The following is a 54,174-nucleotide window of genomic DNA, read 5'->3' on the forward strand; positions in this document are numbered from 1 at the left end:
TCCCCCGACCCAGTCATCACAACCAGGCCCGAAGGGCAACTTCTCAATCTTACCCGCCTCGCGGAGCCTGTCAAATCGACGCTTTCGGATCTCAGATCCGATGCGCAGCCGATGACCGCGATCCAGGAGGTGGGACTCTCTATCCTAGACGCAAGCGCCCACACTCTCAAGTGAGAGAAGGAGTTCGGGAGTTGTTCTTCCGCTTGAGGGGGGTGAGGCGCTTGGCCTTTCCGCTTCCCTGTGGGGCGAACAAGTAATAACTTACGCGGGATCCGGGGTCCGGGCAAATCCTGCCCGCCCCCCGGGCGTGTCTCGGTCGCGGCCGTCGCCGGCCCGCCCGCATCCGTCGCCCCTGGGACGCGAAAAGGGCCCCCGTCTCGATGACAGGGGCCCTTCTTCGGTCATGCTCAGATGGCGTTGACGTCCAGCGGGATGCCGGGGCCGAACGTGGTCGACACCGCACCCTTCTGGATGTAGCGGCCCTTTGCACTCGACGGCTTGAGGCGGACGATCTCCTCGAGGGCAGCGCCGATGTTCTCATCGAGCTGCTCAGCGGTGAACGAGGCCTTGCCGACGACGAAGTGCACGTTGGCGTGCTTGTCGACGCGGAACTCGATCTTTCCGCCCTTGATCTCCTCGACGGCCTTGGCCGTGTTCGGGGTCACGGTGCCGGTCTTCGGGTTCGGCATCAGGCCACGGGGGCCGAGCACCTTGCCGAGTCGACCGACCTGACCCATGAGCTCAGGGGTCGAGACGGCCGAGTCGAAGTCGGTCCAGCCTGCGGCGACCTTCTCGATGAGCTCGGCGCCGCCGACCTCATCCGCACCTGCGGCGATCGCTGCCTCGGCCGCGGGGCCGGTGGCGAACACGATGACGCGAGCGGTCTTGCCGGTACCGTGCGGGAGGATGACGGTGCCGCGCACCATCTGGTCCGCCTTACGCGGGTCGACCGCGAGCTTGAGCGCGACCTCGACGGTCGAGTCGAACTTCGCCGAGCCGGTCTCCTTCGCGAGAGCGACAGCCTCGGTCGGGGTGTAGAAACGGTCTGCCTCGATCTTCGCGACGGCAGCGTTGTAAGCCTTGGACTTAGTCATGATTGTTCTCCTCAGCCCTCGACCGTGATGCCCATGGAACGGGCGGTGCCGGCGATGATCTTCGAGGCGGCCTCGATGTCGTTCGCGTTCAGGTCGGCCTGCTTGGTCTCGGCGATCTGACGGACCTGGTCCTTGGTGATCTTTCCGACCTTGACGGTGTGCGGCGTGGCCGAGGCCTTCTGCACACCGGCAGCCTTCTTGATCAGCTCTGCGGCCGGCGGGGTCTTCAGGACGAAGGTGAAGCTGCGGTCCTCGTAGACGGTGATCTCCACCGGGATGACGTTGCCGCGCTGCGACTCGGTCGCGGCGTTGTACGCCTTGCAGAACTCCATGATGTTCACACCGTGCTGACCGAGCGCGGGGCCGATCGGCGGTGCCGGGTTTGCGGCGCCGGCGTTGATCTGGAGCTTGATCAGGCCGGTCACCTTCTTCTTCGGTGCCATTCTCTGTTCCTCTCATCGAACGGATGCCTCAGCATCCGATCTCCCACGAACCCGGCATCTCCGGGCTGTGGTGCGTTCGCACGCGCGCCGAAGCGCACACGCAAACCACGCAAGTCTACCGCATGCAGAACGCCCCGCCGGCCGGAGCCGAGCGGGGCGTTCTGAAGCAGTCTGGAATCAGCTCATCTTCGTGACCTGGTCGAACGACAGCTCGACCGGGGTCTCGCGCTCGAACAGCGACACGAGCACCGTGAGCTTGCCGCTCTCGGGCTTGATCTCGCTGATCGAACCCGGAAGGCCGGCGAACGAGCCCTCCTTGATCGTGATGGTCTCACCGACCTCGAAGTCGACCTCGGCCGGGACCGAGCGGGCGACGGCCACGCCGCCCTTGGACTGGACGTTCTTCGCAGTCGGGACGTCCTTGACCTCGACGAGCGCCTTCAGCATGTTGAAGGCTTCCTCGAAACGCAGCGGCGTGGGGTTGTGGGCGTTGCCCACGAAGCCGGTGACACCGGGGGTGTGACGGACGACGGACCAGGTGTCCTCGTTGAGCTCCATGCGCACGAGCACGTAGCCGGGGATCCGGACGCGCGTGACCATCTTGCGCTGACCGTTCTTGATCTCGACGACGTCCTCCATGGGGACCTCGACCTGGTAGATGTCGTCCTCGACCTCGAGCGTCGATTTGCGCTGCTCGATGTTGGCCTTCACCTTGCGCTCGAATCCGGCGTAGGAGTGGATGACGTACCACTTGCCCGGCATCATGCGCAGGTCCATGCGGAAGGCCTCGTACGGGTCCTCCTCCGCATCGTCGCCTGCCGCGTCTTCGGTGACGGCATCCTCGTCGCCGTTCACGTCGGGGCCGTCGTAGGGGGTGACCTCCTCGGCGGAAGCCGCCTCGAGATCTGCGGCCTCTTCGGCCGCTCCGTCGTTGAGGACCTCGGCGGCAGCCTCTGACTCTGCCGCTTCGTCCAGGTTGAGAGCGTCGTTCACGATCGCGTCCGCCTCCGGGTCGTCGATGTCGATGTCTTCCGTGCCTTCGTCGTTCAGGTCTTCCTCGTCGCCTTCGATGTGCACGGCGACGTGCTCCGCCGCGGAAGACGCGCGCTCTTCAGCGGAGAGCACGTTGCCCTCCTGCGCTTCGTCGTCCTCACTGGACTGCTCTGCAGCAGTCGCCCAGTCGGCGTCGTCGGAATATCGTTCAGACACGTTGTTTCTTTCCAATCATTGCGGCCGCAGCCGCGGGGATGACGCTTACTGCGGCACCCCGAAGACCTGAGCCGTCAGCCACGAGAAGGCGGTGTCCAGACCGTAGACCAGTGCCATCATGATCGCCACGAAGACCAGCACGACGCCGGTGAACTTGAACAGTTCCTTGCGCGTGGGCGTGACGACCTTGCGCAGCTCGCCGATGACCTGACGGAAGAACAGCGCGATGCGGCCGAAGAAGCCGAGCTTCTTCACGCTGGCGGTGCCGCCTGCCGCGACGATCTCGCCGCGCGGTTCGTCCTGATCCATCCTGAATGTACCTTTCGTGTGCCAGCGTGGCGCTGACGCGCAGGGCGGACAGGAATCGAACCTGCAACCTGCGGTTTTGGAGACCGCTGCTCTGCCAATTGAGCTACCGCCCTAGAGACCGTGAGGCCCCTGGATCTGCTTCCTCCCCACACCCGCGGGCATGGAAAAAGAATGCAGACAACTGCCTGTCCAGTGTACGGCATGCGGTGTGCCCCGGCGAACCGCACCCTCCGACGGGCTCGAGCACGCGCTGCTCAGAACAGCTGGCGCCAGTTCGCCCTGGCGAGATCCAACAGCTCATCCCCGCGGCCCGACATGACCGTGCGGATGGCGTACAGTGCGAATCCCTTGACCTGCTCGGCGGTGATCGCCGGCGGCATGGACAGCTCCTGACGCTCGGTGACGACGTCGAGCAGGGCGGGGCCGTCGTGAGCGAGCACCTCGCGCACCGCATCCGGAAGGTCTTCGCTGCGCTCCACTCGGCGCGCGAAGATGCCGAGTGCCTCGGCGACCGCCGCGAAGTTCGGATTCTCGAGATCTGTCGCGTACGTCACGAACCCTGCGGCCTTCATCTCGAGTTCGACGAAGTTGAGTGAGGAGTTGTTGACGACGATCGTCTTGACCGGCAACCTGTTCTGGGTGAGCGTGATGAGCTCGCCCAGCATCATGGCGAGTCCTCCGTCTCCGGCCAGCGCGACCACCTGACGATCCGGCCGCGCGGTCTGCGCTCCGATGCCGTGCATGAGGGCGTTGGCCATGGATCCGTGGGTGAACGAGCCGATCAGGCGTCGCCGTCCGTTCATGGTGAGATAGCGTGCCGCCCACACCGTGGGCGAGCCGACGTCGGCGGTGAAGACCGCATCATCGCTCGCCGCCTCATCGACCAGCCGCGCCAGGTACTGCGGATGGATCGGGTTCCCGCGCTTGGTCGGGACGGCCAGTTCGTCGAGCTTGGCGCGCGTCCTGCGATAGTGCGCGACGGCGTCATCGAGGTGCGAACGATCGGACTTCTCCGCGAGGCGCGGGACAAGTGCTTCCGCTGTCGCTTTGACGTCGCCGACGAGGCCCAGATCGAGCGGATGCCTCCTGCCGAGCTGCGATCCGCGGATGTCGACCTGGATCGTGGTGGCGTCCTCCGGATAGAACTGCGGGTACGGGAAATCGGAGCCCAGCACCAGCAGGGTGTCGGCGGATTCCATCGCCCGATACCCGGAGGCGAAGCCGAGCAGGCCCGTCATCCCCACGTCGAACGGGTTGTCGTACTCGATGAACTCCTTGCCCCGCAGGGCGTGCACGATGGGTGCGCCGAGACGATCGGCGAGCGCGACGACCTCGTCGTGCGCGCCCTCGACACCTGCGCCGGCGAGGATCGTCACCTTCGTGGCGGCGTTGAGCAGCTCTGCGGCCCGCTCGAGTTCGCTCGGGCTCGGGACGATCACCGGATGCGTGCGCTCGATGACGACGGCGCGATCGACGGGAACGTCGGCGAGCGCGACCTCACCCGGGATCACGATCACCGCGACCCCGCGCTTCTCGATGGCTTCGCGCATCGCGATCTCGAGGATGCGCGGCATCTGCACGGGATCGGCGACGTACTCGACGTAGACGCTGCACTCGCGGAACAGTTCCTGCGGGTGCGTCTCCTGGAAGTACCCCGTGCCGATCTCGCTGGTCGGGATGTGCGCCGCGATCGCGAGCACGGGGACGCGCGAGCGGTTGGCATCGAAGAGCCCGTTGATCAGGTGCAGGTTGCCCGGACCGCAGGAGCCGGCCACGACGGCGAGATCTCCGGTGAGGGCCGCATCCGCCGCCGCGGCGAACGCGGCGGATTCCTCGTGGCGCACATGCAGCCACCGGATCGTGCCGTCCTTGCGCAGCGCATCGGTGAATCCGTTGAGCGAGTCTCCCGGGATGCCGTAGACCCGGTCGATGTGGTTGGCGCGGAGGGTATGGACGATGTTCTCAGCGACGGTGGCCATGACATCCACGCTACGCCAGACGGCCGGGCGCAGGGCGAGACCTTCGGCATCCGTCTGCGGATCCCGAAGGTCTGCGACGCAGAAGGGCCCCTCCTCCGCGCTCGCGGATGAAGGGGCCCGTCTGCGATCGTCAGCTGATCGGGATCGCCGCGTACAGGATCCAGGTGAGGAGGAACCCTGCGACACCGAGCACGGTGGTCAGAGGCGTCCAGGTGCGCAGGCCGTCCTTGACCGACAGACCGAGGTAGCGGGTGACGACCCAGAAGCCGGAGTCGTTGACGTGGCTGAGGCCCAGAGCGCCGTAGCCGATCGCGACTGCGACGAGGGCGACATGGATGGTGTCGAGGCCGAGCACGGCGACCGACGGCAGCAGCAGACCCGCTGTCGTCGTGATCGCGACTGTCGCCGATCCCTGCGCCGCGCGCATGATGAGCGAGATGAGGAACGCGGCGAGCAGCAGCGGCATGCCGGATCCCGCGAGCACCTCGGCGACCGCACCGCCGATACCGGTCTCGGTGAGGATCTTGCCGAACGCCCCACCGGCACCCGTCACGAGGATGATGACGGCTGCGGCGGGCAGTGCCGACTCCATGACCTCGCCGAGCTTCGCGGCCGACCACCCGCGGCGCACGCCGAGGAAGAACATGGCCGCGGCGATCGCGACCATGAGCGCGAAGATCGGCTGGCCGATCATCGACAGGAAGCTGTTCCAGAAGCTGCCGGCCTCGAACGCGGGCGCCACGGCGGTGCCGAGCATGATGAGCACGAGCGGCAGCAGGATCAGTCCGAGCACGGTGAAGGCGCTGGGCGCCTTCTCACCGTCGCGGAGGCCCGCGTTCGCGGAGGGCTGGTCGTTGCCGAAGCTCTCGAACATCTCCTTGGTCGCCTCGATCATCGCGAACTCGCGGCGGTTGATCAGCTTGCCCACCCAGAAGGACAGCGCCGCGAGCGGGATCGACACGAGGAGCGCGAAGATCGTGACCCAGCCGATGTCGGCGCCGAGGATCGTCGCACCGCCGACGATACCGGGGTGCGGCGGGACGGCGACGTGCACCGCGAGCATGATGCCTGCGACGGGGAGCCCGAACTTGATCGGGTTGAGACCGGCGACCTTCGAGAACGCGAAGACGATCGGCACGAGGATGATGAAGCCGGCATCGAAGAACACCGGGATCGCGAGGATGGCCGCTGCGATCACGAGGGCGATGCCGACCCGCTTCGGTCCGAGCCACTTGGTGAACTTCCCGGCGAGCGACTCCGCACCGCCGGAGAGCTCGATGATCTTGCCGAGCATCGATCCGAGGGCGACGAGCACGGCGACGGAGCCGAGCGTTCCGCCGACACCGGCGATGATCGCCTGGATGATGCCGAGGCGTTCGACGGTGCCGTCATCCGCCGTGATGTTCGTCATCGGAAGGCCGGCGGCGAGGCCGACGACGATCGAGACGAGGATCAGGGCGTAGAAGGCCTGCATCTTGAAGCGGATGATCAGCAGGAGCAGCAGGGCGAGGCCTGCGATTCCGATCGCGATCAACGCGGGAAGAGGGAGCGTCACTGGATCTCTTCTTTCAGTTCTCCGGCGCGAGTGCGCCGGAGTGGGGTGTGGGTCAGGAGCGTCGTTCGGGGGCGATCACACGGATCACGGCGGAGTCGTCGTTTGCACCGAGGCCCTGGGCCTCGCCGAGCAGGAACAGCTGCTCGGCGGCGTTCGCGACGGGAGTCGAGAGGTGAGCGGCACGAGCCGCGTCGCCCACGATGCCCATGTCCTTGACGAAGATGTCCAGGCGGCTCAGCACCTCGGCACCGTCCTCGTCATAGGCCTGCAGCGCTCGAGGTCCGCGGTTGCCGAGCATGAACGAGTTCGCCGCCCCTGCGGTGAGCGCCTCGAGCGTCTTCTCACGGTCGAGTCCGAGGGCGTCGGCGAGTGCGAGCGCCTCGGCTGCGGCGGCGATGTGCACGCCGCACAGCAGCTGGTTGACCGTCTTCAGCGCCTGTCCGTCACCGGGCTTGTCGCCCACGATCGACAGCGTGGACGCGAGCTGTTCGAGCACAGGTCGTGCGACCTCGAGCGCGGCAGGGGTCGCGCCGACGACGATGAGGAGATCTCCTTCTCCGGCGCGCACGGGCCCTCCCGACAGCGGTGCGTCCACCAGCTGCGCACCGTTCTCGGCCAGACGTGCGGCGATGTCGGCGATGCCGTCGGTCCCGACGGTGCTGGTGAGGATGACGACCGCGCCGTCGGCCAGGTGCGATGCGAGGCCGGTCGCGCCGAACAGCAGTCCGTTCAGCTGTTCGCCGGTGCGCACTGCCACGAGAACCGCCTGGGCATCGGCGACGGCATCCGCCGCGGAGTCCGCCGGAGTGACGCCCTTCTCCACGGCCAGAGCGATGCGTTCTGCGGCGATGTCGAAGCCGCGCACCTCGAAGCGCTCGGCGAGACGGGTGGCCATCGGGAGCCCCATGGCTCCCAGACCGATGACGGCGACGGTGGAGGTCATCGCTGTTCCTTTCCATTGGCGTCGGCGAGCGTCGAGACGACGCGGGCCAGAGAATCCGTGTCGCCGACGTTGCCGGCGAAGACGATGTAGGGGATACCGACCGCGGGGCCGGTCTCCGGCTGCCACAGCGAGACGATTCCGGGGAGCATCGGTCCCAGTACCGTGGCCCGGCGGATCTCGAGCGCCTCGCTCGCGACGTCGCTCGAGGTGATGCCGCCCTTAGCGATCACAAACCGGGGCGGCGCGAGTGCGAGCACGCGGCGCACCAGGTCGACGACGCCGCTTGACACCTTGCGCGCGATGTCGAGGCTCTCGTCGCCGTCGGCTCCGGTGACGAGTTCGCGCGTGGTGTGCACGATGACCGTGCCGTTCGCGAGCGCCTGCGCCGCGGCATCCGCCTGGGCATCGAGGTGGGCACCGCGGCGCTGATCGATCAGCTGACGCACGTCGAGTTCGATCGTGACGGTGTCCGGTCGCTGACGACGCAGCTCCTCGAGCTGCTCGGTGGTGAGCGGCACATGACTGCCGACCACGACGAGTCCGCCGCGGTCGTAGGCGAACGGGATGTCCTCGGCGACGACGGGTTCGGCGATCTCCTGCCCGATGTGCGCGCGCACATACGGCGGGCCGACACGCAGCAGCACGTCGCGATCACGCATGCGGTGAAGTGCGAGCGCGACGACGCGCATGTCGGTCTCCTCCACGACGTCGACCACGACGGCCGACCCCGTCGGCACGTCGCGGAGGAAGGACACCACCGCGTCGACACCCGAACGGATCACGCCGATCGTCAGGGCCGCCACGTCGTCCGGGGCGATGCGTCCTGCGGTCTTCTCGGCGACCCATTCCCGCAGATCGGACGCGGAGAACCCGAACGTCGCGTCCTGCGCGAACGGCGTCTCCCCCACCGGCGTCGCCTCGCCGTCGGTGACCCAGTAGTGCACCGACTCGACCGTGATGCGTCCGGCATCGGGGAAGGCGGGGACGATCAGGACGAGCTCGGGAGCCGTACCGCCGTGCGCGACGATCTCCCGGGCGAGCACATCGGTCTCGAGCGGGAAGTGACCGCGGAGCGTCGAATCGCTCCGCGAGACGAAGGTCACACGACGGCCGGCCTCGGATGCCGCGGCGAGGGTGACGGCGACGACCTCGCTGTTGCGCGCGGCGGCGGCGTCCTCATCGAGCGATCGGGTGTTGGTCAGCACGTAGACGGCCGCGGCTCCGGTCGCGAACGCGCCGGCGAGGTCTTCGTGCTCCCAGCGGGTCAGCACCGGGAGGCCGGAGACCGACTGGGTTCCGGTGGGATCGTCGTCCAGCACGACGAGCACGCCGTGCGGGTCGAGGGCGGCGCGGACCTCGTCGGCGCCGATCCGGACGGGCGCGGGCAGGGAGGCGAGAAGCGCGTCGAGGTGCATGGGAACTCCTTCGTCCAGGATCTGCTGCGGTATGCGAGGTTCTCGGAGGTCGTTATCCGATATCAGATAACGAGAGTACGCCCCGTTCGCGCTTCCGCAAAATCGTGGCGTCTACTCGCCCAGCACGTAGTGCAGCAGGTCGTCTCGGGTCTGGCGCATGTGACTCGCCATGGCCTCGCGCGCGGCATCCGCAGAACGCGTGCGCATCGCCTCGAGCACCGCCGCATGCTCGACGATCGCGTGTTCGCGGATGTCGCGCACTGAGCTCGTCTCGGTGCGCGAGTCCTGCAGCATCGTGGTGAGCGGACGCACGGATGCGACGAGGATGCGGTTGTCCGCGGCCGCGAAGATCACGTCGTGGAACGCGAGGTCGGCATCCACGAAACCCGGGACATCGCCGTTGTCGTGCGCCGCCCGCATCAGGGCGAGCATCGACTCGAGCTTCGCGATGTGCTCGTCCGTGCACCGCGGGGCGGCGAGCTCGGCCGCGCCGGTCTCGAACATCACACGCATGTCGATCAGGTCGAGCGATGAGCGACGACGGGCTCCCCCGCTGCGGGCCACGCGCACGACGGCTTCCAGCCCGGTCCATTCGTCGGCCGGTGCGATCCGGTGCCTGCTGCCGGGTACGGGGACGATGACGCCCTGCGCCTGCAGCAGTCGCACGCCCTCACGCAGCGTCAACCGCGAGACGCCGAGCAGCGCCGCGAGATCGGCCTCCGCGGGAAGGGTCTCGCCGGCGACGAGCCGCCCGGCGATGATCTCGTCGAGCAGCCCGTCGACGACGGATTGCGTGCGGGAGACTCGTTCGACCTTCATGCGTCCAACGGTAGCGCTACCGCACGCGTCAGCAGATTCAGCCCTCAGGCCGTGCGGATGAGCTTCTTGTTCACGAACTCGTCGGCGGCGAGGTGACCGAGCTCACGCGAGGTGCCACTGCGCTTGACTCCGCCGAACGGCAGTTCAGGGCTGTCGGCGAGCACGAGGTTCACGTAGACCATGCCCGCCTCGATCCGATCCGCGACCCGCTCGGCCTGCTCCGCATCCGTCGTGAAGAGGTACGAGCCCAGGCCGAAGGCCGTGTCGTTGGCCAACTCCACCGCGGCATCCTCGTCCGCGACCCGGTACACGACGGCGGCGGGACCGAACAGCTCCTCACGGTACGCATCCATCTTCGCCGTCACATCGGCCAGGACCGTCGGTGCGAAGAAGGCGCCGTCGCGGGTGCCTCCGGTGAGCAGGGTCGCGCCCTGTTCGACCGCACCGTCGACCTGGCTCTGCAGGTGCTCCGCCGCTGCGAGCGATGCGAGCGGTCCGAGCACGGTGTCGTCCTGCATCGGGTCGGTCGCAGGCACGATCGACATGCGCGCGACGAACTTCTCCACGAACTCGTCGTACAGCCCGTCCACGATGATGAAGCGCTTCGCGCCGTTGCAGGCCTGGCCGTTGTTGTCCAGGCGCGCGTCGACGGCGGCCTGCACCGTGGCATCCATGTCGTGCGTGGACAGCACGATGAAGGGGTCGGAGCCACCGAGCTCGAGCGCGACCTTCTTGAGATTGCGTCCCGCCACCTCGGCGACCGCAGCGCCCGCGCGCTCGGAACCGGTCAGGGAGACGCCCTGCACGCGCGGATCGGCGATGATGCCGGCGATCTGCTCGTTCGTGGCGAGCACATTCTGATACGCACCGTCCGGGAACCCTGCGGTGCGATAGATGTCGGCGATCGCGTTCGACGACTCGGGGCATTGAGGTGCGGGCTTGAGCAGGATCGTGTTGCCGACGACCAGGTTGGGCGCGGCGAAGCGGACGATCTGGTACGCCGGGAAGTTCCACGGCATGATGCCCAGCAGCGGCCCCAGCGAGTCGCGCCGGATGATCGCCGACCCCTCGCCGAGGATCGCGATCGGCTGGTCGGCCATGATCGCCTCGGCCTGGTCGGCGTAGTACTCGGCGATGTCGGCCGCGAAGTCGACCTCGCCGAGCGCTGCTTCGCGGGGCTTGCCCATCTCACGCACGAAGATGTCGGCGAGCTCCTCGCGGCGCTCTCGATGAAGCTCCGCCGCACGGCGCAGGAGCGATGCCCGTTCGGCGACCGTCGAGGAGCGCGACCATTCCCGGTGCGCATCGGTGGCGGCGGCGATCGCGTGCTCGATCTGCGCGTCGGTGAAGGTGTCGTAGGTGGCGAGTGTCTCGCCCGTGGCCGGGTTGACGACGGCGTAGTCGGTCATGATCGGTCCTCTCAGTTCGGGATCAGCGTGTACTTGGTCGACAGGTACTCGTGGATGCCCTCGAATCCGCCCTCGCGGCCGATGCCGGACTGCTTGACACCGCCGAAGGGTGCGGCGGCGTTCGAGACGACGCCCACGTTGAGCCCCATCATGCCGGTCTCGAGCGCGTCGATCATCCGGTGGCCCCTCGCGAGGTCCTCCGTGAAGACGTAGGACACGAGCCCGTACTCGGTGTCGTTCGCGAGGCGCACGCCCTCCGCCTCGTCGGTGAAGGTCGCGATCGCCAGGACGGGACCGAAGATCTCCTCGCGGAGGATGTCGCTGCCCGCGGCCACCTCCGTGATCACGGTCGGCTCGAAGAACGTGCCGTCGCCGTCGAGCGCGTGCCCTCCGGCCAGCAGCTTCGCACCGCGGCCCACCGCGTCGTCGACGAGTTCGCCGGCCTTCGACACGGCATCCGCATCGATGAGGGGGCCGATCGTGACGCCGTCCTCGGTTCCGCGCCCGATCTTCATCGCCTGCACGCGCTCGGTGACGCGGCGCGCGAACTCCTCTGCCACGTCGGCGTGCACGATGAAGCGGTTCGCCGCCGTGCACGCCTGGCCGATGTTGCGGAACTTGGCGAGCATCGCGCCGTCCACCGCCTTGTCGAGGTCGGCGTCGTCGAAGACGACGAACGGCGCGTTGCCGCCGAGCTCCATCGACACGCGCAGCACGCCCTCCGCCGCCTGGGCGATGAGCGTGCGCCCCACCTCGGTCGACCCGGTGAACGAGAGCTTGCGCAACCGCGGGTCGGCGATGATCGGAGCCGAGAGCTTGGACGACGACGACGTCTGCACGACGTTGACCACGCCGGCGGGAAGCCCTGCCTCCTCCAGCAGTGTGACGAAGAACATCGTGGTCAGCGGGGTCAGTGCCGGAGGCTTGATCACCACGGTGCACCCTGCGGCGAGCGCCGGCGCGATCTTGCGCGTCGCCATGGCGAACGGGAAGTTCCACGGGGTGATGAAGAACGAAGGGCCGACCGGACGCTGCGAGACCACCATGCGCCCCGTGCCCTCGGGGTTGGAGCCGTACCGACCGGTGATGCGCACGGCCTCCTCGCTGAACCACCGCAGGAACTCCCCGCCGTACACGACCTCGCCGCGCGACTCCGCGAGCGGCTTGCCCATCTCGAGGGTCATCAGAAGAGCGAGGTCCTCCTTGTGCTCCTGCACGAGATCGAACGTGCGGCGCAGGATGTCGCTGCGGGTGCGCGCGGGGGTCGCGGCCCATGAGGCCTGCGCCTCGACCGCGGCATCGAGAGCGCGGATGCCGTCCTCCGGCGTCGCATCCGCGATCGAGTGGATCACGGCATTGGTCGCGGGGTCGCGCACATCGAACGTGCGACCACCGGCGGCATCCACCCACTGGCCGCCGATGAAGAGTCCCGACGGGACACGATCCAGGAGGGCCTTCTCATTGGGTGCGGTTGTCATCGTGCTCTCTTTCTGTGCGGGGATGGATGTCTGTGCGAGGTGGCGCGGGCGTCAGCGTCGTCGCAGGCTGGGCGGGGCGTCCATGGTCAGCGTCTCACCGCGGAAGAACGCGGGTCGCTTGATGGCCTGCCAGATCATGATGACTATGCCGAGGACGATCACGGTCACGCCGAGGATGAACACCAATCCGATGCCCGCGATGTTCGAGCCACTGCCGTAGTCGGGGTTCATGCTGTCGACCAGCGTCATCACGAACAGCGCGGCGAGGATGATGCCGCCGACCAGGGGGAACAGCAGCGTGAAGAAGAACGTCCTGGTGGAGTCGAACCACTGCTTGCGGAAGTACCAGACGCAGGCGAATGCGGTGATGCCGTAGTAGAAGCAGATCATCATGCCGAGCGCGGTGATGGTGTCCCACAGCACGTCCTCGCTGATGAAGCGCATGACGGCGTAGAAGGCGGATGCCACGACCGCGGCGATGATCGTCGCATACCCCGGCGTGAAGAACCGAGGGCTGACCTTCGCGAACTGCGACGGCAGGGCGCCGTAGTGCCCCATCGCGAGCAGAGTGCGCGCCGGGGAGACGAACGTCGACTGCAGGGAAGATGCAGAGCTCGTGAGCACGGCGAGCGAGACGAGGAAGGCCAGTGGTCCGAGGATGGGCCCCGACAGGTAGAAGAAGACGTTGCTCTGGATGTCTTCGTTGCCGAGCCCCAGTGCTCCGGTACCGATGCCGGCGAACGACAGCAGGGCGATCGAGAGCAGCAGGTAGAGCACGACGATCGTGATGACGGTGAGGGTCGCCGCGCGCCCAGGTGTCTTCTCGGGGTTCTTCGTCTCCTCGTTCATCGTGAGGGTGACATCCCACCCCCAGAAGATGAAGATGGACAGCGAGAGCCCGGCGACGATCGCGCCGACCGATCCGACCGCGAACGGGTTGAACCAGCTCAGCTCGACCGGACTCGCGTCGAAGGCATTGCCCTGCGCGACCTGCACGAACGCCGTGATCGAGAAGACCAGCAGCACGAGCAGCTGGAAGCCGACCAGGTAGTACTGCAACTTCTGCGTGGTCTGCATGTCGCGGTAGGACACCAGCGTCGCACCGAGCATGAACAGCAGGCAGACTGCGACATTGATGAACGGGTTGAACGCGAGTTCGGCGATCGTGCCAGGACTTCCCGCGATCTGGTCGATCAGCAGGAACAGGAACTCCACGGCGATGCCGGCGAGATTCGAGAGCACCAGGATGGTCGCGGCGATCAATCCCCAGCCGGCCATCCAGCCCACCCACGGGCCGAACGCACGCGCGGCCCAGGTGAACGAGGTGCCGGAATCGGGCATGGAGCGGTTGAGCTCGCGGTAGCCGAACGCGACCAGGAGCATGGGGATGAAGCCGATCAGGATGATGGCCGGTACCTGGAATCCGACCTCAGACACGGTCGGGCCCAGCGCCGCGGTGAGCGTGTAGGCGGGCGCGATGCAGGAGATGCCGATGACGACGGCACCGATGAGGCCGACGGTCCCTGCGCTCAGGCCCTTCTGCGAGAGGCCTCCCGTGACAGGGGCGGGTTCGGGTGCGGAATCCGTGGCGCGAGGGGTGGTGCTCATGTGAGGTCTCCTTCGACCTGGGCACCTGTGCGGGTGCGTGGCACGACGATCATGGGAACCGGGAGCACGCGCAGCATCTTCGCTGCGGTGGACCCGAGGAACAGGCGGCGCGGCTGGGCGAGGCGGCTCGATCCGACGAGGATGACCTCGCCGGGAAGCCACGACAGGTGCGTGACGGCATCCTCGACGCTGTCCCCTGGCGCCTGCTCGGCCGATACCTCGACATCGTCCGGCAGCGCGTTCTTCGCGGTGGCCAGCACCTCGTCGGCGTGGCCGCCGGCCACGACGCGGATCGCTCCGGTGTCGAGACCGGGCGGCACGTCGAACGGCACCAGCGACACGAGACGCAGCGAGGTGCCGCTGTCGGTGGTCATCGCCACGGCCTCGTCGAGCAGCACGTCGGCACCGGCACGCGTGCCGAGCGCCGCAGTGATGCGCGGGACGACGTCGACGGTCTCCTGCGCGGTCCCCGCGGGTGCCAGCGCCACCGGGATCGGCGAGGAGTGCACGAGGGCGGATGCCACGCCGCCCAGCCGGTGCCGGCCGAAACCAGCGCCCTCAGCGGCGCCGACGACGATCAGGCGTGCGCCGAACTCCTCGCCGGCGGCGATCAGCCCCTCGGCGAACGACTCTCCGAGGCGGACGTGCCCGCTGCGCGTGAGTTCCTGCGGTAGGTGCGTCATCGCCTCGGCGAGCCACTTCTTGCCCTGCGCGCGGATGACGTCCTCGTACGCGCGCTCCGGCGGGACGGCCGCGCTGCGCGTGCCCTCGGACGGCAACACGATGACCAGGTGCAGCCGCGCGCCGAGGCTGCGCGCCAGGCGCGCCCCGAGCGCAGCGGCATCGGCTCCGGCATCCGTCGCGGTGTACCCGACGACGATCGCGCCGCTCATTCCGCGCTCCCGGCCGCGCTGGTGGCTGCGCCGCCGGTCGCCCGGCTCGCCTCCACGATGTCGGAGGCGACGAGGTGGCCCATGCGGATGGCGCCGTCGACGTGCTGGTATCCGGCGCCGGCGAGATCGCTGCAGGCGAAGTGGATCGGTCCGACCGGGGTGCGCAGGTCCTTGCCGTAGCGGTGCAGGCCGCCGAGGTCGAAGCTCGCGGCGTACGCACCGCGCGTCCATTCCTCGCTCCCCCAGTCGCTTTCGTAGTACACGACCGGGTTCTTCGCCTCGGGGCCGTAGTAGTGCGAGAGCGACTCGAGGATGCGCTCCTTGCGCTCCTCGGCGCTGAGCTCGAAGACGCCGTCGGCATGCGTGTCCGAGACGAAGCCGACGAGCGTGCCCCGCTCATCACCGTGGTTGGTGTTGTCGTACGCCTCATGACACAGCTCGTACGGGCTGAACGCAGTCGCGCTGAGACCCTGTTCGCGCCAGAACGGCCGGTCGTAGACGGCGTGCACCTTGATGACGAATCCCATCGAGAGGTGCTGGTGCAGTTGGTGCTGCCGGCGCGGCATGGGCGGGACGAACGAGATGCGGTTGTAGAGCACCGGCGCGTGGGCGAGGATCGCGAAGCGCGCCCTGACGGTGAGATCGTCCGTCTCGGCGGTCACGCCGGCGTCTCCCCACTCCAGAGAGCGCACCGGCTGATTGAGCAGCACGTCGTCGCCGAGGTGCTCGGCGAGCAGCAGCGGCACCTGCTGCAGACCCCCCACGACGCGTTCGTCGAGGATGAAGTCGGCGTCGACGAGATTCGAGAAGCTTCCGGCGGATGCTGCCATCAGCAGCGCCTGCAGCGTGGAGAAGGCGTGAGCGGGCTTGGTGAGCATGGCGCCGGCGATGAAGAGGGCGATGTTGTCGCGCGCTTCCTGATCGTCGGTCTGCACGGCGAGCCACTGCTCGAACGACACCTCGTCGAGCGCTTCCGCGTCGGGATGCGCCCATGGCCGGTCGGGGTCGATCTCGGCGACCATGGCGTCGAGCTTCTCGATCAACTCGACCATGACCTTCTCGGTCTCGGGAGCGACGGGGAAGATGTCGCCCGTGAACCGGGTGAGCTCGCCCGAAGGACCGATGTAGACGCTCTCGCCCTCGCGGTAGCGGCTGTAGGTCGACAGGCCCAGTTCTTCGAGCGTCTCCTTCAGTGCATCCTGATCCGGCGACACCCACTGGCCGCCGATCTCGAGCATCGCGCCGTCGATGACGTCGGTCCACAGCCGTCCGCCGACGCGGTCGCGCGCCTCGAGCACTGCGACGGAGAGACCGGCCTTTCGCAGGTCGTTGGCGGCGGTGAGCCCCGCCGCTCCGGCGCCCACGATGAGCACGTCCCGTGTGATCTCAGCCATCAGCAACTCCTTCGTCGTTCAGCGGTCGGTGTGACGAGCGCCGGTCGCGATCCGAAATCCCCCGATACGAATCGCGACCGGACGTTCTATGCGGCGGCGAGCGCCTCCGCGACGACGTCGAGCCCCTCGCGCAGCAGGTCGTCGCCGATGGACAGGGGTGGGAGGAAGCGGATCACGTTTCCGTACGTCCCGCACGTGAGCACGATGACGCCCTTCGCGATGGCCGCCTTCGCCACGGCCGCGGTGAGCGCGGCATCCGGAGCGTTCGTCTCCGGGTCCACGAACTCGGCCGCGATCATCGCGCCGTGCCCTCGGATGTCGCCGATGCGCGGATCCTGCGACTGCAGGCCGGCGAGCCGCTCGGTGAGGATCTCGCCGATCTGCTGCGCGCGCTCGATGACCCCGTCGTTCTCGAACACGTCGATCGCGGCGAGAGCCGCGGCGCACGCGATCGGGTTGCCGCCGTAGGTGCCGCCGAGGCCACCGGCGTGCGAGGCGTCCATGATCTCTGCGCGGCCTGTGACAGCGGCCAGGGGCAGACCGCCGGCGATGCCCTTCGCGGTCGTGATGAGGTCGGGGACGACCCCGAAGATCTCACTGGCGAACATGTGCCCCGTGCGGGCGAAGCCGGTCTGCACCTCGTCTGCGATGAAGACCACGTCGTGCGTGCGGCACCAGTCGGCGAGCGCGGGGAGGAAGCCGTCTGCGGGGACGATGAAGCCGCCCTCGCCCTGGATGGGCTCGATGATGATCGCTGCGAGGTTGTCGATCCCGATCTGCTTCTCCATCTGCGAGATCGCGCGGGCGGCGGCGTCGGGGCCGGTGAGTCCGTCGCGGAACGGGTACGACATCGGCGCGCGGTACACCTCAGGCGCGAACGGGCCGAAGCCGCTCTTGTACGGCATCGATTTGGCGGTGAGTGCCATCGTGAGGTTGGTGCGGCCGTGATAGCCGTGGTCGAAGGCGACGACGGCCTGGCGACCGGTGTGCTTGCGGGCGATCTTGATCGCGTTCTCGACGGCCTCCGCGCCGGAGTTGAACAGTGCGCTCTTCTTCGCGAAGTCGCCGGGGGTGAGCCGGTTGAGCGCTTCTGCGACCTCGATGTACGACTCGTACGGCGAGATCATGAAGCAGGTATGCGTGAACTGCACCGCCTGCGCCGCGACGGCCGCGGCGATCTTCGGGTGCGCGTTGCCCACCGTCGTCACGGCGATACCGCTGCCGAGGTCGATGAGCGAGTTGCCGTCGGCATCCACAACGACTCCGCCGCCGGCCGCCACCGCCGCGACGGGGACCGTGTGCCCGACACCCGCCGGCACGGCGTCCGCCTTGCGGGCGAGGATCGCGGCCGAGCGCGGTCCGGGGAGTTCGCTGACGAGTCGCCGGTGCTGCGGGAGGTCTGGTCCGCCGAGCGGAAGTGCGGGTGCTGCGGTGTCGAGAAGTGCCATGTTCGTGAGCGTATGCCGCCCCGCCGCCGCGCCGCACTCGCCCGACTGTACAATCTTGTGAGATCAACCACCCGCTCGTATAACGGAGTCGCTCATGGACCAGCCGACGCTGCGCTCCCTGCTGCGGCGTCGCGATCTCGGGATGCGCCTCGTGTCAGCGGAGGACACGCTGCGCGACGGCGCACTCGATCGGCCGATGCGCTGGGTGCACTCCTCGGATCTCACCGACCCCACACCGTTCCTTGCGGACGACCTGGCGCTCCTCACCACCGGATCGCAACTCGAGGCGCAGGACGACGCGGGCATCAGCGCATACGTCGAGCGCCTCGCGGTGCGCGGCATCGTCGGTCTGGGATACGGCACCGGCATCGGGATCGGCGCGGACGGACACCGCTCCGGCATCCCCGACCCGCTGGTGGGCGCATGCGCGGACGCAGGCATCCCCCTGTTCGAGGTGCCGTACGACACGCCCTTCATCGCCGTCGCCAGGGCGCACTCCGAGGCGATCGCCGCGCAGGCGTACGCCAGACGCACCTGGGCGCTGGAGACGCAGCGAGCGCTCGCGCGCGCGGCGCTCAGACCCCGCGGCCTGGAGTCCACGCTCTCCGAACTGGCGCGCAGGCTCGAGCGGTGGGTGGGCATGTTCGACGCGACGGGGGTGCTGGTGCACGAGCATCCGCACGGCCGGTTGCCCGCCGCAGACGCGGAGGACCTCTCGTTCCGCGCCACCGAGCTGATCACGAGGGGCGGGCAGGCAGGGCAGTCGCTGACGCTCGGGTCGGCATCGTTCACGCTGTTCACCCTCGGCCGCAGCGGTCATCTGCGAGGCGTGATCGCGGTCGGAACCGCGTCGCTCGACGCGGAGTCGCGCGCGGTCGTCACCTCGGTGATCGCGATGGCGGGACTCGCCCTCGAGCAGAACGACCAGCTCGAACGCGGCCGCAGGCGTCTGCGCTCCCAGGTGCTCGCCTCACTGCTGCTCGACGATCCGACACTCGCCCGACACGTGCTCGGCTCGTTGCCGACCGCGCCGGTTGTCGTCGCGGTGGCGGATGCCGATGCTCCGACCGATGCCATCACCGAGTGGTGGGATCGCCGGCAGGGCGAGCACGGCACGCCCGTGTTCGCCGCCGCGACCGACGAGGGGCTGACGATCTGCGTCTCCGCCGAGGACGAGGCGCTGCTCGATGAGGTCGCGGCTCGTTTCGGCATCCGCCTCGGCGTCTCGGAGCCGGAAGGGTACGGATCGTTCTCGAGGGCTCATGCCCAGGCCGTCGTCGCCCTCCGGCACAGCGACCCCGGAGCGGTGCGGTACGTCGACACCGTCGCATCCAGCATCCTCACCGCGTTCGCCACGGACGAGGCCAGACTGGTCGCGGAATCGAGGCTCGCGCCGATCCGCGCGCACGCCGAGCTGGAGCATTCGCTGCGCATCTGGCTCGAGCACGACGCGCGTTACGAATCCGCGGCCGCCGCTCTCGGCATCCATCGCCACACGCTCAGGTCACGGATCATCCAGGCGGCAGGACTGCTGCACCTCGATCTGAGCTCTTTCCCCGCACGTGCCGAGCTGTGGGCGGCGCTGCAGACGGCCCGCGACTGATCGGGTGGATCACCCGTGCGGTGCGCGAATCACGCGCCCTCGCCGAGGTTGTCCGAGACGATCTCCATCGCATGCGCACGAGCCTCGCGCGCACCTGCGCCGCGCTCTGCCGCGATCGCGGCGGCGAACACCTCGGCGAACACGAGGTACGCGACCCTGGAGGTGTGCTCGAGCTCATCGCGGAAACTGACACCGCTGGGCGTGATCACGAGCGACAGGTCGGCGAGTCCGGTGAGGGCGGATGCCGCGAATGACGTCAGCGCGATCACCTTGCCCCCTCCCCTCGTGGCGGCGGCCGCCACACGCAGGGTGGCCTCGTTCGCACCCGAGCCGCTCACGATCAGGCACACGTCGTCGGCGGTGAGATGTCGTGCCGCGATCTGCTGGGCGATCGCATCGGCGATGAACTCGGCAGGCCGCCCCGACGCGGTCAGCCGCATGGCCAGATCGTTCGCGATGGGTGAGGAGAGTCCGTTGGCGAGCACCAGCAGCCTTCCGGCGGTCGATGCGAGGCGCACGGCCTCGGCGACGACGTCGGCGTCGAGCAGGCTCGCCAGGGCGGGCAGCGATGCCGCGACCCTGTCGATCTCGCCGCGCATGCGGCCCAGGACACCCGGGCCGTGGTCGGCGACGGCATCCGCCGACTGACCGAGCTCGGCAGCCAGCGCGACGCGCAACTGGGGGTAGCCGCGATAGCCGAAGCTCTGGCATGCGCGCACGACGGTCGCGCGCCCCACGCCTGCCCGATCGGCGAGCTCCTGCGCCGTCCATTCGACGACGGCCTCCGGCTGAGTCGAGATCAGCTCGGCCACCCGCCGCTCGCTCGGGCCAAGCGCGTTGCCGACGCTCGCGATGCGCACGGTGGGCGGCGTGCTAGACGAGAACACGGGCACGGGCTCCCTCCATGATCCGACGACGGACAGCTCCTGACGCCCAGTCGATGAGCATCGTGACGATGACGACGACGATGAGCAGCACACCCACCGTCGACCACTCACGGTACTGCGTGTACGAGGTGAGCATGTCGCCGATGCCGCCGACGCCGATCAGCCCCAGCACTGCGGAGGAGCGGACGTTGATCTCGAAGCGGTACAGCCAGAACGACCAGAACGTCGGGGCGGCCTGCGGCCAGACGCCCCACCGCAGCACCTGCGATGTACCGCCGCCCGCGGCACGGGCCGCTTCGATCGGCCCCGGCGCGACGCCCTCGACCGCCTCGTACCCCCACTTTCCGAGCGTGCCGATGCCGTTGATCGCGAGGGCGAGAGCCCCGGTGAAGGGTGTGAGCCCGGTGACGGAGAGGATCACGATCGCGATGATGATCTCGGGCACGGCGCGGATCAGCGAGAACAGGCCGCGGAGGAGAGCGCGCAGCCACGCGGGGCCGAACCCGCGAGCGGCGAACAGGCTCAGCGGTGTGGCGAGGAGAACACCGAGCACCGTTCCGACCCACGCCATCTCCACGCTGCGCCAGGTCTGCCACAGTGCCTCCGGCAGCTTCTCCCAGTTCGGCGAGCCGAACATCAGGAAGAGGTAGCGCACGATCTCGGCGGGCAGGTCGACGAGCCGGGACCAGTTGATGTCGATCGACCAGAACGCCAGCACGACGATCGCGGTGACCGCGACCCCGCCGGCGATGAGCCACGGCCTGCGCGGCCGATCAGGAACGACGAGCGCGCTCACACCAGCCTCCGTCGGATCGCGGAGCTGGCGACGTCGATGACGACCACCACGATGAGGATCTCCAGGATGATCAGCGACAGCTGGTCGTAGCGGTAGAACGTGCGCACGGAATCGATCAGCAGTCCCATGCCGCCGGCGCCGACGAGGCCGAGCACGCTCGACGCGCGCACATTGAGCTCGAACACGTACAGCGTCTGGTTCGCGAAGGCCGGCCATGCGTCAGGCAGCGCGAGCGTGCGGTTGATCTTCGCCTGGGTGGCTCCCACGGCGCGACCGGCTTCGAGCGGACCCGCCTCGTTCGTGTCGATCGCCTCGGAGACGAGTTTGACGATGATGCCGACGTTGAACAGCAGCAGGGCGAGGATGCCGGGAAGCGCTCCGACGCCGACCATCGCGACGAGCACGGCCGCGTAGAGCAGATCGGGAACGCTGCGGATCACGTTCAGGATGCCGCGGACGAGGACGCGCCAGAACGCGCTCGGGTTGGTGCTGCGCGCGGCCCAGAAGCTCAGCGGCAGCGAGATCAGGGCGCCCACGGCGGTGGCGATCACCGCCATCTGCAGCGTCTCGACGAGAGGCGCGATGGTGCGGGGGAAGAAGGTCCAGTCCGGCACGAGCAGCTGCAGCACCTTGCCTGCGCCGTTGCGCCAATTCCGCGCGATCGCGGAGAAGTCGACATCGATGCCGATGCCGGGCATGCACATCACGACGGTGATCGCCACGATCGCCAGCGCGATGGCCGGGGCCCTCCACCTCCCGCGCGGTCTGTCCGGCAGTTCGAGCGGCGCCGCGGCCTTCGAGTGCGCCGTCGTGGCGACGCTCATGAGAGCCGGTCCTCCGGACTGATCGAACGGCCGTAGATCGCCTCGAAGTCGGCATCCGTCGCACCGGCCGCGTCGCCGTCGTACACGACCTCGCCGGCGCGCATGCCGATCATGCGCACGCCGTACTCGCGGGCGAGATCCAGCAGATGCAGGTTGACGATCACGGTGATGCCGAGATCGCGATTGATCCGTCGGAGATCGGCCATCACGCCGTGCGCGGTCGGCGGGTCGAGGCTGGCGACCGGCTCATCGGCGAGCACGATGCGCGGCTCCTGCGCGAGCGCACGGGCGATCGCCACGCGCTGCTGCTGCCCGCCGGAGAGGTTCGAGGCGCGCTGGTAGAGCTTCGACAGGATGCCCACGCTGTCGAGCGCGCGATACGCGAGCTGCTTGTCACTCTCGGGGTACAGGCCGAGCAGCGTGCGCCACAGCGGCGTGTGCGCGAGCCGGCCGACCAGGACGTTGTGCAGCACGTCGGCACGGCCGGCGAGGTTGAACCCCTGGAAGACCATGCCGATGTCGCCGCGCAGACGCCGCAGAGCGCGCGGTCTCGCACCGCTGACGCGGTGCTCCCCCACATCCAACGCGCCGCTCGTGACGGGGACGAGGCCGTTGATCGTGCGGATCAGCGTGGACTTTCCCGAACCGGAGAGTCCGACGACAGCGATCATGGACCCTGCGGGGATGTCGAGCGAGACGCGGTTGAGGCCGACCGTGCCGTTCGGATAGCGCACCGTGACGTCGTCGAGGCGGATGGACCACGGCGTGGACGCCGCAGCCGGAGCCGCGACGTCCACGCTCTCATGCTGGTCGGGCACTTACTGCAGCCCCAGGGCTTCAGCGGCACGGGCGACCACGTCGAGCGATTCCGGATTCGCCGGCGCGAGCTTCGTGATGGAGTACACGCTCTCGAGGATCTTCGAGCCCTCCTCGGTGTCCGAGAAGTCGGCGAGCGCGGTGGTGATGCGCTCCTGCAGCTCGGGCGACAGGTCGGACGAGAGCGCGACGCCGTCGTTGGGGATCTCTTCCGTCAGCGCGAACACCACGACCTTCTGGCCGACGTCCGGGGTGTCCTTGACGACGATCGAGCGGGCGTCCCAGAAGCTGAAGCCGACCTCGGCGTCGCCGTTGTAGACCGCGAGCACCGACGCGTCGTTCGCCGTGACAGGGATCTGGTTGATGTCGGTATCGGTGTCCAGGCCCGCCTCCTGCAGTGCGAGGACCGGGTAGATGTAACCCGCCGGTGATCCGGGGCCGAGCAGTGCGACGTTCGCGCCCTTGACCTTCTCGATGCTGTCGAGTCCCGCTGGCCCGGCCATGGCGTCGGCGCCGTTGCAGAAGAGCATCCCGTCACGCTCGACCGGCTCGTCGTCGCAGTACTTGTCGGGGTTGTTCGTCATGAACTGGGCGGGGTAGGTGATGTTGCCGTTGCGCTCGGTCTGCAGCACCACGGATGCGTCATACATGTCATTGGCCTGCCACAGCTGCAGCGACGGCAGGAAGCCGATCTGCGCCTGTCCGGCGCCCATCGCCTCGACGGCGGCCTGATAGTCCTTCGAGACGACACCGGTGACCTCGATGCCGAGCTCCTCGGTGAGGTGGTCGGTCAGCGGGGCGGCGGTGTCGACGAGCCCGTCCTGGTCCTGAGACGGGACCAGCGCCAGCACGAGCGAGTCGGGGTCTGCAGCCGGGGCGGCCGCGTCTCCCTCGGCGTTCGCGCTGGAGCAACCGGCAAGAGCGAGCAGAGCGCCGGCGGCGACGAGGGCGGTCGCCGTGTGACGCAGGGTGGAGGTGCGCATGATCATCCTTCGGTGAGAGTGGTGGTGGGGAGAGGGAGGGCTGAGTCGGTGAGCCATTCGCGCAGCTGCGGGAGCAGCGCTGTGAGCGTGGCTGCGCGGAACGTGGGTTCGGCGTCGGGGTCGGAGAAGTCGCCGACCAGTGCCGTGGCGTGGCCGCGGCGGTGCGCAGGTGCGAGGTCGTTGTGCCAGATGTCGCCGATGCTCAGCACGCGGACGCCGACGGGGAACTCGTCGAGGATGTGCTCGATGCCTGCGGGCTTTCCCGCACTCGTCACGATCCGGTCGAAGAGCCCGTCCAATCCCAGCGCGACGAGCGCCTCCGCCAGTCGCACGTCCGGCGCGTTCGTGACGAGGATTCGATGGGCATCGGCTTCGGCCAGGAACTGCGCGAGACCCGCGGGAGCGGCGATCGGAGCGTCGGCGCTCCCGAGCTGACCGCGGCTCGCCAGATACGCGCGGCTGAGGAGCCCGGCATCCGCTCCTGCGCTCTCGGCGGCTCGTCGCACGGCGTCGTAGCCGTCGAGTGCACCTTCACCACCTGCGGTGAGGAGCGCACGGATGCCGTCGACGAATCCTTCCGGTGATCCCAGCTCGGCAGCCACCTGCTGCGCGTAGGCGAGCACGGGGCCGTCGCCGAGTGCGATCGTGCCGTCGAAGTCGAAGATGATGATGGGAGTGTCGGTCACAGGGTGCTTTCGGATGGTTTGGACGCTTCGTCCAGTGTCACCATCCCGGGTGGACGATGCGACCACAGCGCGTGAACAGGATGTGAACAGTCCGAACCGGATCAGGCCCCGATGGCGCCTAGTGTTGTGGCCGTGACAGAACTCGCCGTGCACTTCCTGGAAGCCGCCTCCGCACGCGGGGCACGCGAATCCCCTGCGGATGCCGCCGCCGCGGTCGGCGTGCTCGAATGGCTGACGGCGAGCATCGCGGACGATCGTGCAGCAGCGCGCTTCGATGCGTGGGGACGCTCCAGCGCGATCGACGAGAACGTCGGCAAGCCCGTGATCGGCCGCGCCCTGTTCGCGCACCTGCACGATCTCGCCGGAGTCGAGGCCGCGTGGCCCGTCGGCAATGCCGGCGTGCTGCACTGCTACGGCTACCTGCTCTCGCGAGTGAGGACTCCGTACGGCCTGAAGCGGGAGCGTTGGCTGGGCGCGGACCTCGCCAGCGCGTACGGGTTGGCCGATGATGCGTTCGTGCCGTGGGCGGGTGGGCGGACTCTGCTGACGCGCGCTTCGGACGCGGCGTCCGCTCTGCTGTCCGCACCCGCCCTCTCACGCTCTGTCGTCGTCGACGGCCGCGAGACCCGCGTGGCGTTCACTGCGGCTGACGGCGCCGGCGCACTCGCCTACGCCGTCGCCTCCGAAACCGGAACGCAACCGCTGCTGGTCACGACGTTCCCCGTGTCCGACATCGCCTCGGTCGTCGAGGACTTCGATGCCGAATCACGTCTGCGCTGGAACGCCGCGTGAACCCGCGCGGCGTGCGTAATCTTGACGGGTGCCTTTCTCCCTGCGCCCGAGCCGCCTCGACGACGCGCAGTGGATCGCCGAATTGCGAGCCGTCGTCCTGCGGAACGATCTCGAACGGCTCGGCCGCTTCGACCCGGTGCGGGTCCGCGAACGCTTCGTGACGGCGTTCGACGCGCCACTCACGCGGGTCATCGTGGTCGAGGGCGCGGATGCCGGATCGATCGCTGTCCGTCCCGCCGAAGACGGCGATTGGATCGAGCACTTCTATCTGGACCCGTCCCTTCAGGGCCGAGGAATCGGCGGCAGCGTGCTCCGATCCGTGCTGACCGGGCCAGGGCCTTTCCGTCTGAACGTGCTCCAGGGCAGCCGCGCCAGGCACCTGTACGAGCGGCACGGGTTCGCATCCGTCGCCGAGGACGATGTCGACGTCTTCATGCACCGCCCGCGGTGAGTGCGCGAGGCCGTCTCTCTCAGCCGCGTGCGGCGCGGCCGCGCGCGAACAGCACGCGGGCGCAGCCCCACCCCATCAGCGCCACACCGAGCACGACGAAGACGACGCCGAACAGCCACACGGCGTCATCCCAGTGGAAGTAGCCGTAGGACGTCGCCTGCAGGAGCCGGCCGAGATCCTCGGGGAACTCCGCGAGGCTGCCGCCGTCTCCGAACACCCACAGGGTGATGCCGAGCACTGTGGCGCCGAGTCCGCAGAACACGAAGGCCGTCGTGGAATTCCGCTGCACCGCGCCGACCTGCTCGAGGTGCGATCCGGCGCCGGCGATGTGGGGCGCTCTGATCGAGATCACGGGCAGGGTGATGATGAGCGCCACGCCGAGCGGGATGCACATGCCGATGACGTACCCGCCCAACGGCACGAGGAACAACTGGCTCGCCAGTCCTTCGCTCCACCAGTAGTGGAAGCCGCCGTTCGCCGCTTCTGCGTCGGCGATGCCCTGCCGTACGCCCGGGAACGCGACCGCTGCGGCCTGGACGAGCGCGACCGGCACCGCGACGAACGCGGGGGCGATGATGCACGAGGAGACGAGGCGCAGCAGCACGGTGCCGATGTGCGCCAACCGCGCCCATGCGATCTCGAGCATGCACCAGCCGGCGTAGATGCCGGGAGCCGCGACGGTGAGGTTCCCCCAGAATCGGTCCCCGTCGGCATCCGTCATGGAGTCGAACGACCCCCACACGCCTGCGGCGATCGCCACGATGAGCACGATGAGATTCACTCCGCTGACGAGCGAGCGGAACTCGTGCTTCCACAGACGCCCGTCCTCCGACTGCGTGGCCGCTTCAGACATGGCATCCCCTCCCGAAGTCACGTCTTCGCAAGGTTAGCGCGGCGCGTGCGCCTCCAGGAACTCGTAGACATCGGTCGTGTCGACACCGGGGAAGGCGCCTGTGGGCAGAGTCGCCAGCAGCGTCCGAGGCGTCTTCACGTTCGGCCACGCCTGTTCCCGCCAGCGCTCCTCGAGCTCGGCCGGGGCCCGTCGGCAGCACGCTTCGACCGAGTGCTTCGAGACGCCGCGATTCGGGGTGTCGCGCCCGACGAACCACTTCGTGTCGTCGAAGCGCACGCCGACGCTCACCGAGTGCAGGCCCTCGCTGGACGCCTCCACGCGCGCCGTGCACCAGTAGGTGCCGTTGCCGGTGTCGGTGTACTGGTAATACGGGTTGAACCGGTCGTCCTCGTCGAACACGACCCGGCTGGTCCAGCGGCGGCAGCACATCTGGCCTTCGATCGCGCCGAGCCGATCCGTGGGGAAGTTGACGTCGTCGTTCTCGTACGCCTTCGTGATCGTGCCGGACTCGTGCACCTTGAGGAAGTGCACCGGGATGTCGAGGTGTCTCGTCGCGAGATTCGTGAAGCGGTGCGCTGCGGTCTCGTACGACACCGAGTAGGCGTCTCGCAGGTCTTCGATCGAGATCGCCCTGCGTGACTTCGCCGCCTTGAGCGCCGGCACGACATGCGATTCCGGGATGAGGAGCGCTCCGGTGAGGTAGTTCGTCTCTACCCGCTGCCGCAGGAACTCCGCATAGCTGCGCGGCTCCGAATGCCCGAGCATCCGGCTCGACAGCGCCTGCAGCACTGCCGTGCGCGCGTCGCCCTTGGCCGGCACGCTGCTCGAGAGGTACAGCCGTCCGTTAGCGAGGTCGGCGACGCTGCGCGTGGTCTGCGGCAGGTCGGGCGCGTAGTGCAGCGTGAACCCGAGGTAAGCGGCGATCTCGGATGCCGTGCGCTGGGTGAGCGGGCCGCCGGGATGCCCGACCGCCTCCAGGATCTCGGACGCCTTCGTCTCGAGTTCCGCGAAGTGATTGTCCTGTCGGCGCATGAGGTGCCGCAGCTCGACGTTGGCCCTGCGCGCCTCCTCCGGAGTCGCGGCGCGCTCGTCCTTGAGCCGATCGATCTCGCCGTGCAGGGCGAGCATCGCCTTGAGCGCATCCGTCGGCACGCTCTTCGCGATGCGGAAGGGATCGATGCCGAGCGCCTGGAACGTCTGCCCCTTCATCGCACGCTCGAGCGCGATCTCCACCGCGCTGCGCTCGTCGAGAGGCTCCCCCTCGAGCAGCGCGTCGATGCCGGTGCCGAGCGCGCGTGCGATCGCCTGCAGCAGCGTGAGCTTCGGCTCGCGCTTGCCGGTCTCGATCATCGAGAGCTGGCTCGGTGCGCGCTCGACCGCTGCGGCGAGATCCTCCAGGGTCATCGCGCGGGCGGTGCGGAGCTGCCTGATACGACGGCCGATCGTGAGGGCGTCGGTGTCTTCTGCAGCGTCAACGGTGCTCATGGGGGTGATTCTGTCACGAATGCAGAAATTCGACCAATCTTCACGTGGGATTTGTTCGCTGGAGTTGTCGAACTTCACTCAGAGTGGTGTCAAGCCACTCGGATTCAGCTACCGGGAACACCGTAAGGAGATCGCCATGACCACTCCCACCGCTCCGCCGACCACTGCTCCGACGCAGACGATCCAGCAGGGCCCCGCCTTGCACATCACCGGTCCGATGCGTGACAGGTTCGACGAGATCCTCACCCCCGAGGCCGTCGCGTTTCTCAGCGAGCTGCACCACCGCTTCGCGAACCGTCGCCATGACCGGCTCGCCGATCGCATGCGCCGTCGCTTCGAGATCGGCAACGGACACGACCCCCGCTTCCGCGACGACACCCGCCACATCCGCGACGACGCCGACTGGCGCGTCGCCGGTGCCGGCCCCGGCCTCGAGGATCGCCGCGTCGAGATCACCGGCCCGACCGATGCCAAGATGACCATCAACGCGCTCAACTCCGGTGCGCGGGTCTGGCTCGCCGACCAGGAGGATGCCACGAGCCCCACCTGGACGAACGTGATCGGCGGCCAGCTGTCGCTGCGCGACGCCATCCGGGGCGAGCTGAGCTTCACGAACGATGCGGGAAAGACCTACGAGGTCACCGCCGAGCAGACGCCGACGATCGTGATGCGTCCGCGCGGCTGGCACCTCACCGAGAAGCATCTGACGTTCATCGACCGCACGGGTCGCAGCATGGCGGCATCCGCGTCGCTCGTCGACTTCGGCCTCTACTTCCTGCACAACGCGAAGGCCCTGATCGACGGCGGCCGGGGGCCGTACTTCTACATCGCGAAGCTGGAGTCCAGCGAAGAGGCCAAGCTCTGGGACGACGTGTTCACGTTCAGCGAGGACTACGTCGGTATCGAGCACGGCACGATTCGCGCGACTGTGCTCATCGAGACGCTGCCCGCTGCGTTCGAGATGGAGGAGATCCTGTTCGAGCTGCGCGACCACTGTGCAGGCCTGAACGCCGGGCGCTGGGACTACATCTTCTCGATCATCAAGAACTACCGCGGTCGCGGCGCGCGCTTCGTGCTCCCTGATCGCAGCGAGGTCACGATGACGGTGCCGTTCATGCGGGCGTACACCGAGCTGCTCGTGAAGACGTGCCACAAGCGCGGCGCCTTCGCGATCGGCGGCATGAGCGCATCGATCCCCAACCGACGCGATCCCGAGGCGACCTCCAGGGCCCTGGAGAAGGTCGCGGCGGACAAGAAGCGCGAGGCCGCTGACGGCTTCGACGGCACGTGGGTCGCGCATCCCGACCTGATCCCGACGGCTCAGGCGGAGTTCGACGCGGTGCTCGACGGCCGTCCGAACCAGCTCGAGCGTCAGCGCGACGACGTGAGCGTGCGCGCGGAGGATCTGCTGGATCTGCGCATCGGCCGTCCGATCACGGGCAAGGGCGTGCGGGAGAACGTCTCGGTGGCGATCCGCTACATCGAGGCGTGGCTGCGCGGGCTCGGGGCCGTCGCGATCGACAACCTGATGGAGGATGCGGCGACGGCGGAGATCTCGCGTTCGCAGGTGTGGCAGTGGATCCACCAGGATCGCTCCACCGAGGACGGCACCCGCATCACCCCGGAGTACATCGAGGGACTGATCACCGAGGTGCTGGCCCAGGCCACTCGTTCCGCCGACGATCGCTTCGACGACGCCGCCGCGCTGTTCCGCGAGGTGTCGCTGGGCGCGGAGTTCCCCGCGTTCCTGACGACCTCGGCGTACTCGAAGTTCCTGGTCGAGACGGACTGAGCGCGAACGCACGAAGGGTCGGATGCTGCGGCATCCGACCCTTCGTCGTCGGCGTGCCCGCCGGGCGCAGCGATCAGGCGATCTCGCCCGCGATCACCGTCTCTGCGAGCGCGTGCACGCGCGGCAGGTGGTGAGCGACGTAGAAGTCGGCATCCGTCAGACGCGCAACATCCGTCTCCGCCGGCGTCTCATGCCCGGCGACCGCGACCGCGGCGAGCGCGTGCATCCACCCGCCGGCGAGCGTGCCGAGCAGCATGAGATACGGAACTCCCACGGCATAGGCATCGCGCGGGGAATCCGCGAATCCGAGCACGGCATCGGTCGCGCGGCGAGCGGAGTCCAGCGCACGGCTGAGGCGCTCGGCGAGCGGCGACCCCTGCATCGCAGCGACGGTCTGCTCGATCTCGGCGAAGAGCTCGGCGACGGTCGCGCCCTGATCGCGCAGCACCTTGCGCCCGATGAGATCGTTCGCCTGGATCGCGGTCGTACCCTCGTAGATCGGCACGATACGCGCGTCACGGTAGTGCTGCGCAGCGCCGGTCTCCTCGATGAACCCCATGCCGCCGTAGACCTGGATGCCGTCCGAGGTCACCCGCAGCGCCTCCTCGCTCGCCCACCCCTTGAGGATGGGGACGAACAGCTCTGCCGTGCGGAGGACGTCGTCGTCGGCTTCGGAGCGATCGAACAGGTCGCCGACGAACACCGACAGCGCGCGCATGGCGAACACCTGGCTGGACATCGAACGGAGGATGCGACGCACGTCGGGGTGCTCGGCGATCGTCGCCCCGGCTGAGCGGTCGAGCACGCGTCCCTGCAGCCGTCCTGCGGCGTACGATGCGGCCCCTTGGAACGAGCGGTCGGAGATCCCGGTGGCCTGGTGCCCCATCCCGATGCGTGCCGAGTTCATCATCACGAACATCCCCGCGAGGCCGCCGTGCAGGTCGCCGACGAGATACCCGGTGGCGTCCTCGTACGAGAGCACGCACGTCGGGCTCGCGTGGATGCCGAGCTTGTGCTCGATCGCGACGGTCTCGATGCGGTTGCGTTCGCCGAGCGATCCGTCGGCGTTCACGAGAGTGCGCGGGGCCACGAACAGCGAGAGCCCCTTCGCGCCCTCCGGGGCGCCGGGAGTGCGTGCGAGCACGAGATGCACGATGTTGTCGGCGACGTCGTGGTCGCCCCAGGTGATGAAGATCTTCTGTCCGCTGATCGACCACGAGCCGTCCTCGCGCGCGGTGGCGGTCGTGCGGATCGCGCCGAGGTCGGTGCCGGCATCCGGTTCGGTGAGGTTCATGGTGCCGGTCCACTCGCCGCTGACGAGTCTGGTCAGGTACGTCTCGCGAAGCTCGTCGGATGCCGCGGCATCGAGGGCGTGGATGGCGCCGGAGCCCAGCATCCAGCACAGCGCGAAGGCCGCGTTCGAGGCGTTCCAGATCTCGCCGAGCCCTGCACCCACGGAGGCGGGGAGCCCGTCGCCGCCGGCCGACTCCGGTGCTGTCGCCGTGACCCAGCCGGCCTCGACGAGCGCCTGATACGCCTCCGCGAAGCCGTCGGGCAGGTGCACGTCGCCGTCACGGAGCTGGGCCCCGATCCTGTCGCCCGGCGCATCGAGCGGAGCGAGGACCTCCGCGGCGAACTCGCCGGCTCCGGCGATGACCTCGACGGCATCCGCGGCGGTGAGCGCGCCGCCGGACGCGGCGGCGACGATGTCGCGGCCGAACGCCTCACCGTAGAGGAAGGCGTAGTCCGCGACGGGCGGGATGTACGGGGTGTTGGCGGTCATCGACGACTCCTGACAGTGAGAGACTCCGATTCATCTTAGCTGAGACTGAGTCCCACCTCTAGAGCAAGCCCCTCGCCGCCTGTGGACAACGGCGACGACACCGCGGCGATGCTCGCTACGCTCGCGGTCATGTCGACCCTCACCCCGCGGCGCCGCCTCGAAGCGCGGATCCGGCGCGTCGCCTCCCTCGTGATCACCGTCGGCTGCGCAGTGGTCATCATCGCGAACGTCGTGCTCTTCCTGGAGCGACCCTCGACGTTCTTCACCGACGGGGCGTTCGGACTCGAACCGTTTTCCGCCCTGCTCGTGCACGCGCTCTGGTGGACGCCCGTCGCCGCTGCCGTCGCCGTGCTCGTCGTCGGCACGATGCCCGAGGCGGCGAAGGGGTCGCCATCCGTCGACCGGCTCCCGGAGCGACTGCCCATGATGGCCGCCGTGGTCGCGCTGTGCGTGGCCGCCGCGTGCATCGCCGTCCCCGTTGTCGTGTTCGTCGCCTCAGTCGTGACCGTACTCTTCGCCGCTCTGCTGTGATCGCTGCCCTGCACCGTCTGATGCATCCGAGTAGCATCTGAGGTGTGACCGAACGCGCACCTCTCTCCCGCAAACTGTCCGCCATCGCCGAGTCCGCGACACTCAAGGTCGATGCCAAGGCCAAGGCGCTGAAGGCGGAGGGCAAGCCCGTCATCTCGTACGCCGCTGGTGAGCCCGATTTCGCCACCCCCCAGTTCGTCGTCGATGCCGCGGCGGAAGCTCTCGCCGACCCGGCGAACTACCGTTACACGCCTGCCCCTGGGCTGCCGGCACTGCGCGAGGCCATCGCCGCCAAGACGCTGCGCGACTCCGGCCTCGAGGTGTCGCCGAGCCAGGTGATCGTCACGAACGGCGGCAAGCAATCCGTCTACCAGGCATTCCAGACCGTGCTCAACCCTGGCGACGAGGTGCTGCTGCCCGCGCCGTACTGGACGACGTACCCCGAGGCGATCGCTCTGGCCGACGGCACCCCGGTCGAGGTCTTCGCGGGTGCGGACCAGGACTACAAGGTCACCGTCGAGCAGCTCGAGGCCGCCCGCACCGGGCGCACCACAGCACTCGTGTTCGTATCGCCCTCGAACCCGACCGGTGCCGTCTACACCGCCGAGGAGACGAAGGCGATCGGCGAGTGGGCCGTCGAGCACGGTATCTGGATCATCTCCGATGAGATCTACCAGAACCTCACCTACGAGGGCGTCAAGGCCACCTCGATCGTGGAGGCGGTTCCGGATGCCGCGGCGCAGACGATCCTCGTGAACGGCGTCGCCAAGACCTATGCGATGACCGGTTGGCGAGTGGGCTGGATGGTGGGACCGTCCGATGCCATCAAGGTCGCCGGCAACCTGCAGTCGCACCTGACGAGCAACGTGAACAACGTCGCACAGCGTGGGGCCATCGCCGCGCTCAGCGGCCCGCAGGACGAGTCGGAGCGCTTCCGCGAGGCGTTCGACCGCCGCCGCCGCCTGATCGTCGCAGAGCTCTCGAAGATCGACGGCGTGCGTGTGCCGAACCCGCTCGGCGCGTTCTACGTGTACCCCGACGTGCAGGGGCTGTTGAACCGGACGTGGGGCGGCGTGACCCCGACGACGTCGCTCGAGCTCGCCGACATGATCCTGGATCAGGCCGAGGTCGCCGTCGTCCCCGGTGAGGCGTTCGGCCCGTCCGGATACCTGCGTCTGTCGTACGCGCTGGGCGATGACCAGTTGCTGGAGGGCATCCAGCGCCTGCAGCGCCTGTTCGCGTGACGCGACGCGCTCACTCCTCCTGGTAGCCGATGAGCCAGCGGATGCCGTAGCGATCGGTCACCTGACCGTCGAAGTCGCCCCACGGCCGCTTCTGCAGCGGGTCGATGTTCGCGCCGCCCTCTGACAGCTGCGCGAACCATTGCTGCAGCACGGCCGGCTCTGCGGTGCCGAGGAGCGAGAATGTCGCGCCGACGATGTGCACGGAATCCTGATCGGGGCCGGCGTCCGAGCCGAACAGCTCCACCACGCCGGAGAGCATCCCGTGCGCGATCGCATCCCCTGGTCCGTCGGTGCGGCTGAACTGCTCGTAGGTGAACAGCGACAGGTCACCGCCGAACACGTCGTGATAGAAACTCAGCGCCTCACGCGCGTTGCCGGGGAAGAACAGGTACGGGACGAGTCCACTCATGCGGGCGAGTGTAGCGCGACGGTCCGACGGCGCGGCGCTCGGCGCTCTTAGAGCTCGACGTCGATCAGCACCGGCTCCGGCTGCAGCAGCAGACCGAACTCGGACTGCACCCGCGACTGGATGAACCGGGCGAGCTCGGCGACCTCTTCCGCCGTCGCCCCTCCCCTGTTCGTCAGTGCGAGGGCGTGCTTGGTCGACACTCCCGCGCGCGAACGCGGCAGCGAGAACCCCTTGGAGATGCCGGCGTTCTCGATCAGCCAGGCCGCGCTCACCTTGACGTCGCTGCGGACGGTCGGGGTCGGAGCGATGAAGCCGTCGTATGCGCCCAGTGGGATCACGGTGACGACGTCCATGTCCGGCGCGACGGGCCATCTGGGGCACTCCGCCGGCAGTTGCAGTGCGACGGATTCCGGCACGATGGCGTTCTGGAAGAACGAACCGGCGCTCGCCGTGTCCGGATCATCGGGATTCAGCAGCATCCCCTTCTCGGCGCGGATCCGCAGGATCTGCTCGCGCACCCATGACAGCGGCACTTCTTCTTCCGCGGCTGCCCCGATCAGTCCGAGCGCGCGCCGCAACTGCTCGCCGCGCACGACCCGCCCGGCGGAGCCGACCTCTGCGAGGTCGAGCGTGACGGAGAGGATCACCGCACGGCGAAGCGGGACGCTGCCGTGGTGGTGCTTGAGCACCGAGGTGCGGAAGCCGAGACCCAGCTCGGATGCCGGCACCGTCGACACGTCTCCGGTGGACTCGTCGATCAGCTCGACCTCGACGAGCGTCGACTGGATCTCCTGCCCGTACGCCCCGACGTTCTGCACCGGCGCGGCGCCGACCGTACCCGGTATGCCGCTCATCGCCTCGATGCCGGCGAGCCCGTGCTCGACCGTGTACGCGACGAGGGCGTCCCAGTCGTGCCCAGCCTGCACGCGCACACGCACTCTGCCCTGATGGGGAGACGGGAGCAGTTCGATGCCGGAGGTCAGCACCCGGATGACCACGCCGTAGAACGGATCGTCCCCCGCGAACAGGTTGGAGCCTCCGCCCAGCACGAACCATTCCTCGCCGCGAGCCCATGTGTCCCGCAACGTCTCGATGAGTTCGGGCGTGGTCGCGGCATCCAGCATCCGCTCCGGCGCGGCGCCGGTGCGCAGGGTCGTCAGCTGCGCGAGCGGTATCGGTGTGATCTCGGGCATCGTCGACGACTCAGAGCGCGACGCGCAGCTGCGCCTTGACGAGCACGGTCGTGTCGACGTGCTTCACGGTGAGGTCGATGCGCACCGACTGCTCGTCGACCGCCCCGACCTTGGCGAGCACCGACACGTCGGCGCCGACCTGCGGGTCGACCACGACCGGGCGGGTGAACCGGACGCCGTAGTCGGTGATCTTCGACGAGTCGCCCAGTGCCGCCACGACCACGGATGACGCGAGGCCCATCGTCAGCATGCCGTGCGCGAGCACGCCGGGCAGGCCGACGGACGCCGCGACGTCATCTCGGTAGTGGATCGGGTTGAAGTCTCCTGAGGCCCCCGCGTAACGGACCAGCGACTCGCGGGTCAAGTGGACGGTGCGCTCGGCGATGACGTCTCCGACGGTGTAGCTCACGCTGCGTCCTCGCTCTCGTCCGAACCGACCAGCAGCACACTCGTCGCCGTGACGACGTGAGCGCCCGCGGCATCCGTGATCTCCGCTTCGCTGGTGATCATGGCGTTGCCGGCCATCATGCGGATGCCGGTGACCTTGAGGCGCCCGGAAAGCTCATCGCCCGCGACGATCGGCCGCGTGTACGCGAAGCGCTGCTCGGCGTGGATGGTGCGCGCCAGCTCGATTCCGGAGTCCGGCTCTGCGAGCAGCTGCTGCAGGGTCTGATCCTGGATGACCATCGCGAAGGTCGGCGGAGCCACCACGTCGGCGTAGCCGAGTGCGCGCGCGGCGTCGACGTCGGTGTGCAGCGGAGCATCGGCGAAGACGGCACGCGCGAACTCGCGCACCTTCTCGCGGCCGACCAGATAGGGCGGGGTCGCGGGGAACTCGCGCCCCAGCAGTTCATTGTTCACAGCCACCCCTCGATCCTACCGGCCGCAGCTCAGGCGCCCCTGGCCGCGAGCGCCGAGCCGAGCAGCACGAGGCGCATGCTGCGCTCTGCGGCATCGCGCAGCAGCTCCTCCCCCTGCTCGACCGCCTGCTCCAGCTGCATCGGCACGGTGAGGATCGAGGCGATCGCACCGATCCCGATGTCGTGCACGGCCGGGGCTCCCTCGCCCAGGGAGCCGGCGATGCCGAGCACCGGCACTCCTGCGATCCGCGCACGCATCGCGACCTCTGCCGGCACCTTGCCGCGGGGGGTCTGGAAGTCGATCGCGCCCTCAGCGGTGATGACCATGTCGGCTTTGGCCATCAGATCGTCCAGCGAGCACGGCAGCAGGTCGCCGTCGAGGAGCACTTCGAATCGAGGGGCGAGTCGCGCCCCGAGAACGGCGGCCAGACCGGCTCCCAGACCGCCTGACGCACCGGAGCCTGGCCCGGTGCGCACATCCATCGCACCTCCGTGGGGGCTGCACCGCTCGAGCACATCAGCCCAGGCGTCGAGCGCCGCGGAGAGCTGCTCGACCTCGTCGGGCGACGCGCCCTTCTGCGGCCCGAACACCCTGGCGACGCCGCGCGGCCCGCACAGCACGTTGTGGATGTTGCAGGCGAGGACGATCTCGACCTCACCTGCTCGAGGATGCAACCCCGTGATGTCCAGGGATGCCGCGTCGATGAGGTGCCTCCCGCCGCGCGGCAGGACAGCACCCGCGGCGTCGAGGACCCGCACACCGAGTGCCTCGAGCGCTCCCGCGCCGCCGTCGCTCGTGCCCGAGTCGCCGCATCCGACGATGATGCGTTCGGCGCCGCCGTCCAACGCCGCGGCGATCAGCTCGCCGACGCCGAAGGTGCTGGTCGCGCCCGGGTCTCTGCGATCGCGCGGCACGAGGCGCAGCCCACCGGCCGCGGCCATCTCGACGACGGCCGTACCGCGCGAGGCCCCGCCGAGGAGCGCGTAATGCGCGGTGACGGGGTCGCCGACCGGACCGGTCACGACCACAGGTACGAGCTCTCCACCGGTGGCTGCCGCGAGAGCCGCCGCTGTGCCCTCCCCGCCGTCCGGGATCGGGAACTCGTCGACCTGCACTCCGGGAATGACCCTGCGCACGCCGGCGGCGATCGCACGGGCGACGGCCTCGGCGTCGAGGCTCTCCTTGAACCCGCTGGGAGCGGCGAGAATGCGCTGTGGGATGTGGATGGACATGGTTCCTCCTCGAGATGCGCACCCGCGTTTCGGGTACGACGAACGTCGGTGGTGGCGAAAAGAGATGAAGGGGACGGATGCGGACGTGCGGGAGACTCAGAGCAGCAGAGGCATCCCCATCGCGGGCCAGACCCAGAAGGCGAACACGGCGACGAGCGCGAACATCGCCGGCGCCAGGATCGCCGAGAGCGACCTGAGGTCTCTCGCGCGGAATCCCCCTGGTACGAGATCAGGGTCGGAGAACATCGCGACGGGCTTGGCGGAGCTCGGCAGCGTGTGGCAGAAGCCCGCCGCCGCAGTGGACGCGAACGCCGCGGCGGCGGGGTCGACGCCCAGGCCAGGTGCGAGCACGACCACCAGCGGGATGATCGCGGCGGAGCGCGCCGAGCGCGAGGGGATCATCAGGTGCGCGAGCAGCGACAGGGCGATCACGACGAGCACGAAGGCGACGGCTGCCGCCGGACCCAGCGCTGCCATCGGAGTGAGCGCCAGCTGTCCGAGCCAGGCGGCGGCACCGGTGCCGGTGAGGGCGGATGCCAGCGCGAGGGTCGCGGCGAGGAACAGCAGCAGGCTCCACGGCACCTTCTTGACGGCGACCGGCAGCGTGGTGCATCCGATCGCCGGGGACACCGCGACCACGGCGCCGAGAAGCGCGACCAGCGCGGGCGGCACGTGATGCAGCGATTCGGTGCACCACATCATCACCACTCCGCCCAGCAGCACCGCCGCTCGGCGCTCGATCGCGCTGAGCGGGCCGGAGACGGGCGTCGGCGCCGTCCGGGCCAGGTCCGCGACGGTGATGCTGATTCCGACGCTCCGGTCGGCACGGGTCGTGAAGCGCAGCAGCACGATCTCGCACGCCACGTGGGAGCTGACGACGGCCAGCGGCAGCCCGAACCACAGCCATGCGAGGAAGCCGATGCCCTCGCCGGTGGCCGACTCGAGCAGCTGTGAGGTGATCACGTGCGCACCCGCACCCAGCAGTGAGCCGACGGCCGAGAGCAGGATGACGGTCGGGAACAGCAGCGACAGCGCGCGGGTGAGCGTGCTCCTGCCGACCAGTGCTGTTGCGAGCGCGGTGAACACCGGGATGGCCAGTGCCGCGCGCCCGGACGTCGCGGGCACCGCGAACGTCGTGATCGTGAGGGCCAGGGTGGTGAGGTGGAACAGAGCACGTGGCGAGCGCGCGTGACGCAGCAGCTGTGCGGCGCCGCGCAGTGCGAGTCCTGACGAGCTGACGCCGGTCGCGATGATGAACGCGCAGATCAGCAGCCAGATCGTCTCGTCGCCGAGCGAGGCGAAGAAGGCCGCGCTGGGAAGCACGCCGGTGACGATGAGGGCGACCGCGGCGAGGAATGCCACGAGGGTGTCATCGAGCGTCGTACTCGTCCACGCCCACACCGCGAGGAGGAACACCGAGATCGTCACCGCGGCGGGAAGCGTCGGCGCTCCCTCTCCGGCCGCTGGGCGCAGGATCGCCGCGAGCATGAGGGCGGCTGCGACGGCGATCACGGCGGCGAGACCCGCGAACCGCAGGAACCGCTGGCGGGTCCACGCCGTCCGCGGTGGACGTGGACGGCGAGGCGATCGCACCGGGGCGGTGGCCTCCGGCGGGCTGGTCGCGTAGACGACGCGTATCGGCGCGGTGTTCACTGGAATCGGTATCCCGCGCCGCGGACCGTCTCGATGTGGGCAGCGCCGATCTTGTTGCGCAGCGCCCGCACATAGACATCGACGACATTGGATGCCGGATCGAAGTCCATCCCCCACACATGGCCGATGAGCTGATCGCGCGACAGCACCTGGCCGGCGTTCTGCACGAAGACCTCCAGCAGCGCGAACTCACGAGAGGTCAGGTCGGCGATGCTGTCGCCGACCGTGACGCGGCGCGATCGGATGTCGACTGTGACCTCGCCGTGCGAGAGCACGGGACCGGTGCTCTTCTGATCGCCGTCACCGATGCGCAGCTTCACCCGTGCGAGCAGTTCGGCGAATTGGAAGGGCTTGGTGACGTAGTCGTTCGCGCCGCTCTCGAGGCCGCGCACGGTGTCGATCACGGAGTCGCGGGCGGTGAGGATGATGACCGGTGTGTTCATCCCCTCGCCGCGCAGGTGCGAGAGGACGGAGAAGCCGTCCATGCCCTGCAGACCGATGTCGAGCAGCACGAGGTCGAACAATCCGCCGCGGGCGAGGATCAGCGCGGTCTCGCCGTCCGCGGCCTCCGAGGTCTCGTAACCGGCGGCGTGCAGCCCACGGCGCACGAAGGATGTGATGTGGGGATCGTCTTCGGCGATCAGGATGTGTCGCATCTCAGGCGCCCTTTCCGGAGAGGAGGTCGGTGTCTGCTGCGGCATCCGCGGATTCCGGCGCCGGGATGTCGACCCCGAAGGTGGCGCCCTCGCCGAGCACGCTGTCGACCCAGGCCGAGCCGCCGTGCGCATCGGTGATCGCGCGGACGATGGCGAGACCGAGCCCGGAACCGCGTCGTGGTCCTGTCGTGTCACCGGGGGCACCACCGCGGACGAAGCGCTCGAAGATGCGCGCGGCATCCGCTGCGGCGACGCCGGGGCCCTCGTCCTGCACCCACAACCGCAGTACGCGTCGGGCGTCCTCGCCCTCGAAACGGGACCCGATGCGGATGCGATCACCGGGCTCGGTGACCTGCACGGCATTGGCGGAGAGCTGCAGGACCGCCTGGGTGATGCGCTGCGGGTCGCATTCGGCCTGCCCCTCGGCGACCTCCATCAGCTGCCAGCGCCGGTCGCCCAGTGCCTGCGCCTTCGCCTCGATGTCGAGAGTCAAGGTGGCCGCGTCGCATCCGGCGATGCGGACGAAGTCCGGCTGCTGGGCGCGAGCCAGCACGAGCAGGTCGGTGACGATGCGGGTCATGCGGTCGAGTTCGCCGCTGACCAGGCGAAGCGTCTCGCGGCGCTCCTCCGGGTCGTCACTGAGCAGCTCGAGATGGCCTCTGACGATCGTGATGGGTGTGCGCAGCTCGTGGCCGGCGTCGTCGACGAAGCGCTGCTGAGTGGCGTAGACCTCTTCCAGCCGGTCGAGCATCTGGTTGAACGTGATGGCGACCGCCGCGATGTCGTCGGTGCCGTTCACCGGTACCCTGGCGGTGAGGTCGTCCTCGTTGATCTCCCGCGCGACGCGGTGCACCGCACGGATGGGCGCGAGGATCTGGCCGGCGACCAGCCACGCGACGCCGGAGCTGAGCAGGATGCCGGCGAGAGCGACCCATGCGAGCGTGACGACCGACTGATCCACCGCGGCGCGCGGCGCCTCGGTGAACTGCAGCACCAGCAGTGCGCCCTGCGTGTCACCGGCGGTGAAGTCGACGCGTCCCCATCGCAGCGGGCCTGCCTCGGTCGAAGTGATCGCTCCTGCGTTCTCCTCCAGGTCCAGCATCCGGAGCACGAGGGTCTGGCCGCCGGCGAATCCGAGAGTCGCATCGCTTCCCTCGACCAGCCCGTTGGCGGTCGCGACCGGTACGCCGTCGACCGCCCCGAGGATGATCTCGTTCGTGTGAACCGATTGACGATCGAGGTACTCCTGGAGCAGTGCATCCGCGGAAGCGAAGTCCGTCGAGGAGTCCTCCAGGAACCGCAGGAACTCCTGGGCCTCCTGCTCGATGTCGACGTTCGCGTCCTGGTCGACGCTGGAGAGGAAGATGCTGCGTCCCATCAGGCCGACGGCCAGCAGCGTGAACACCGTGCTCGCGATGATCCACGCGGTGATGCGCCAGCGCGCCGGCATCGCACGAAGGCGGCGTGGCCGGCGCTCGGTCGGGGCTTCCTCGTCCCGCGTCGCCTCGTCGTCGATGACCGGGATCGGAGTGGTGATGGCATCAGTCATCGTCGTCGCCATCGTCATCTCCATCGTCGTCGTCATGGTCATCGTCGGCCGGCGGGGCGGGTGCCGGTGCCGGTGGAGCCGGGGCGGGCGGGGCGGGTGCCGGAGGGGCCGGCGCGGGAGGTATCACGGGATCCGCGGTCTGCACGGGCGCCGGGGTCGGACTCGGCGTCCCCATCTCCACGACGACCGGCCCCTGGGGCAGCTGAGGGGTCCCCGGTGACTGCGCGAAGGCGACTGTGCCTACGGCGAAGATCACCGGAAGCGCGATCAGTGCACCGGGGAGGAGGATGCGGCGTGAGAACGTCATGGTTCCATCGTGCCGTCAGTTTGTGATGCAGACATGAGACGGGGATGAAGATTCCCTCATCTGCACCGCGTGCGGTTCGACGATCGGCCGTGTCTACCCGCGGCGGCCTCGCGAGCGGAGCGCCTTGACGGCCATCTGCACGGCGATCACCAGGAGGTATGCCGCGAACAGCATGTTGCCGAGGAAGGGGTCGATCAGAGTCGCGAGCCAGGCGCCGAGCGCGGTCGTCGTGCACGCCGCGACGCCGATGAGTCCAGCCGCGAGGAGGTCGACGTTGCGGTGGCGCAGGTTGCCGATCGTGCCCGAGATCGCGGTGGGGATCATCATCAGCAGCGAGGTCCCCTTCGCCTCGAGGTCGCTCGTGCCGAACACCAGCATGAGCACGGGTACGACGATCACGCCGCCGCCCACGCCGATCAGACCGGCGATGACCCCGGTGAGTACGCCGACGACGGCGAGACCTGCGCCGTTGAGCCAGCCGAGTTCGAACACGGCTGCGCGGGAGGGGATGACGAGGAACAGGCTGACGATCACCAGCAGGAGGAAGCCGACGAAGCCCCAGCGCAGTGCGTTCTGCGAGATCCGTGGCAGCAGACGGGTTCCGATCTGCGCACCGATCACGGCGCCGGCGGCGAGGATGAGGGCGGGGACCCACGCCACCGATCCTGATGTCGCGTACGAGATCACGCCGACGCTCGCGGTGGGCACGATCGCGGCGAGCGAGGTGCCGGCTGCCAGTCGCTGGTCGAAGCTGAGCAGCAGCACGAGCAGCGGGACGATCACGGTTCCGCCGCCGACGCCGAACAGGCCGGAGAGCAGACCGGCGATCAGTCCGATCAGGATGAACGTCGCGTAGGCGCGGGGGCCGCGGATCCTCGGGGCGATTTCGTCAGAGGTTCCGGGCACCACGTCAGACTATCGCGTGCACCGGCAGCATCCGGAATCCGACCCAACGACGACCGCAACGCGAGAAGGCCCGCCGTCCCTGTTCGGGATGGCGGGCCTTCTGTGCGGAAGAACTCCGAGGCGGCGTATTACTTGCCGGCCTCGACGAACCCAGCGGCCTCAGCGGCCTCGGCGGTGCGGAACCAGACCTCGGCGACGGTCGCGTCGTACCACTGTCCGTCGGGACGGTGGAACTTCATCGAGTCCTTGTTGCCCTTGATGTCGAAGCCCTCAGGTGCGGAGCCGTCCTCGTTCGGAGCGGCGGAGTCGGCACCGAAGCCGCCGTCGACGAGCGCAGCAGCGGCAGCCGACTCAGCGGCTTCGCCCTCTTCCTGCGACTCTGCACCGGCGTCGGCAGCTGCATCGGCCTTGGGGGCCTCCTCAGCCTCGGGCGCCTTCTCGGCCTTCGGCGCGGCCTTGGCCGTCGCCTTCTTCTTCGGGGTGACGGGCTCGAGGACGAGCTCGATCACGGCCATGGGGGCGTTGTCGCCCTTGCGGTTTCCGACCTTCGTGATGCGGGTGTAGCCACCCTCGCGGTCGGCCACCTGCGGCGCGATCTCGGAGAACAGGATGTGAACGACTTCCTTGTCACCGATGATCGACAGCACCCGGCGACGGGCGTGCAGGTCGCCGCGCTTGGCGAACGTGATCAGGCGCTCAGCGAGCGGACGAAGACGCTTGGCCTTGGTCTCGGTCGTCTTGATCGACTTGTGGGTGTAGAGCGCAGCGGCGAGGTTGGCAAGCAGCAGACGCTCGTGGGCGGGGCCGCCTCCGAGGCGGGGACCCTTGGTGGGCTTAGGCATATTGATCTAACTCCTGGTCAGAATTTCGGGAAGGTCAGAAGGACTCGTCTTCGCCTGCGCCGTAGAAGTGGGCGCCGTCGAAACCGGGCACCGAATCCTTGAGCGACAGACCGAGCGAGATGAGCTTGTCGCGCACCTCGTCGACCGACTTCTGGCCGAAGTTGCGGATGTTCATGAGCTGCGTCTCGGACAGTGCCACGAGCTCGGACACCGTGTTGATGCCCTCGCGCTTGAGGCAGTTGTACGAACGGACCGAAAGGTCGAGGTCCTCGATCGGCATCGACAGTTCGCTGGAGAGCACGGGCTCCACAGGTGCCGGGCCGATCTCGATGCCCTCGGCCTCGACGTTCAGCTCGCGGGCCAGACCGAACAGCTCGGTCAGGGTCTTCGCGGCCGATGCGACGGCGTCGCGCGGGAGCATGCTGTTCTTCGTCTCGACGTCGAGGATCAGCTTGTCGAAGTCGGTGCGCTCACCGGCGCGAGTCGCCTCGACGCGGTAGCTGACCTTGAGGACCGGCGAGTAGATCGAGTCGACGGGGATCTGCCCGGCCTCGGCGTACTCGTTGCGGTTCTGGGTCGCCGACACGTAGCCGCGGCCGCGCTCGATCGTGAGCTCGAGCTCGAACTTCGCGGTGTCGTTGAGCGTGGCGATGACGAGCTCGGGGTTGTGGACCTCGACACCGGCCGGAGCCGAGATGTCAGCGGCGGTCACTTCACCGGCACCGGTCTTGCGCAGGTACGCCGTGATCGGCTCGTCGCGCTCGGACGAGACGACGAGCTGCTTGATGTTGAGGATGATCTCGGTGACATCCTCCTTCACGCCGGGGATGGTGCTGAACTCGTGCAGCACGCCGTCGAGGCGGATGCTGGTCACGGCTGCGCCGGGGATCGACGAGAGAAGGCTGCGGCGCAGTGCGTTTCCGATGGTGTAGCCGAAGCCGGGCTCGAGCGGCTCGATGATGAATCGGCTGCGGTCCTCGGCGATCTTTTCCTCGGTCAGTGTGGGACGCTGTGCAATGAGCACTCTGTGTTCCTTTCGATCACATGCCCGCTATATGACATGTGGTGGGGTGAGGTGTTGAGTTTTTGAAGTCAGGTGCCCGCGAACGGGCTGTGCGAGGGATGCCGAAGCATCCCTCGCAGCAACCGGATCAGACGCGACGGCGCTTCGGCGGGCGGCAACCGTTGTGCGCCTGCGGGGTGACGTCCTGGATCGAACCGACCTCGAGGCCAGCGGCCGTGAGCGAGCGGATCGCGGTCTCGCGGCCGGAGCCCGGACCCTTCACGAAGACGTCGACCTTCTTGACGCCGTGCTCCTGCGCCTGGCGGGCGGCCGACTCTGCGGCCATGCCTGCGGCGTACGGGGTCGACTTGCGCGAGCCCTTGAAGCCCACTCCACCGGACGATGCCCAGCTGATGACAGCGCCGGACGGGTCGGTGATCGAGACGATCGTGTTGTTGAACGTCGACTTGATGTGGGCCTGGCCCAGCGCGATGTTCTTCTTTTCCTTGCGGCGCGGCTTGCGCGCGGCGGCCTTGGGTGCAGCCATGAAAGTGTTCTCCTATTCCCTGGCCGCTGCTTAGCGGGCCTTCTTCTTGCCGGCGACGGTGCGCTTCGGGCCCTTGCGGGTACGGGCGTTGGTCTTGGTGCGCTGACCGCGCACCGGCAGGCCACGACGGTGGCGGATGCCCTCGTACGAGCCGATCTCGACCTTGCGGCGGATGTCGGCGGTGACCTCGCGGCGCAGGTCACCCTCCACCTTGTAGTTGCCTTCGATGTGATCGCGAAGCGTGATCAGCTGCTCGTCGCTGAGGTCCTTGACGCGGATCGACTCGTCGATCTCGGTCGCCTTGAGGATCTCGACGGAGCGGGTACGGCCGATGCCGTAGATGTAGGTAAGGGCGATCACCACGCGCTTGTCGCGCGGGATGTCAACGCCGGCAAGACGTGCCATGCGGTTCTCCTGGGATGTGTAGAGGTGTGGAGCAGGATGTGGACCCGGGCCTCTGTCCCGAGGTGTCCCTCACTCGCGTGAGTTCTTGATCCTGCCAGTGTGTTCAGTTATGAGTTCCTGCGGGTCTGCTCGACTCAGCCCTGGCGCTGCTTGTGGCGCGGGTTGCTCTTGCAGATGACCATGACGCGGCCGTGACGGCGGATCACCTTGCAGTGATCGCACATGGGCTTGACGCTGGGGTTGACCTTCATTGTGTTCCTGTTCGCTGTCTTCGTGCACGCCCGGTGGCGCGCCGTTACTTCTCGACCGATCAGCGGTAGCGGTAGACGATACGGCCGCGAGTCAGGTCGTAGGGACTGAGCTCCACGACCACGCGGTCTTCGGGGATGATGCGGATGTAGTTCTGCCGCATCTTTCCGGAGATCGTTGCAAGGACCTTGTGCCCGTTGCTGAGCTCAACGCGGAACATCGCGTTGGGCAGAGCCTCGGAGATCACGCCCTCGATCTCGATGACACCGTCTTTCTTAGCCATAGCCTCGCTGACGCTTCTGCAGACCGGTCGATCTGCGGTGGATGAGTGATGTGGTGACGCACCGGACGGACATGCCGAGGCACGGCGCAAGGCACCAACGGTCTATCTTATCGATCCGGATGCGATCCGGCAACTTGAGGTGCGTGGGGGCGGATCTCAGCCGAGCAGCTTCTCCATCTCGGTGATCTCGCCCGCCTGCAGGTCGAGGCGCTTGCCATTGACCTCGACGGTCGGTGTGCCCTGGATGTCGTGGGCGTTCGTCTGCGAATCGACGAAGTCCATGTAGGTGCCGTCGGCGATGCACTCGGCGGCTGCGCCTGCTCCGGCTTCTTCGGCCAGAGCGGCGAGCTCGTCGTCTGAGAGGCCCGCCGAGTTCTCTTCAGGCTGGTTCGCGAACATCGAGTTGAAGAAGTCCAGCGTGGAGTCAGGGGCTTCTGCGGCGACGCAGTACATCGCGCTGCCGGCGCGGGTGGAGAACTCGGTGTTCTGCGACAGCCGGTTCAGGATCGACACGGGGTGGATGTTCAGCGTGATGTCGCCGTTGGCCGCCGCCGTCTGCAACTGCTCGCCGTACGACTGCTCGAAGTCGCCGCAGATCGGGCACATGAAGTCGACGTACGTGTCGACGGTGTCCTCACCGTCGCCGAACACGATGGCCCCGGTCTCCTCGTTGACGATCGCACTCTGCGGCGCGGTGCCTGGATCGTTGGCCTGGTTGTTGAGGATGACCACGAGTGCGCCGAGCGCCACGAGAACGACGACGACCGCGATCGAGATGCCGATCGCGAACCAGTTGGTGTTGCTCTTTGCTGCTGCCATTGCTGTTCGTTCTCCTGGTGCTGGATGCCACGGGCGCGGAAAAATGCTGTGGGGGACGCTTCTATCGTCCCTGCAAAGTCTATGCACCCGTTGTGAGCGCCCCTCCCCCGTCCCCCACCCCTCACCTCGCCTCCCCGCCCAGCCCACCCAGCGACGAGACCGAGTTCGCGGCATGAGACCGAGCCGGCCCGCATCGGTCTCATGCCGCTGGGTCGGTCTCGCCCGGCGTAGGCCGCCATGGCTTTGCCCTCGACCGAACCCTGAGCGTGGCGAGCATCGCTGGCACCGGCGGCCGAACCATGCGCACGCCTGCGCCGTCCAGCGCGGCACGGAGCGGACTCACCTTCCAGGCGTCGCCAAGATCCCAGCGGCCCATCGGATGCTGATGGCGACGCAGCCTGTCTTCCCGACGCTTCTCGTCCCTGAGACGCCGGGCGGCCTCGGCCGGGTCGTCAAGTTCGTACTTGCCCCATCCGTCAGCTTCGCCGATCGCACCGTTCGACCGGAAGTAGAAGTCGCAGCGGTCGACATGACCCTCATAGCGGAATTCGCGCTGCAGTTCGGGCATCTCATACCCGCTCCACATGATGACAGCGCGGCTGATGCTCTCCGCAGGCGACTCGGACAATGCATTCGCGTGGCCCCAGACCCACCGCATCCTTGCGCGGCCACGCGGATCCTCGAGCTCGCGGCCACGTTCGATCAGAGCATCCAGACGCAGCGATCCGCCCTGAACCGACGAGATCGACGCATCGGCGACGGCCAGAGCATCCGCGGGGTTCATCACCCGCGCCAGGTCGACCACGGTGTCGAGCAGCGATGTGACAAGGGTGGCACCGATCCGAACCACCCGGCGTGGGTCTCGGCTGGTGTGCACCCTGATATCGCCGTAACGCTGCGATGCCATGGCCCGCGGGTCATAGACATGGATGAACCTGCCCTCGCCGAACTGCGGAAGGCCGTGGATCACTCCCGCCGACTCCAGGCAGAGGATGGCATCCGGATGGAGGCGAAGGTACGCGTGCACGCAGACCGCGTACTTCTGCCAGTCGTTGAGCGCCAGGTACTGCTTCTTGTCGACGTGAACGCCCTTGCGTACGCGATGCCACCGCGGCGCCTCCAGTCGAAGACCGAGCATCCTCGCGTCTTCACGGGTGTAGAGCGGCAGCGGGGAGAGTAGTTGTGCACGACCGGACAGCGTGTATGCCATGCGCACAGCTTGAATGCGCGGCATCCCTGCCATTGGCCGCCAACCCAGCACCTCTGCACAACTCGCCCGCCTGCGATTGCGTGCAGGCAGAGTTACTCGCGCCGAGTTCGCCCACGAAACCGAGTCTTCAGTGTGAGACCGAGTTCACGCGGCTCGGTTTCGCGCCGCCGACTCGGTCTCGGCGAAATCGGCCGGGCTACGCCAGGGGCGTGGGGGTCACGCCGAAGGGGGCGAGGCCGGCGGCACCGCCGTCGGGCGCCGTCAGCACCCAGATGCCGTCCGCGTGGCGGGCGACGCTGTGCTCCCAGTGCGAGCCGTCACTGCCGTCGACGGTCGAGACGGTCCAGTCGTCATCCTCGATGTACGTCGCCTCGCCGCCGGCTGTGACCATGGGCTCGATCGCCAGCACCAGTCCGGGCTTGACGTCCGGTCCGGGGTCGGGCGTGCGGTAGTTGAAGACGCTCGGCGCCTCGTGCATCTTGCGTCCGATGCCGTGGCCGACGTACTCGCGCAGGATGCCGTAGGTCTCCCCCGAGACCTCCGAGTCACCCTGCGCCTCGATGTACCCCTGGATGGCCGCGCCGATCTCGCCGATGCTCCCAGCGGTCGCCATGGCGGCGATTCCCGCCCACATCGACCCCTCGGTCACGCGCGACAGCTCTTCGCGCATCGCGACCAGGGAGGGACGGGTCTCATCCGGAACGACCACCGTGATGGCGCTGTCGCCGTTCCAGCCCTGGAACTGCGCTCCGCAGTCGACCGACACGATGTCGCCGGCCTGCAGCACGCGATCACCGGGGATGCCGTGCACCACCTCGTGATTCACCGACACGCAGACCGTGTGGTGGTACCCGCGCACCAGCTGGAAGTTCGACTCCGCCCCGCGCGCACGGATGGTGCGGTTCGCGATCGTGTCGAGCTCGAGCGTCGTGACACCGGCCCGGATCAACGGTCGTACGGCGTCGAGCGCCGCAGCGGTGATGAGCCCCGGCTCGACCATGGCCTGCAGCTGCGCAGGCGTCTTGTAGATGGATCGGCGGAACATGGCGGTCAGGCGATCAGACAGCGACGGCGAGGCCGCGGGCGGCCAGTGCAGCGAAGATGCGCTCCGTGATCTCGTCGAGCGATCCGACACCGTCGATCCGGTCGACGATGCCTCGCTCGCCGTACACGTCGAGGATCGGAGCCGTCTCCTTCTCGTAGATGTCCAGGCGGTGCGCGATGCCTTCGACGGTGTCATCCGCCCGGCCCTGCTCGTGCGCGCGCAGCTGCAGGCGCCCGATGCTCTCCTCGCGGGGGACATCCAGCAGGATGACCGCATCCAGCGACTCGCCGCGGTCGCCGAGGAACGTGTCGAGGTGACCGACCTGCACGGCGTTGCGCGGGTAGCCGTCGAGCACGAAGCCCGGCGCGGCGTCGTCCTGGGAAAGCCGATCGCGCACGATCTCGCTCGTCAGCTCATCCGGCACGAGGTCGCCGCGAGCGGTGATCTCGCTGACCTGCGCTCCGAGGGCGGTGCCGCCCTTGATGTTCGCACGGAAGATGTCACCGGTGGAGACCACCGGGACATCGAACGCCTCTGCGATGCGCACGCCCTGCGTGCCCTTGCCTGAGCCCTGGGGGCCGACGATGAGAATTCGAGCGGATGCTGTCAACGGAGAAGCCCTTCGTAATGGCGCTGCTGGAGCTGAGCGTCGATCTGCTTGACGGTCTCCAGCCCCACACCCACGATAATGAGGATCGAGGCGCCGCCGAACGGGAAGTTCTGGTTGGCGCCGACGGTGGCCAGAGCGATCAGCGGGATGAGTGCGATCAGGCCGAGGTAGATCGACCCGGGGAACGTGATGCGGGTGAGCACGAAGTCCAGGTACTCGGCGGTCGGACGACCGGCACGGATGCCGGGGATGAATCCGCCGTACTTCTTCATGTTGTCGGCGACCTCGACCGGGTTGAACGTGATCGCGACGTAGAAGTACGTGAAGCCGATGATCAGCAGGAAGTACGCAGCCATGTAGAGCGGCTGGTCCCCTGTCGTGAAGTTCTGCGAGATCCACACGACCCACGCGGCCGGCTCCGAGCCGTCCTTCGGGGTGTTGAACTGCGCGATGAGCATCGGGATGTACAGCAGCGACGACGCGAAGATGATCGGGATCACGCCGGCCATGTTGACCTTGATCGGGATGTACGTGTTCGTTCCGCCGTACGTGCGTCGTCCGACCATGCGCTTGGCGTACTGCACGGGGATGCGCCGCTGCGACTGCTCGACGAAGACGACGAGGCCGGTGACGACGACGCCGACGGCGAGTACCAGCAGGAACACCTCAAGGCCGTTGGACTCGAAGATCGCCCACATGGCCGCGGGGAACGTCGCAGCGATCGAGGTGAAGATGAGCAGCGACATGCCGTTGCCGATGCCGCGCTCGGTGACGAGCTCGGCGAACCACATGATGAGGCCGGTGCCGGCGGTCATCGCGATGATGATGAGCAGCTGCGCCCACCAGACGTCATTGGTCAGCAGCTGCTGACATGCGGCGATGTCGGTGGTGCCGAACAGCTGACCGCTGCGTGCCACGGTGACGAGAGTCGTCGACTGCAGCAGTGCGAGAGCGATCGTGAGGTAACGCGTGTACTGGGTCAGGCGTGCCTGGCCGGCCTGGCCTTCCTTGTGCAGCGCCTCGAAGTGCGGGATGACCACGCGCAGGAGCTGCGTGATGATCGTCGCGGTGATGTACGGCATGACGCCCAGCGCGAAGATCGACAGCTGCAGCAGCGCGCCGCCGGAGAACAGGTTGACGAGGCTCAGCAGGCCCTCTGTGCCGGCGTTCAGACGCAGGCACTCCTCGACGTTTGGGAAATGCACGAACGGGGCCGGCACATGCGATCCGAGCCGGTAGATGGCGATGATCGCCAAAGTGAAACCGATCTTCCGACGCAGGTCAGGCGTGCGGAAGATCCGCGCGATAGCGCTAAACAAGGGCGTTCCTCCTGAAAGGTTGCCGTTCCGCGGAGGAAAGGCTGAAAGACCAGGGTAACGCACGAGAGGGGCCGGAGAATCTCCGGCCCCTCCTGCGCAGTGGTTACTTGACGGATCCGCCCGCAGCCACGATCTTCTGCTCGGCAGAACCCGAGACCTTGTCGACCGAGACGGTGAGCTTCACGGCGATGTCGCCGTTTCCGAGAACCTTGACCTTCTCGTTCTTGCGAACAGCACCCTTGGCGACCAGGTCGCCCACGGTGACGTCGCCACCGGACGGGTACAGCTCCGCGAGCTTCTCCAGGTTCACGACCTGGTACTCGACGCGGAACGGGTTCTTGAACCCGCGCAGCTTCGGGGTGCGCATGTGCAGAGGCATCTGCCCACCCTCGAAGCCGACGCGAACGGTGTTGCGGGCCTTGGTGCCCTTGGTGCCACGCCCCGCGGTCTTACCCTTGGAGCCCTCACCGCGACCGACACGGGTCTTCGCGGTGTTGGCGCCGGGAACCGGACGCAGGTGGTGCACCTTGAGCACACCGGGGCGGGATGCCGGAGCATCCGCCTTCGGCGCTGCCTTCTTGGCAGCCGGCTTCTTCGCAGCCGGCTTGTCCGCTGCCTTCGAGGCTGCGGCCTTGGCCGGAGCCTTGTCGGCGGCGGCCTTGGCCGGAGCCTTCTTCGCGGCAGCAGCCTTGGGAGCGGCGGCCTTCTTCGGGGCCTTCTCGGCCTCGACGGCGTCGTTCTTCTCAGCCATTAGTCGATCTCCTCAACCTTGACGAGGTGTGCGACGGTCTTGACGTAACCGCGCGTCTGCGCGTCGTCGGGGCGGACGGTGCTGTCGCCGATCCGCTTCAGACCGAGGCTGCGCAGCGTGTCACGCTGATACTGCTTCTCGCTCACCTTGGACTTGATCTGGGTCACCTTCAGACGGGCAGCCATCAGGCACCTACCTTCGCTGCGGCCGCAGCGGCGGCCTTTGCCTCGTTGCGGATGATGATGTCCGGAACGACCGCGTCGTACTCGAGACCGCGACGAGCCGCGACTGCACGAGGCTCTTCGAGGCTCTTGAGCGCCGCGACGGTCGCGTGCACGATGTTGATCGTGTTCGACGAGCCGAGCGACTTCGAGAGGACATCGTGGATGCCGGCGCACTCGAGGACGGCGCGAACCGGACCACCGGCGATGACACCGGTACCGGCGGCAGCCGGACGCAGCAGCACGACACCGGCGGCAGCTTCGCCCTGCACCGGGTGCGGAACCGTGGTTCCGACGCGCGGCACGCGGAAGAAGTTGCGCTTGGCCTCTTCGACGCCCTTGGAGATCGCCAGGGGCACTTCGCGGGCCTTGCCGTAGCCGACACCGACGAGTCCGTTGCCGTCACCGACGACCACGAGGGCGGTGAAGCTGAACCGACGTCCACCCTTCACGACCTTCGACACGCGGTTGATGGTGACGACGCGCTCCAGGAACTGGTTGTCGCCACGATCGCGCGAGTTGCGGTCACGGCCACCCTGGCCTCGGTCACGGCCGCCGCGGCGGCCTTCGCGCTGATCGCGAGCGGGCTCGGCTGCCTCAGTGGTCGAGGCAGCGGCCGTCTCGGGAGCAGCAGCAGCCGTTTCGGTCACTTCGTTCTCCTTGTTGTCACTCACAGTGCCAGCCCCCCTTCACGGGCGCCGTCGGCGATGGCCGCGACGCGGCCTGCGTAGCGGTTGCCACCACGGTCGAAGACGACCTCGGTGACGCCGACTGCCTTCGCGCGCTCGGCGACGAGCTCGCCGACCTTGCGTGCCTTGGCGGTCTTGTCACCGTCGAACGAGCGCAGCTCGGTCTCGAGCGTGGACGCCGAGGCGACGGTGTGGCCCTTGCTGTCGTCGACCAGCTGGACGAAGACGTGGCGGGCCGAACGGTTGACGACCAGACGCGGACGCGCCTCGGTGCCGATGACCTTCTTGCGAAGGCGTGCGTGACGACGCGCGCGGGCGTCAGACTTTGACTTGAGAGCCATGGTTACTTACCACTCTTTCCGGCCTTGCGACGCACGTTCTCGCCGGCGTAGCGCACGCCCTTGCCCTTGTACGGCTCGGGCTTGCGGATCTTGCGGATGTTGGCAGCTGCCTCTCCGACAGCCTGCTTGTCGATGCCACTCACGGTGAGCTTGTTGTTGCCCTCGACCGTGAAAGTGATACCGGCCGGCGGGTCGACCAGCACGGGGTGCGAGAAGCCGAGGGCGAACTCGACCGAGCTGCCCTTCTGCTGCACGCGGTAACCGGTGCCGACGACCTCAAGACCCTTGGTGTAGCCCTGGGTCACGCCGATGATGTTGTTGTTGATGAGCGTGCGGGTCAGGCCGTGAAGCGACCGGGACTCGCGCTCGTCGTCGGGACGGGTGACAACCACCTGGTTGTCCTCGATCGCGACGTCGATGGGGCTGGCCACGTTCAGGGTGAGTTCACCCTTGGGGCCCTTCACCGCGACCGCACGGCCGTCGACCGAGATGGTCACGTCCGAGGGGATCGAGATGGGAAGTCGTCCAATACGCGACATTTCGAATTACCACACGTAGGCGAGAACTTCTCCGCCCACGCCCTTCTGCTCAGCCTGACGGTCGGTGAGAAGACCGGAGGAAGTGGACAGGATGGCCACGCCGAGGCCGCCGAGGACCGTGGGCAGCTCGGTGGACTTCGCGTAGACACGAAGACCGGGCTTCGACACGCGCTTGATGCCCGCGATCGAACGCTCCCGGTTGGGGCCGTACTTCAGCGTGAGGGTGAGGTTCTGGCCGACGCGCGCGTCGGTGACCTCCCAGCCGGAGATGTAGCCCTCCTGCTGGAGGATGTCGGCGATGTGCGTCTTGAGCTTGCTCGACGGCAGGGACACGGAATCGTGGTGTGCCGAGTTCGCGTTGCGCAGACGGGTCAGCATGTCTGCGACCGGGTCTGTCATTGTCATGGGTGTTTTCCTTTGTTCATGAGGTTTCGGCTGCCGTTACACGACAGACGACCTTCTATGATTCGCAATCTTCAATTGTAAGCGCATGCGGAACCCCCGCCCGACCGGACGGGGGTTCCGAGCATCACGCCTTGGCGTCGTCGGCCGTGAAGGGGAATCCGAGGTGACGCAGCAGAGCGCGACCCTCGTCGTCCGTCTTCGCCGTGGTCACGACAGTGATGTCGAATCCACGGACGCGGTCGATCTTGTCCTGGTCGATCTCGTGGAACACGCTCTGCTCCTGGAGACCGAACGTGTAGTTGCCGTTGCCGTCGAACTGCTTGCCCGACAGACCGCGGAAGTCGCGGATGCGGGGCAGAGCGAGCGACACGAGACGGTCGACGAACTCCCACGCGCGGTCACCACGGAGGGTGACGTGCGCGCCGATGGCCTGACCCTCACGCAGCTTGAACTGCGCGATGGACTTGCGGGCCTTCGTGACGATCGGCTTCTGGCCGGTGATCTTGGTGAGGTCCTCGACCGCGCCATCGATCACCTTGCTGTCGCGAGCCGCCTCACCGACACCGGTGTTGACGACGACCTTGACGAGGCCGGGGATCTGCATCACG

58 protein-coding genes and 1 tRNA gene (1 of these 59 only partly in view) are annotated in these 54,174 nt (G+C 68.0%); 6 read left to right on the plus strand and 53 right to left on the minus strand.

From position 1 onward, the window contains the following. Window positions 1-407: 407 nt before the first annotated feature. The 16 genes from rplA to gabT form a co-directional block, all read right to left on the minus strand. Entirely contained in the window at window positions 408-1,097 is a 690-nt protein-coding gene (rplA, locus tag ACYVG2_RS09550) for a 50S ribosomal protein L1 (protein ID WP_188435684.1), read from the minus strand. A gap of 8 nt (window positions 1,098-1,105) precedes the next feature. Then, window positions 1,106-1,537, minus strand: coding sequence for a 50S ribosomal protein L11 (gene rplK / locus ACYVG2_RS09555; RefSeq protein WP_144792427.1), 432 nt, complete (start codon window positions 1,535-1,537; stop codon window positions 1,106-1,108). 177 nt (window positions 1,538-1,714) lie between these two features. Next, window positions 1,715-2,746: a transcription termination/antitermination protein NusG gene (gene nusG / locus ACYVG2_RS09560; RefSeq protein ID WP_460780777.1), complete on the minus strand. Its 1,032-nt coding sequence runs from the start codon at window positions 2,744-2,746 to the stop codon at window positions 1,715-1,717. 45 nt (window positions 2,747-2,791) lie between these two features. After that, window positions 2,792-3,055 carry a preprotein translocase subunit SecE gene (secE, locus tag ACYVG2_RS09565; RefSeq protein WP_448964513.1) on the minus strand — a complete coding sequence of 88 codons (264 nt, stop codon included), beginning with the start codon at window positions 3,053-3,055 and terminating at the stop codon, window positions 2,792-2,794. A 40-nt stretch (window positions 3,056-3,095) separates the two neighbouring features. Beyond that, window positions 3,096-3,168 (minus strand) — tRNA-Trp (locus tag ACYVG2_RS09570). Window positions 3,169-3,309: 141 nt separating this feature from the next. Next, window positions 3,310-5,034 (minus strand): ubiquinone-dependent pyruvate dehydrogenase, encoded by a 1,725-nt coding sequence (poxB, locus tag ACYVG2_RS09575; RefSeq protein WP_460780778.1) that lies wholly within the window; start codon window positions 5,032-5,034, stop codon window positions 3,310-3,312. Between the two features lie 130 nt (window positions 5,035-5,164). After that, window positions 5,165-6,589, minus strand: coding sequence for a GntP family transporter (locus ACYVG2_RS09580; protein ID WP_460780779.1), 1,425 nt, complete (start codon window positions 6,587-6,589; stop codon window positions 5,165-5,167). 52 nt (window positions 6,590-6,641) lie between these two features. Then, on the minus strand, window positions 6,642-7,532 hold the full coding sequence (locus tag ACYVG2_RS09585) for an NAD(P)-dependent oxidoreductase (RefSeq protein WP_460780780.1): 891 nt from the start codon (window positions 7,530-7,532) through the stop codon (window positions 6,642-6,644). After that, entirely contained in the window at window positions 7,529-8,947 is a 1,419-nt protein-coding gene (locus ACYVG2_RS09590) for a four-carbon acid sugar kinase family protein (protein ID WP_460780781.1), read from the minus strand. The genes ACYVG2_RS09585 and ACYVG2_RS09590 overlap by 4 nt, the downstream gene beginning before the upstream one ends. Window positions 8,948-9,058: 111 nt before the next feature. Next, entirely contained in the window at window positions 9,059-9,766 is a 708-nt protein-coding gene (locus tag ACYVG2_RS09595; RefSeq protein ID WP_460780782.1) for a FadR/GntR family transcriptional regulator, read from the minus strand. 44 nt (window positions 9,767-9,810) lie between these two features. Then, window positions 9,811-11,175 carry an NAD-dependent succinate-semialdehyde dehydrogenase gene (locus ACYVG2_RS09600; protein ID WP_460780783.1) on the minus strand — a complete coding sequence of 455 codons (1,365 nt, stop codon included), beginning with the start codon at window positions 11,173-11,175 and terminating at the stop codon, window positions 9,811-9,813. 11 nt (window positions 11,176-11,186) lie between these two features. Further along, the gene (locus tag ACYVG2_RS09605; protein ID WP_460780784.1) at window positions 11,187-12,653 is read right to left on the minus strand and encodes an NAD-dependent succinate-semialdehyde dehydrogenase; all 1,467 of its coding nucleotides are present in this window, start codon (window positions 12,651-12,653) and stop codon (window positions 11,187-11,189) included. Between the two features lie 51 nt (window positions 12,654-12,704). Next, window positions 12,705-14,261 carry an APC family permease gene (locus ACYVG2_RS09610; RefSeq protein WP_460780785.1) on the minus strand — a complete coding sequence of 519 codons (1,557 nt, stop codon included), beginning with the start codon at window positions 14,259-14,261 and terminating at the stop codon, window positions 12,705-12,707. Further along, window positions 14,258-15,154: a universal stress protein gene (locus ACYVG2_RS09615; protein WP_460780786.1), complete on the minus strand. Its 897-nt coding sequence runs from the start codon at window positions 15,152-15,154 to the stop codon at window positions 14,258-14,260. Before ACYVG2_RS09615 ends, ACYVG2_RS09610 begins: the two co-directional genes overlap by 4 nt. Next, a complete protein-coding gene (locus ACYVG2_RS09620; protein WP_460780787.1) occupies window positions 15,151-16,548 on the minus strand; it encodes a flavin monoamine oxidase family protein in 1,398 nt (465 codons plus the stop codon). The genes ACYVG2_RS09615 and ACYVG2_RS09620 overlap by 4 nt, the downstream gene beginning before the upstream one ends. A gap of 86 nt (window positions 16,549-16,634) precedes the next feature. After that, window positions 16,635-17,996: a 4-aminobutyrate--2-oxoglutarate transaminase gene (gabT, locus tag ACYVG2_RS09625; RefSeq protein WP_460780788.1), complete on the minus strand. Its 1,362-nt coding sequence runs from the start codon at window positions 17,994-17,996 to the stop codon at window positions 16,635-16,637. A gap of 94 nt (window positions 17,997-18,090) precedes the next feature. On the opposite strand from gabT, the gene ACYVG2_RS09630 reads away from it, so the two are divergent. After that, the gene (locus tag ACYVG2_RS09630) at window positions 18,091-19,599 is read left to right on the plus strand and encodes a PucR family transcriptional regulator (protein ID WP_460780789.1); all 1,509 of its coding nucleotides are present in this window, start codon (window positions 18,091-18,093) and stop codon (window positions 19,597-19,599) included. A 29-nt stretch (window positions 19,600-19,628) separates the two neighbouring features. Here the strand turns inward: ACYVG2_RS09630 and ACYVG2_RS09635 are convergent, their stop codons facing one another. Genes ACYVG2_RS09635 through ACYVG2_RS09660 form a run of 6 tightly spaced genes read right to left on the minus strand, consistent with a single transcriptional unit; the run spans window position 19,629 to window position 24,591 of the window. Beyond that, complete coding sequence (locus tag ACYVG2_RS09635; protein WP_460780790.1) at window positions 19,629-20,492, minus strand: MurR/RpiR family transcriptional regulator; 864 nt, start codon at window positions 20,490-20,492, stop codon at window positions 19,629-19,631. Continuing rightward, window positions 20,473-21,282 carry a phosphonate ABC transporter, permease protein PhnE gene (gene phnE / locus ACYVG2_RS09640; RefSeq protein ID WP_460780791.1) on the minus strand — a complete coding sequence of 270 codons (810 nt, stop codon included), beginning with the start codon at window positions 21,280-21,282 and terminating at the stop codon, window positions 20,473-20,475. Before phnE (ACYVG2_RS09640) ends, ACYVG2_RS09635 begins: the two co-directional genes overlap by 20 nt. Next, entirely contained in the window at window positions 21,279-22,106 is an 828-nt protein-coding gene (phnE, locus tag ACYVG2_RS09645; protein WP_460780792.1) for a phosphonate ABC transporter, permease protein PhnE, read from the minus strand. Before phnE (ACYVG2_RS09645) ends, phnE (ACYVG2_RS09640) begins: the two co-directional genes overlap by 4 nt. Next, window positions 22,103-22,924, minus strand: coding sequence for a phosphonate ABC transporter ATP-binding protein (phnC, locus tag ACYVG2_RS09650; RefSeq protein WP_460780793.1), 822 nt, complete (start codon window positions 22,922-22,924; stop codon window positions 22,103-22,105). Before phnC ends, phnE (ACYVG2_RS09645) begins: the two co-directional genes overlap by 4 nt. Continuing rightward, window positions 22,925-23,905: a phosphate/phosphite/phosphonate ABC transporter substrate-binding protein gene (locus ACYVG2_RS09655; protein ID WP_460780794.1), complete on the minus strand. Its 981-nt coding sequence runs from the start codon at window positions 23,903-23,905 to the stop codon at window positions 22,925-22,927. Between the two features lie 2 nt (window positions 23,906-23,907). Further along, complete coding sequence (locus ACYVG2_RS09660; RefSeq protein ID WP_460780795.1) at window positions 23,908-24,591, minus strand: HAD family hydrolase; 684 nt, start codon at window positions 24,589-24,591, stop codon at window positions 23,908-23,910. A 132-nt stretch (window positions 24,592-24,723) separates the two neighbouring features. Between ACYVG2_RS09660 and ACYVG2_RS09665 the strand changes: the two genes are divergently transcribed. Next, the gene (locus ACYVG2_RS09665) at window positions 24,724-25,383 is read left to right on the plus strand and encodes an amino acid deaminase (RefSeq protein WP_460780796.1); all 660 of its coding nucleotides are present in this window, start codon (window positions 24,724-24,726) and stop codon (window positions 25,381-25,383) included. Window positions 25,384-25,411: 28 nt separating this feature from the next. Then, window positions 25,412-25,834 carry a GNAT family N-acetyltransferase gene (locus ACYVG2_RS09670; protein WP_460780797.1) on the plus strand — a complete coding sequence of 141 codons (423 nt, stop codon included), beginning with the start codon at window positions 25,412-25,414 and terminating at the stop codon, window positions 25,832-25,834. Window positions 25,835-25,853: 19 nt separating this feature from the next. Here the strand turns inward: ACYVG2_RS09670 and ACYVG2_RS09675 are convergent, their stop codons facing one another. Together ACYVG2_RS09675 and ACYVG2_RS09680 are read right to left on the minus strand one after the other, a co-directional pair. Next, the gene (locus ACYVG2_RS09675) at window positions 25,854-26,687 is read right to left on the minus strand and encodes a hypothetical protein (protein WP_460780798.1); all 834 of its coding nucleotides are present in this window, start codon (window positions 26,685-26,687) and stop codon (window positions 25,854-25,856) included. A gap of 33 nt (window positions 26,688-26,720) precedes the next feature. Beyond that, a complete protein-coding gene (locus tag ACYVG2_RS09680) occupies window positions 26,721-28,172 on the minus strand; it encodes a helix-turn-helix domain-containing protein (RefSeq protein ID WP_448964536.1) in 1,452 nt (483 codons plus the stop codon). 136 nt (window positions 28,173-28,308) lie between these two features. Here ACYVG2_RS09680 and aceB point away from each other — a divergent pair, with 136 nt between their 5' ends. Then, window positions 28,309-29,964 (plus strand): malate synthase A, encoded by a 1,656-nt coding sequence (gene aceB / locus ACYVG2_RS09685; protein WP_460780799.1) that lies wholly within the window; start codon window positions 28,309-28,311, stop codon window positions 29,962-29,964. A gap of 73 nt (window positions 29,965-30,037) precedes the next feature. On the opposite strand, the gene ACYVG2_RS09690 is transcribed toward aceB, so the two are convergent. Next, window positions 30,038-31,747 carry an acyl-CoA dehydrogenase gene (locus ACYVG2_RS09690; RefSeq protein WP_460780800.1) on the minus strand — a complete coding sequence of 570 codons (1,710 nt, stop codon included), beginning with the start codon at window positions 31,745-31,747 and terminating at the stop codon, window positions 30,038-30,040. Between the two features lie 129 nt (window positions 31,748-31,876). Between ACYVG2_RS09690 and ACYVG2_RS09695 the strand changes: the two genes are divergently transcribed. Together ACYVG2_RS09695 and ACYVG2_RS09700 are read left to right on the plus strand one after the other, a co-directional pair. Further along, window positions 31,877-32,278: a hypothetical protein gene (locus ACYVG2_RS09695; protein WP_460780801.1), complete on the plus strand. Its 402-nt coding sequence runs from the start codon at window positions 31,877-31,879 to the stop codon at window positions 32,276-32,278. A gap of 44 nt (window positions 32,279-32,322) precedes the next feature. Beyond that, window positions 32,323-33,522, plus strand: coding sequence for a pyridoxal phosphate-dependent aminotransferase (locus ACYVG2_RS09700; RefSeq protein ID WP_460780802.1), 1,200 nt, complete (start codon window positions 32,323-32,325; stop codon window positions 33,520-33,522). Between the two features lie 10 nt (window positions 33,523-33,532). Here the strand turns inward: ACYVG2_RS09700 and ACYVG2_RS09705 are convergent, their stop codons facing one another. The 28 genes from ACYVG2_RS09705 to rplE form a co-directional block, all read right to left on the minus strand. Next, window positions 33,533-33,931 carry a VOC family protein gene (locus ACYVG2_RS09705; RefSeq protein WP_460780803.1) on the minus strand — a complete coding sequence of 133 codons (399 nt, stop codon included), beginning with the start codon at window positions 33,929-33,931 and terminating at the stop codon, window positions 33,533-33,535. Between the two features lie 47 nt (window positions 33,932-33,978). Next, complete coding sequence (locus ACYVG2_RS09710) at window positions 33,979-35,124, minus strand: UDP-N-acetylmuramate dehydrogenase (RefSeq protein ID WP_460780804.1); 1,146 nt, start codon at window positions 35,122-35,124, stop codon at window positions 33,979-33,981. Between the two features lie 10 nt (window positions 35,125-35,134). Further along, a complete protein-coding gene (locus ACYVG2_RS09715) occupies window positions 35,135-35,533 on the minus strand; it encodes a MaoC/PaaZ C-terminal domain-containing protein (protein WP_460780805.1) in 399 nt (132 codons plus the stop codon). Beyond that, window positions 35,530-35,991, minus strand: coding sequence for an FAS1-like dehydratase domain-containing protein (locus tag ACYVG2_RS09720; RefSeq protein WP_448964544.1), 462 nt, complete (start codon window positions 35,989-35,991; stop codon window positions 35,530-35,532). The genes ACYVG2_RS09715 and ACYVG2_RS09720 overlap by 4 nt, the downstream gene beginning before the upstream one ends. Window positions 35,992-36,014: 23 nt before the next feature. Continuing rightward, a complete protein-coding gene (locus ACYVG2_RS09725) occupies window positions 36,015-37,217 on the minus strand; it encodes a glycerate kinase family protein (protein ID WP_460780806.1) in 1,203 nt (400 codons plus the stop codon). A 96-nt stretch (window positions 37,218-37,313) separates the two neighbouring features. Further along, a complete protein-coding gene (locus ACYVG2_RS09730) occupies window positions 37,314-38,870 on the minus strand; it encodes an SLC13 family permease (RefSeq protein WP_460780807.1) in 1,557 nt (518 codons plus the stop codon). Then, a complete protein-coding gene (locus tag ACYVG2_RS09735; protein ID WP_460780808.1) occupies window positions 38,867-39,526 on the minus strand; it encodes a response regulator transcription factor in 660 nt (219 codons plus the stop codon). Before ACYVG2_RS09735 ends, ACYVG2_RS09730 begins: the two co-directional genes overlap by 4 nt. Window position 39,527: 1 nt before the next feature. Beyond that, window positions 39,528-41,111, minus strand: a complete 1,584-nt coding sequence (locus tag ACYVG2_RS09740; RefSeq protein ID WP_460780809.1) for a sensor histidine kinase — start codon at window positions 41,109-41,111, stop codon at window positions 39,528-39,530. Then, window positions 41,068-41,382 carry a hypothetical protein gene (locus ACYVG2_RS09745; RefSeq protein WP_460780810.1) on the minus strand — a complete coding sequence of 105 codons (315 nt, stop codon included), beginning with the start codon at window positions 41,380-41,382 and terminating at the stop codon, window positions 41,068-41,070. The genes ACYVG2_RS09740 and ACYVG2_RS09745 overlap by 44 nt, the downstream gene beginning before the upstream one ends. Window positions 41,383-41,475: 93 nt before the next feature. After that, window positions 41,476-42,291 carry a sulfite exporter TauE/SafE family protein gene (locus ACYVG2_RS09750; protein WP_448964550.1) on the minus strand — a complete coding sequence of 272 codons (816 nt, stop codon included), beginning with the start codon at window positions 42,289-42,291 and terminating at the stop codon, window positions 41,476-41,478. Between the two features lie 125 nt (window positions 42,292-42,416). After that, entirely contained in the window at window positions 42,417-43,130 is a 714-nt protein-coding gene (gene rplQ, locus ACYVG2_RS09755; RefSeq protein WP_460780811.1) for a 50S ribosomal protein L17, sunset domain variant, read from the minus strand. Window positions 43,131-43,164: 34 nt separating this feature from the next. Beyond that, on the minus strand, window positions 43,165-44,154 hold the full coding sequence (locus ACYVG2_RS09760) for a DNA-directed RNA polymerase subunit alpha (protein ID WP_033106076.1): 990 nt from the start codon (window positions 44,152-44,154) through the stop codon (window positions 43,165-43,167). Between the two features lie 127 nt (window positions 44,155-44,281). Beyond that, window positions 44,282-44,680 carry a 30S ribosomal protein S11 gene (gene rpsK / locus ACYVG2_RS09765; RefSeq protein WP_033106075.1) on the minus strand — a complete coding sequence of 133 codons (399 nt, stop codon included), beginning with the start codon at window positions 44,678-44,680 and terminating at the stop codon, window positions 44,282-44,284. Between the two features lie 30 nt (window positions 44,681-44,710). After that, window positions 44,711-45,085, minus strand: coding sequence for a 30S ribosomal protein S13 (rpsM, locus tag ACYVG2_RS09770; RefSeq protein ID WP_033106074.1), 375 nt, complete (start codon window positions 45,083-45,085; stop codon window positions 44,711-44,713). 134 nt (window positions 45,086-45,219) lie between these two features. Continuing rightward, window positions 45,220-45,336: a 50S ribosomal protein L36 gene (gene rpmJ, locus ACYVG2_RS09775; protein WP_033106073.1), complete on the minus strand. Its 117-nt coding sequence runs from the start codon at window positions 45,334-45,336 to the stop codon at window positions 45,220-45,222. Between the two features lie 59 nt (window positions 45,337-45,395). Continuing rightward, window positions 45,396-45,617: a translation initiation factor IF-1 gene (gene infA, locus ACYVG2_RS09780; RefSeq protein ID WP_017201569.1), complete on the minus strand. Its 222-nt coding sequence runs from the start codon at window positions 45,615-45,617 to the stop codon at window positions 45,396-45,398. 156 nt (window positions 45,618-45,773) lie between these two features. After that, window positions 45,774-46,436: a DsbA family protein gene (locus tag ACYVG2_RS09785; RefSeq protein ID WP_460780812.1), complete on the minus strand. Its 663-nt coding sequence runs from the start codon at window positions 46,434-46,436 to the stop codon at window positions 45,774-45,776. A gap of 199 nt (window positions 46,437-46,635) precedes the next feature. Continuing rightward, window positions 46,636-47,646, minus strand: coding sequence for a hypothetical protein (locus tag ACYVG2_RS09790; protein ID WP_460780813.1), 1,011 nt, complete (start codon window positions 47,644-47,646; stop codon window positions 46,636-46,638). A 196-nt stretch (window positions 47,647-47,842) separates the two neighbouring features. Then, window positions 47,843-48,691, minus strand: a complete 849-nt coding sequence (map, locus tag ACYVG2_RS09795; RefSeq protein ID WP_033106071.1) for a type I methionyl aminopeptidase — start codon at window positions 48,689-48,691, stop codon at window positions 47,843-47,845. 13 nt (window positions 48,692-48,704) lie between these two features. Next, window positions 48,705-49,301 carry an adenylate kinase gene (locus tag ACYVG2_RS09800; RefSeq protein WP_460780814.1) on the minus strand — a complete coding sequence of 199 codons (597 nt, stop codon included), beginning with the start codon at window positions 49,299-49,301 and terminating at the stop codon, window positions 48,705-48,707. Beyond that, complete coding sequence (gene secY, locus ACYVG2_RS09805) at window positions 49,298-50,620, minus strand: preprotein translocase subunit SecY (RefSeq protein WP_460780815.1); 1,323 nt, start codon at window positions 50,618-50,620, stop codon at window positions 49,298-49,300. The genes ACYVG2_RS09800 and secY overlap by 4 nt, the downstream gene beginning before the upstream one ends. Window positions 50,621-50,723: 103 nt before the next feature. Beyond that, complete coding sequence (gene rplO, locus ACYVG2_RS09810) at window positions 50,724-51,371, minus strand: 50S ribosomal protein L15 (protein ID WP_460780817.1); 648 nt, start codon at window positions 51,369-51,371, stop codon at window positions 50,724-50,726. Beyond that, the gene (gene rpmD / locus ACYVG2_RS09815) at window positions 51,371-51,556 is read right to left on the minus strand and encodes a 50S ribosomal protein L30 (RefSeq protein WP_259062281.1); all 186 of its coding nucleotides are present in this window, start codon (window positions 51,554-51,556) and stop codon (window positions 51,371-51,373) included. The genes rplO and rpmD overlap by 1 nt, the downstream gene beginning before the upstream one ends. Further along, complete coding sequence (rpsE, locus tag ACYVG2_RS09820; protein WP_448964559.1) at window positions 51,556-52,266, minus strand: 30S ribosomal protein S5; 711 nt, start codon at window positions 52,264-52,266, stop codon at window positions 51,556-51,558. Before rpsE ends, rpmD begins: the two co-directional genes overlap by 1 nt. Next, window positions 52,263-52,622, minus strand: coding sequence for a 50S ribosomal protein L18 (rplR, locus tag ACYVG2_RS09825; RefSeq protein WP_448964560.1), 360 nt, complete (start codon window positions 52,620-52,622; stop codon window positions 52,263-52,265). The genes rpsE and rplR overlap by 4 nt, the downstream gene beginning before the upstream one ends. A gap of 2 nt (window positions 52,623-52,624) precedes the next feature. Further along, on the minus strand, window positions 52,625-53,161 hold the full coding sequence (gene rplF, locus ACYVG2_RS09830; RefSeq protein WP_448964561.1) for a 50S ribosomal protein L6: 537 nt from the start codon (window positions 53,159-53,161) through the stop codon (window positions 52,625-52,627). 6 nt (window positions 53,162-53,167) lie between these two features. Next, window positions 53,168-53,566, minus strand: a complete 399-nt coding sequence (rpsH, locus tag ACYVG2_RS09835; protein WP_259062283.1) for a 30S ribosomal protein S8 — start codon at window positions 53,564-53,566, stop codon at window positions 53,168-53,170. Between the two features lie 124 nt (window positions 53,567-53,690). Next, on the minus strand, window positions 53,691-54,174 hold the 3' portion of the coding sequence (gene rplE / locus ACYVG2_RS09840) for a 50S ribosomal protein L5 (protein WP_033106063.1). It continues 107 nt past the right edge of the window; 484 of the gene's 591 nt are visible here — the last part of the coding sequence; its start codon lies off the right edge, out of view — the gene reads right to left on this strand; its stop codon occupies window positions 53,691-53,693.

This window comes from Microbacterium shaanxiense (genome assembly GCF_054779995.1).

What these genes read in the sequence shown, in the direction of transcription:
- ACYVG2_RS09740 (WP_460780809.1), bottom strand. Translation starts at nt 41,111, where the DNA reads ATGACGACGACGATGGAGATGACGATGGCGACGACGATGACTGATGCC.
- rplF (WP_448964561.1), bottom strand. Translation starts at nt 53,161, where the DNA reads ATGTCGCGTATTGGACGACTTCCCATCTCGATCCCCTCGGACGTGACC.
- ACYVG2_RS09590 (WP_460780781.1), bottom strand. Translation starts at nt 8,947, where the DNA reads ATGCACCTCGACGCGCTTCTCGCCTCCCTGCCCGCGCCCGTCCGGATC.
- map (WP_033106071.1), bottom strand. Translation starts at nt 48,691, where the DNA reads ATGTTCCGCCGATCCATCTACAAGACGCCTGCGCAGCTGCAGGCCATG.
- rpsH (WP_259062283.1), bottom strand. Translation starts at nt 53,566, where the DNA reads ATGACAATGACAGACCCGGTCGCAGACATGCTGACCCGTCTGCGCAAC.
- ACYVG2_RS09735 (WP_460780808.1), bottom strand. Translation starts at nt 39,526, where the DNA reads ATGCGACACATCCTGATCGCCGAAGACGATCCCCACATCACATCCTTC.
- ACYVG2_RS09605 (WP_460780784.1), bottom strand. Translation starts at nt 12,653, where the DNA reads ATGACAACCGCACCCAATGAGAAGGCCCTCCTGGATCGTGTCCCGTCG.
- ACYVG2_RS09655 (WP_460780794.1), bottom strand. Translation starts at nt 23,905, where the DNA reads ATGCGCACCTCCACCCTGCGTCACACGGCGACCGCCCTCGTCGCCGCC.
- ACYVG2_RS09600 (WP_460780783.1), bottom strand. Translation starts at nt 11,175, where the DNA reads ATGACCGACTACGCCGTCGTCAACCCGGCCACGGGCGAGACACTCGCC.
- ACYVG2_RS09705 (WP_460780803.1), bottom strand. Translation starts at nt 33,931, where the DNA reads ATGAGTGGACTCGTCCCGTACCTGTTCTTCCCCGGCAACGCGCGTGAG.
- ACYVG2_RS09785 (WP_460780812.1), bottom strand. Translation starts at nt 46,436, where the DNA reads ATGGCAGCAGCAAAGAGCAACACCAACTGGTTCGCGATCGGCATCTCG.
- infA (WP_017201569.1), bottom strand. Translation starts at nt 45,617, where the DNA reads ATGGCTAAGAAAGACGGTGTCATCGAGATCGAGGGCGTGATCTCCGAG.
- rpmD (WP_259062281.1), bottom strand. Translation starts at nt 51,556, where the DNA reads ATGGCTGCCCGTCTGAAGGTGACCCAGATCAAGTCCAAGGTGAGCGAG.
- rpsM (WP_033106074.1), bottom strand. Translation starts at nt 45,085, where the DNA reads ATGGCACGTCTTGCCGGCGTTGACATCCCGCGCGACAAGCGCGTGGTG.
- ACYVG2_RS09675 (WP_460780798.1), bottom strand. Translation starts at nt 26,687, where the DNA reads ATGTCTGAAGCGGCCACGCAGTCGGAGGACGGGCGTCTGTGGAAGCAC.
- ACYVG2_RS09630 (WP_460780789.1), top strand. Translation starts at nt 18,091, where the DNA reads ATGGACCAGCCGACGCTGCGCTCCCTGCTGCGGCGTCGCGATCTCGGG.
- ACYVG2_RS09790 (WP_460780813.1), bottom strand. Translation starts at nt 47,646, where the DNA reads ATGGCATACACGCTGTCCGGTCGTGCACAACTACTCTCCCCGCTGCCG.
- ACYVG2_RS09725 (WP_460780806.1), bottom strand. Translation starts at nt 37,217, where the DNA reads ATGTCCATCCACATCCCACAGCGCATTCTCGCCGCTCCCAGCGGGTTC.
- rplQ (WP_460780811.1), bottom strand. Translation starts at nt 43,130, where the DNA reads ATGCCTAAGCCCACCAAGGGTCCCCGCCTCGGAGGCGGCCCCGCCCAC.
- ACYVG2_RS09745 (WP_460780810.1), bottom strand. Translation starts at nt 41,382, where the DNA reads ATGACGTTCTCACGCCGCATCCTCCTCCCCGGTGCACTGATCGCGCTT.
- rplR (WP_448964560.1), bottom strand. Translation starts at nt 52,622, where the DNA reads ATGGCTCTCAAGTCAAAGTCTGACGCCCGCGCGCGTCGTCACGCACGC.
- rplO (WP_460780817.1), bottom strand. Translation starts at nt 51,371, where the DNA reads ATGGCTGAGAAGAACGACGCCGTCGAGGCCGAGAAGGCCCCGAAGAAG.
- ACYVG2_RS09680 (WP_448964536.1), bottom strand. Translation starts at nt 28,172, where the DNA reads ATGAGCACCGTTGACGCTGCAGAAGACACCGACGCCCTCACGATCGGC.
- ACYVG2_RS09595 (WP_460780782.1), bottom strand. Translation starts at nt 9,766, where the DNA reads ATGAAGGTCGAACGAGTCTCCCGCACGCAATCCGTCGTCGACGGGCTG.
- secE (WP_448964513.1), bottom strand. Translation starts at nt 3,055, where the DNA reads ATGGATCAGGACGAACCGCGCGGCGAGATCGTCGCGGCAGGCGGCACC.
- rpmJ (WP_033106073.1), bottom strand. Translation starts at nt 45,336, where the DNA reads ATGAAGGTCAACCCCAGCGTCAAGCCCATGTGCGATCACTGCAAGGTG.
- aceB (WP_460780799.1), top strand. Translation starts at nt 28,309, where the DNA reads ATGACCACTCCCACCGCTCCGCCGACCACTGCTCCGACGCAGACGATC.
- rpsK (WP_033106075.1), bottom strand. Translation starts at nt 44,680, where the DNA reads ATGGCTGCACCCAAGGCCGCCGCGCGCAAGCCGCGCCGCAAGGAAAAG.
- ACYVG2_RS09695 (WP_460780801.1), top strand. Translation starts at nt 31,877, where the DNA reads ATGTCGACCCTCACCCCGCGGCGCCGCCTCGAAGCGCGGATCCGGCGC.
- ACYVG2_RS09620 (WP_460780787.1), bottom strand. Translation starts at nt 16,548, where the DNA reads ATGGCTGAGATCACACGGGACGTGCTCATCGTGGGCGCCGGAGCGGCG.
- phnE (WP_460780792.1), bottom strand. Translation starts at nt 22,106, where the DNA reads ATGAGCGTCGCCACGACGGCGCACTCGAAGGCCGCGGCGCCGCTCGAA.
- ACYVG2_RS09690 (WP_460780800.1), bottom strand. Translation starts at nt 31,747, where the DNA reads ATGACCGCCAACACCCCGTACATCCCGCCCGTCGCGGACTACGCCTTC.
- ACYVG2_RS09610 (WP_460780785.1), bottom strand. Translation starts at nt 14,261, where the DNA reads ATGAGCACCACCCCTCGCGCCACGGATTCCGCACCCGAACCCGCCCCT.
- rplK (WP_144792427.1), bottom strand. Translation starts at nt 1,537, where the DNA reads ATGGCACCGAAGAAGAAGGTGACCGGCCTGATCAAGCTCCAGATCAAC.
- poxB (WP_460780778.1), bottom strand. Translation starts at nt 5,034, where the DNA reads ATGGCCACCGTCGCTGAGAACATCGTCCATACCCTCCGCGCCAACCAC.
- ACYVG2_RS09615 (WP_460780786.1), bottom strand. Translation starts at nt 15,154, where the DNA reads ATGAGCGGCGCGATCGTCGTCGGGTACACCGCGACGGATGCCGGAGCC.
- gabT (WP_460780788.1), bottom strand. Translation starts at nt 17,996, where the DNA reads ATGGCACTTCTCGACACCGCAGCACCCGCACTTCCGCTCGGCGGACCA.
- ACYVG2_RS09710 (WP_460780804.1), bottom strand. Translation starts at nt 35,124, where the DNA reads ATGCCCGAGATCACACCGATACCGCTCGCGCAGCTGACGACCCTGCGC.
- ACYVG2_RS09585 (WP_460780780.1), bottom strand. Translation starts at nt 7,532, where the DNA reads ATGACCTCCACCGTCGCCGTCATCGGTCTGGGAGCCATGGGGCTCCCG.